Origin of the sequence: Marinibaculum pumilum, from assembly GCF_042646425.1 — a bacterium.
Taxonomy (GTDB): Bacteria; Pseudomonadota; Alphaproteobacteria; order Ferrovibrionales; family Ferrovibrionaceae; genus Marinibaculum; species Marinibaculum pumilum.
The window spans coordinates 114,173-168,255 of the sequence record NZ_JBHRTR010000031.1; the positions used below are offsets into that span (position 1 = coordinate 114,173).

The 54,083-nt window shown below is 64.3% G+C and carries 55 protein-coding genes and 1 tRNA gene (2 of these 56 running past the window's edge); 26 read left to right on the forward strand and 30 right to left on the reverse strand.

The window, feature by feature from the left end; translation table 11 throughout:
• The 5 genes from ACFOGJ_RS17985 to ACFOGJ_RS18005 form a co-directional block, all read left to right on the forward strand.
• On the forward strand, positions 1–1,225 hold the 3' portion of the coding sequence (locus ACFOGJ_RS17985; RefSeq protein ID WP_379903066.1) for a hypothetical protein. 362 nt of this gene lie to the left of the window's left edge; only the last 1,225 of its 1,587 coding nucleotides appear in the window; the start codon falls outside the window, past its left edge; it ends in the stop codon at positions 1,223–1,225.
• A gap of 52 nt (positions 1,226–1,277) precedes the next feature.
• A complete protein-coding gene (locus tag ACFOGJ_RS17990) occupies positions 1,278–1,976 on the forward strand; it encodes a glutathione binding-like protein (protein WP_379903068.1) in 699 nt (232 codons plus the stop codon).
• Complete coding sequence (locus tag ACFOGJ_RS17995) at positions 1,973–2,491, forward strand: YbaK/EbsC family protein (RefSeq protein ID WP_379903070.1); 519 nt, start codon at positions 1,973–1,975, stop codon at positions 2,489–2,491. The genes ACFOGJ_RS17990 and ACFOGJ_RS17995 overlap by 4 nt, the downstream gene beginning before the upstream one ends.
• 11 nt (positions 2,492–2,502) lie before the next feature.
• Positions 2,503–3,864 carry an amidase family protein gene (locus ACFOGJ_RS18000; RefSeq protein WP_379903072.1) on the forward strand — a complete coding sequence of 454 codons (1,362 nt, stop codon included), beginning with the start codon at positions 2,503–2,505 and terminating at the stop codon, positions 3,862–3,864.
• Positions 3,865–3,950: 86 nt separating this feature from the next.
• Positions 3,951–4,041 (forward strand) — tRNA-Ser (locus ACFOGJ_RS18005).
• On the opposite strand, the gene ACFOGJ_RS18010 is transcribed toward ACFOGJ_RS18005, so the two are convergent.
• The 7 genes from ACFOGJ_RS18010 to ACFOGJ_RS18040 form a co-directional block, all read right to left on the reverse strand.
• Positions 4,001–5,563, reverse strand: coding sequence for a recombinase family protein (locus ACFOGJ_RS18010; protein WP_379903074.1), 1,563 nt, complete (start codon positions 5,561–5,563; stop codon positions 4,001–4,003). The two genes, ACFOGJ_RS18005 and ACFOGJ_RS18010, sit on opposite strands and share 41 nt — an antisense overlap.
• The gene (locus tag ACFOGJ_RS18015) at positions 5,560–5,934 is read right to left on the reverse strand and encodes a hypothetical protein (protein WP_379903076.1); all 375 of its coding nucleotides are present in this window, start codon (positions 5,932–5,934) and stop codon (positions 5,560–5,562) included. Before ACFOGJ_RS18015 ends, ACFOGJ_RS18010 begins: the two co-directional genes overlap by 4 nt.
• A 125-nt stretch (positions 5,935–6,059) precedes the next feature.
• Positions 6,060–6,593, reverse strand: a complete 534-nt coding sequence (locus ACFOGJ_RS18020) for a hypothetical protein (RefSeq protein ID WP_379903078.1) — start codon at positions 6,591–6,593, stop codon at positions 6,060–6,062.
• A gap of 31 nt (positions 6,594–6,624) precedes the next feature.
• Entirely contained in the window at positions 6,625–7,020 is a 396-nt protein-coding gene (locus tag ACFOGJ_RS18025) for a hypothetical protein (RefSeq protein WP_379903080.1), read from the reverse strand.
• 29 nt (positions 7,021–7,049) lie between these two features.
• The gene (locus ACFOGJ_RS18030) at positions 7,050–8,654 is read right to left on the reverse strand and encodes a type IV secretory system conjugative DNA transfer family protein (RefSeq protein WP_379903082.1); all 1,605 of its coding nucleotides are present in this window, start codon (positions 8,652–8,654) and stop codon (positions 7,050–7,052) included.
• Between the two features lie 6 nt (positions 8,655–8,660).
• The gene (locus ACFOGJ_RS18035) at positions 8,661–8,978 is read right to left on the reverse strand and encodes a hypothetical protein (protein ID WP_379903084.1); all 318 of its coding nucleotides are present in this window, start codon (positions 8,976–8,978) and stop codon (positions 8,661–8,663) included.
• The gene (locus ACFOGJ_RS18040; protein ID WP_379903086.1) at positions 8,978–9,544 is read right to left on the reverse strand and encodes a hypothetical protein; all 567 of its coding nucleotides are present in this window, start codon (positions 9,542–9,544) and stop codon (positions 8,978–8,980) included. The genes ACFOGJ_RS18035 and ACFOGJ_RS18040 overlap by 1 nt, the downstream gene beginning before the upstream one ends.
• A gap of 247 nt (positions 9,545–9,791) precedes the next feature.
• Here ACFOGJ_RS18040 and ACFOGJ_RS18045 point away from each other — a divergent pair, with 247 nt between their 5' ends.
• Positions 9,792–10,448, forward strand: a complete 657-nt coding sequence (locus ACFOGJ_RS18045; RefSeq protein ID WP_379903088.1) for a hypothetical protein — start codon at positions 9,792–9,794, stop codon at positions 10,446–10,448.
• 24 nt (positions 10,449–10,472) lie between these two features.
• Here ACFOGJ_RS18045 and ACFOGJ_RS18050 read toward each other — a convergent pair whose 3' ends face one another.
• Positions 10,473–11,489 (reverse strand): hypothetical protein, encoded by a 1,017-nt coding sequence (locus ACFOGJ_RS18050; RefSeq protein WP_379903089.1) that lies wholly within the window; start codon positions 11,487–11,489, stop codon positions 10,473–10,475.
• Positions 11,490–11,925: 436 nt separating this feature from the next.
• Between ACFOGJ_RS18050 and ACFOGJ_RS18055 the strand changes: the two genes are divergently transcribed.
• From ACFOGJ_RS18055 to ACFOGJ_RS18070, 4 genes are all read left to right on the forward strand, one after another.
• Positions 11,926–13,155 (forward strand): hypothetical protein, encoded by a 1,230-nt coding sequence (locus tag ACFOGJ_RS18055; protein WP_379903091.1) that lies wholly within the window; start codon positions 11,926–11,928, stop codon positions 13,153–13,155.
• A gap of 847 nt (positions 13,156–14,002) precedes the next feature.
• Positions 14,003–14,650 carry a recombinase family protein gene (locus tag ACFOGJ_RS18060; RefSeq protein WP_379903093.1) on the forward strand — a complete coding sequence of 216 codons (648 nt, stop codon included), beginning with the start codon at positions 14,003–14,005 and terminating at the stop codon, positions 14,648–14,650.
• Between the two features lie 15 nt (positions 14,651–14,665).
• Positions 14,666–14,851 (forward strand): hypothetical protein, encoded by a 186-nt coding sequence (locus ACFOGJ_RS18065; protein ID WP_379903095.1) that lies wholly within the window; start codon positions 14,666–14,668, stop codon positions 14,849–14,851.
• A 78-nt stretch (positions 14,852–14,929) separates the two neighbouring features.
• Positions 14,930–15,502 (forward strand): hypothetical protein, encoded by a 573-nt coding sequence (locus ACFOGJ_RS18070; protein ID WP_379903097.1) that lies wholly within the window; start codon positions 14,930–14,932, stop codon positions 15,500–15,502.
• Positions 15,503–15,803: 301 nt separating this feature from the next.
• Here the strand turns inward: ACFOGJ_RS18070 and ACFOGJ_RS18075 are convergent, their stop codons facing one another.
• From ACFOGJ_RS18075 to ACFOGJ_RS18090, 4 genes are read right to left on the reverse strand one after another with little or no spacing between them, the layout of a single operon-like run.
• The gene (locus ACFOGJ_RS18075) at positions 15,804–16,097 is read right to left on the reverse strand and encodes a hypothetical protein (protein WP_379903099.1); all 294 of its coding nucleotides are present in this window, start codon (positions 16,095–16,097) and stop codon (positions 15,804–15,806) included.
• Between the two features lie 43 nt (positions 16,098–16,140).
• Positions 16,141–16,674, reverse strand: a complete 534-nt coding sequence (locus ACFOGJ_RS18080; RefSeq protein ID WP_379903101.1) for a toll/interleukin-1 receptor domain-containing protein — start codon at positions 16,672–16,674, stop codon at positions 16,141–16,143.
• Between the two features lie 6 nt (positions 16,675–16,680).
• Positions 16,681–17,241, reverse strand: coding sequence for a TIR domain-containing protein (locus tag ACFOGJ_RS18085; RefSeq protein WP_379903103.1), 561 nt, complete (start codon positions 17,239–17,241; stop codon positions 16,681–16,683).
• Complete coding sequence (locus ACFOGJ_RS18090; protein WP_379903105.1) at positions 17,238–17,696, reverse strand: hypothetical protein; 459 nt, start codon at positions 17,694–17,696, stop codon at positions 17,238–17,240. Before ACFOGJ_RS18090 ends, ACFOGJ_RS18085 begins: the two co-directional genes overlap by 4 nt.
• 316 nt (positions 17,697–18,012) lie before the next feature.
• Here ACFOGJ_RS18090 and ACFOGJ_RS18095 point away from each other — a divergent pair, with 316 nt between their 5' ends.
• From ACFOGJ_RS18095 to qatD, 4 genes are all read left to right on the forward strand, one after another.
• Entirely contained in the window at positions 18,013–19,875 is a 1,863-nt protein-coding gene (locus tag ACFOGJ_RS18095; protein ID WP_379903107.1) for a KAP family P-loop NTPase fold protein, read from the forward strand.
• A gap of 253 nt (positions 19,876–20,128) precedes the next feature.
• Positions 20,129–20,725 carry a Qat anti-phage system associated protein QatB gene (gene qatB, locus ACFOGJ_RS18100; RefSeq protein ID WP_379903109.1) on the forward strand — a complete coding sequence of 199 codons (597 nt, stop codon included), beginning with the start codon at positions 20,129–20,131 and terminating at the stop codon, positions 20,723–20,725.
• Between the two features lie 5 nt (positions 20,726–20,730).
• Complete coding sequence (gene qatC, locus ACFOGJ_RS18105) at positions 20,731–22,008, forward strand: Qat anti-phage system QueC-like protein QatC (protein ID WP_379903111.1); 1,278 nt, start codon at positions 20,731–20,733, stop codon at positions 22,006–22,008.
• A complete protein-coding gene (qatD, locus tag ACFOGJ_RS18110; RefSeq protein WP_379903113.1) occupies positions 22,005–22,754 on the forward strand; it encodes a Qat anti-phage system TatD family nuclease QatD in 750 nt (249 codons plus the stop codon). Before qatC ends, qatD begins: the two co-directional genes overlap by 4 nt.
• 39 nt (positions 22,755–22,793) lie before the next feature.
• Here qatD and ACFOGJ_RS18115 read toward each other — a convergent pair whose 3' ends face one another.
• The 3 genes from ACFOGJ_RS18115 to ACFOGJ_RS18125 form a co-directional block, all read right to left on the reverse strand.
• Positions 22,794–22,982, reverse strand: coding sequence for a hypothetical protein (locus ACFOGJ_RS18115; RefSeq protein ID WP_379903115.1), 189 nt, complete (start codon positions 22,980–22,982; stop codon positions 22,794–22,796).
• 20 nt (positions 22,983–23,002) lie between these two features.
• Complete coding sequence (locus ACFOGJ_RS18120) at positions 23,003–25,096, reverse strand: hypothetical protein (protein WP_379903117.1); 2,094 nt, start codon at positions 25,094–25,096, stop codon at positions 23,003–23,005.
• 119 nt (positions 25,097–25,215) lie between these two features.
• Positions 25,216–25,587 (reverse strand): hypothetical protein, encoded by a 372-nt coding sequence (locus tag ACFOGJ_RS18125; protein ID WP_379903119.1) that lies wholly within the window; start codon positions 25,585–25,587, stop codon positions 25,216–25,218.
• A 424-nt stretch (positions 25,588–26,011) separates the two neighbouring features.
• Here ACFOGJ_RS18125 and ACFOGJ_RS18130 point away from each other — a divergent pair, with 424 nt between their 5' ends.
• The gene (locus ACFOGJ_RS18130; protein WP_379903121.1) at positions 26,012–26,518 is read left to right on the forward strand and encodes an antirestriction protein ArdA; all 507 of its coding nucleotides are present in this window, start codon (positions 26,012–26,014) and stop codon (positions 26,516–26,518) included.
• A gap of 3 nt (positions 26,519–26,521) precedes the next feature.
• On the opposite strand, the gene ACFOGJ_RS18135 is transcribed toward ACFOGJ_RS18130, so the two are convergent.
• Positions 26,522–27,847, reverse strand: a complete 1,326-nt coding sequence (locus tag ACFOGJ_RS18135) for a relaxase/mobilization nuclease domain-containing protein (protein ID WP_379903123.1) — start codon at positions 27,845–27,847, stop codon at positions 26,522–26,524.
• A complete protein-coding gene (locus tag ACFOGJ_RS18140) occupies positions 27,848–28,222 on the reverse strand; it encodes a hypothetical protein (protein WP_379903125.1) in 375 nt (124 codons plus the stop codon).
• A 725-nt stretch (positions 28,223–28,947) separates the two neighbouring features.
• On the opposite strand from ACFOGJ_RS18140, the gene ACFOGJ_RS18145 reads away from it, so the two are divergent.
• Positions 28,948–31,224 carry a putative bifunctional diguanylate cyclase/phosphodiesterase gene (locus ACFOGJ_RS18145; protein ID WP_379903127.1) on the forward strand — a complete coding sequence of 759 codons (2,277 nt, stop codon included), beginning with the start codon at positions 28,948–28,950 and terminating at the stop codon, positions 31,222–31,224.
• A 226-nt stretch (positions 31,225–31,450) separates the two neighbouring features.
• Here the strand turns inward: ACFOGJ_RS18145 and ACFOGJ_RS18150 are convergent, their stop codons facing one another.
• Both ACFOGJ_RS18150 and ACFOGJ_RS18155 read right to left on the reverse strand, forming a co-directional pair.
• Positions 31,451–33,118, reverse strand: a complete 1,668-nt coding sequence (locus tag ACFOGJ_RS18150; protein ID WP_379903129.1) for an MltF family protein — start codon at positions 33,116–33,118, stop codon at positions 31,451–31,453.
• Between the two features lie 154 nt (positions 33,119–33,272).
• The gene (locus tag ACFOGJ_RS18155; protein ID WP_379903131.1) at positions 33,273–33,854 is read right to left on the reverse strand and encodes a LemA family protein; all 582 of its coding nucleotides are present in this window, start codon (positions 33,852–33,854) and stop codon (positions 33,273–33,275) included.
• A 114-nt stretch (positions 33,855–33,968) separates the two neighbouring features.
• Between ACFOGJ_RS18155 and ACFOGJ_RS18160 the strand changes: the two genes are divergently transcribed.
• Positions 33,969–35,009: a DUF3137 domain-containing protein gene (locus tag ACFOGJ_RS18160; protein WP_379903133.1), complete on the forward strand. Its 1,041-nt coding sequence runs from the start codon at positions 33,969–33,971 to the stop codon at positions 35,007–35,009.
• Positions 35,010–35,037: 28 nt separating this feature from the next.
• Here ACFOGJ_RS18160 and ACFOGJ_RS18165 read toward each other — a convergent pair whose 3' ends face one another.
• From ACFOGJ_RS18165 to ACFOGJ_RS18205, 9 genes are all read right to left on the reverse strand, one after another.
• Positions 35,038–36,330, reverse strand: coding sequence for a TRAP transporter large permease (locus ACFOGJ_RS18165; RefSeq protein WP_379903135.1), 1,293 nt, complete (start codon positions 36,328–36,330; stop codon positions 35,038–35,040).
• Positions 36,327–36,779 carry a TRAP transporter small permease gene (locus ACFOGJ_RS18170; RefSeq protein WP_379903137.1) on the reverse strand — a complete coding sequence of 151 codons (453 nt, stop codon included), beginning with the start codon at positions 36,777–36,779 and terminating at the stop codon, positions 36,327–36,329. The genes ACFOGJ_RS18165 and ACFOGJ_RS18170 overlap by 4 nt, the downstream gene beginning before the upstream one ends.
• A gap of 80 nt (positions 36,780–36,859) precedes the next feature.
• Positions 36,860–37,936 carry a TRAP transporter substrate-binding protein gene (locus ACFOGJ_RS18175; protein WP_379903139.1) on the reverse strand — a complete coding sequence of 359 codons (1,077 nt, stop codon included), beginning with the start codon at positions 37,934–37,936 and terminating at the stop codon, positions 36,860–36,862.
• A gap of 172 nt (positions 37,937–38,108) precedes the next feature.
• A complete protein-coding gene (locus tag ACFOGJ_RS18180) occupies positions 38,109–39,083 on the reverse strand; it encodes an IclR family transcriptional regulator (protein WP_379903141.1) in 975 nt (324 codons plus the stop codon).
• 83 nt (positions 39,084–39,166) lie between these two features.
• The gene (locus tag ACFOGJ_RS18185) at positions 39,167–40,156 is read right to left on the reverse strand and encodes an amidohydrolase family protein (protein WP_379903143.1); all 990 of its coding nucleotides are present in this window, start codon (positions 40,154–40,156) and stop codon (positions 39,167–39,169) included.
• A 3-nt stretch (positions 40,157–40,159) separates the two neighbouring features.
• Positions 40,160–40,549, reverse strand: a complete 390-nt coding sequence (locus tag ACFOGJ_RS18190; RefSeq protein ID WP_379903145.1) for a RidA family protein — start codon at positions 40,547–40,549, stop codon at positions 40,160–40,162.
• Between the two features lie 66 nt (positions 40,550–40,615).
• On the reverse strand, positions 40,616–41,299 hold the full coding sequence (locus tag ACFOGJ_RS18195; protein ID WP_379903147.1) for an RraA family protein: 684 nt from the start codon (positions 41,297–41,299) through the stop codon (positions 40,616–40,618).
• On the reverse strand, positions 41,296–41,961 hold the full coding sequence (locus ACFOGJ_RS18200; RefSeq protein ID WP_379903149.1) for an RraA family protein: 666 nt from the start codon (positions 41,959–41,961) through the stop codon (positions 41,296–41,298). The genes ACFOGJ_RS18195 and ACFOGJ_RS18200 overlap by 4 nt, the downstream gene beginning before the upstream one ends.
• Before the next feature lie 87 nt (positions 41,962–42,048).
• Complete coding sequence (locus tag ACFOGJ_RS18205; RefSeq protein WP_379903151.1) at positions 42,049–43,059, reverse strand: DODA-type extradiol aromatic ring-opening family dioxygenase; 1,011 nt, start codon at positions 43,057–43,059, stop codon at positions 42,049–42,051.
• Between the two features lie 256 nt (positions 43,060–43,315).
• Between ACFOGJ_RS18205 and ACFOGJ_RS18210 the strand changes: the two genes are divergently transcribed.
• From ACFOGJ_RS18210 to ACFOGJ_RS18245, 8 genes are all read left to right on the forward strand, one after another.
• On the forward strand, positions 43,316–44,605 hold the full coding sequence (locus ACFOGJ_RS18210) for a Rieske 2Fe-2S domain-containing protein (protein WP_379903153.1): 1,290 nt from the start codon (positions 43,316–43,318) through the stop codon (positions 44,603–44,605).
• A gap of 174 nt (positions 44,606–44,779) precedes the next feature.
• Positions 44,780–46,078 (forward strand): Rieske 2Fe-2S domain-containing protein, encoded by a 1,299-nt coding sequence (locus ACFOGJ_RS18215; protein ID WP_379903155.1) that lies wholly within the window; start codon positions 44,780–44,782, stop codon positions 46,076–46,078.
• A gap of 22 nt (positions 46,079–46,100) precedes the next feature.
• Positions 46,101–47,420 (forward strand): aromatic ring-hydroxylating oxygenase subunit alpha, encoded by a 1,320-nt coding sequence (locus tag ACFOGJ_RS18220; protein WP_379903156.1) that lies wholly within the window; start codon positions 46,101–46,103, stop codon positions 47,418–47,420.
• 132 nt (positions 47,421–47,552) lie between these two features.
• Positions 47,553–48,458: a phytanoyl-CoA dioxygenase family protein gene (locus ACFOGJ_RS18225; RefSeq protein WP_379903158.1), complete on the forward strand. Its 906-nt coding sequence runs from the start codon at positions 47,553–47,555 to the stop codon at positions 48,456–48,458.
• Positions 48,459–48,596: 138 nt separating this feature from the next.
• Positions 48,597–49,946, forward strand: a complete 1,350-nt coding sequence (locus ACFOGJ_RS18230; RefSeq protein ID WP_379903160.1) for an aromatic ring-hydroxylating oxygenase subunit alpha — start codon at positions 48,597–48,599, stop codon at positions 49,944–49,946.
• An 11-nt stretch (positions 49,947–49,957) separates the two neighbouring features.
• Complete coding sequence (locus ACFOGJ_RS18235) at positions 49,958–50,485, forward strand: aromatic-ring-hydroxylating dioxygenase subunit beta (RefSeq protein WP_379903162.1); 528 nt, start codon at positions 49,958–49,960, stop codon at positions 50,483–50,485.
• Positions 50,486–50,501: 16 nt separating this feature from the next.
• Positions 50,502–51,260: a FadR/GntR family transcriptional regulator gene (locus ACFOGJ_RS18240; RefSeq protein WP_379903164.1), complete on the forward strand. Its 759-nt coding sequence runs from the start codon at positions 50,502–50,504 to the stop codon at positions 51,258–51,260.
• Positions 51,257–51,676, forward strand: coding sequence for a carboxymuconolactone decarboxylase family protein (locus ACFOGJ_RS18245; protein ID WP_379903166.1), 420 nt, complete (start codon positions 51,257–51,259; stop codon positions 51,674–51,676). The genes ACFOGJ_RS18240 and ACFOGJ_RS18245 overlap by 4 nt, the downstream gene beginning before the upstream one ends.
• A 471-nt stretch (positions 51,677–52,147) precedes the next feature.
• On the opposite strand, the gene ACFOGJ_RS18250 is transcribed toward ACFOGJ_RS18245, so the two are convergent.
• Complete coding sequence (locus ACFOGJ_RS18250; protein WP_379903168.1) at positions 52,148–52,627, reverse strand: VOC family protein; 480 nt, start codon at positions 52,625–52,627, stop codon at positions 52,148–52,150.
• 14 nt (positions 52,628–52,641) lie between these two features.
• The gene (locus ACFOGJ_RS18255; protein ID WP_379903170.1) at positions 52,642–53,367 is read right to left on the reverse strand and encodes a DUF1428 domain-containing protein; all 726 of its coding nucleotides are present in this window, start codon (positions 53,365–53,367) and stop codon (positions 52,642–52,644) included.
• Between the two features lie 97 nt (positions 53,368–53,464).
• Between ACFOGJ_RS18255 and ACFOGJ_RS18260 the strand changes: the two genes are divergently transcribed.
• Positions 53,465–54,083 carry the 5' portion of a winged helix-turn-helix transcriptional regulator gene (locus ACFOGJ_RS18260; RefSeq protein ID WP_379903172.1) on the forward strand. Its footprint extends 38 nt past the window's final position, so 619 of the gene's 657 nt are visible here — the first part of the coding sequence; its start codon is at positions 53,465–53,467; its stop codon lies off the right edge, out of view.

Consider the following 54,083-nt stretch of genomic DNA (forward strand, 5'->3'; position numbering starts at 1 on the left):
GCGGTCGCTTGCGCCGGAGGATTTGCGCGCATGGTCGATGGCGCATGTCGCGGCGGATTTCCGCGGCGCGCCGGCCGAGCATCGGACGCTGAAGGCGCTTCCGGACAGCCTGCGGCAGCCGCGTCACCGGAAGCCGCGATCGGGACCGGCGCCACGAAGGATCGCGCTCGTTATCAGCGATCTCGGTTCTTTCAGCCGGATGTTCCAACCCTTCGTCAGGCTGCGCCAACTGGGTTTCGACCTGAGTTGGATTCACCTCGTCGAACAGGACGGCGGCGGGGAAGGCAACCTGCCCGAAGGCGAAGCGCTGTCTGTTCCGGGCCGCGACGCGCAGGCCCAGGTCGCAGCGATCGAGGCCTCGGATCCGGACGTGGTCATCGATCTGGCGAGCCACTCGCAGCCCGATGTCCTGGCCGCCTATTGCCAATGCGATTCTCCCCTTCTGCTTGGCTGGGCCGGCAATGCCGTCACATCGGGCACCGGCTTTTTCGACGGCTGGCTGACCGATGCCAGCCTCTGCCCGCCCGGCGCGGAGCGGCACTATGCCGAGCCGGTCATCAGGCTGCCGGTGACGAGCGTGACGGTTGAGCCGATCGGGGAGTATCCGCAGGCGGGCGTGCTGCCGTTGGACCGCAATGGCCATGTGACGTTCGGGTCCTTCCACAGGATCTGCAAGATCTCGACCGAGGCGCTCGACCTGTGGGCGGAACTCCTGCGGGCACAGGCAGATGCGCGCCTCCTGATGAAGGCGCCCTTCCTGGACGACATGGCGGCGGCGTCCCGCATCAGGGACGCCTTCAAGGAGCGCGGCATCCCCTCCTGGCGCATCGACCTGCGCGGCGGGTCCGATCAGGATGCCCACCGGGCGGCCATGCAGGCGGTGGACGTCGCGCTCGGCGGTTTCCCGGAACAGGGTCTGGTGACGGATTTCGAATGTTTCATGCTCGGCGTCCCGACGGTCTCCCTCCGCGTCGACGATCGACCATGCGCCTGCCTTTCCGACCTGCTGTCCCGGGCGGCTGGCGCTCCCTTCCTGGTGACCCGGCGGCCGCGGGACTATCTGGAACGCGCCTTGGGCCTGGCCGGCGATGCGGGCTATCTTCGTCAGGCCCGCCAGTGCTATCGCGAGAACATCCTGAGTTCCGGGATCACCGACCATACGGCGACCGCAAGCGCCATGGGCGAAGCGATCCGGCAGCTCTGGTCAGGTGCTGCGGGTGGGTAGGAGGACGCATTGCCAAGCATTGGCGACCAATGAAACCGCGGGAAATGCCATCATGATCGACCTGTATTACTGGCCCACGCCGAACGGCCACAAGATCACCCTCTGGCTGGAGGAGACCGGCACGCCCTATACCCTGCACGGCGTGAATATCGGCAAGGGCGAGCAGTTCGAGCCGGACTTCCTGAGGATCGCGCCGAACAACCGGATGCCGGCGATCGTCGACCATGAACCGGCCGATGGCGGCGAGGCCATCTCCGTGTTCGAGAGCGGCGCGATCCTGCTCTACCTGGCGGAGAAGACCGGGCAGTTCATCCCGAAGGACCTGCGCGGCCGCACGCAATGCCTGGAATGGCTGTTCTGGCAGATGGGCGGGCTGGGGCCGATGGCCGGCCAGAACCACCATTTCCACGTCTACGCGCCGGAGCAGATCCCGTACGCGAAGGACCGCTACCGCAACGAGACGGCGCGGCTCTACGCGGTGCTGAACAGGCAGCTGGCGGGGCGCGACTTCATCTGCGGCGCGTATTCGATCGCGGACATGGCCAGCTATCCCTGGATCGTGCCGCATGAGCGGCAGGGCCAGAACCTGGACGACTTCCCGAACCTGAAGGCCTGGTTCCAGCGGATCTGGGACCGGCCGGCCACCTATCGTGCCTATCAGCGGGCGAAGGCGTTCCAGACCAGTACCCAGCCGGACGAGGCGGCGCGGAAGATCCTGTTCGGCCAGAACGCAGGCACGGTGAAGGCATGAGCGGGGTGGACGGTGGTGCGCTGCTGGCCCGGCCCGCGGTGCAGCGGGTTGCCGCCTCGCTGAAGGCGGGCGGCGCGGCGGCGGAGATCCGGGCGCTGGCGGAAACGGCGCGCACGGCGCAGGACGCAGCAAATGCGCTGGGCTGCCCGGTCGGTGCGATCGTGAAGTCCCTCGTCTTCGCCGTCGAGGGGCGGCCCGTCATGGCCCTGGTGGCAGGCGACCGGCAATGCGACACCAAGGCGCTGGGCGGGGTGCTGCAATCGCGCTTCGACCTGTCGGGAAAGGTCGGCCGCGCCGATGCCGACCTGGTGCGGGCGGCGACAGGCTTCACCATCGGCGGGGTGGCGCCGGTGGCCCATGCCGAGGCAATGCCGATCGTGCTGGATGCCAGCCTGCGCCGCTTCGACACGATCTGGGCGGCGGCCGGGCATCCGCACTGCGTCTTCTCCTCCAACGTCGACGAACTGCTGCGCCTGTCGGGCGCGGCAGAGAGCGACACGATCGGCCGGGCCTGAGGGCGTCGTCCATGCTGCCGTGGCGGCTCGACGGCGGCAGCGACCCGGTCGCGACCATGCGGGCTGCGCTGGCAGCGACGGCGGGGCGCGAGGATGTCGTCCGCGCCCTCGCCAGCCGGCCCGGCGAAGCCGACCTGCTGCGTGCGGCGGAGGCGTCGGCCGCGCGGCGGGCGGCGGGGCAGGCGCTGTCGCCGCTGGACGGCATGCCGGTCGGCATCAAGGACATCATGGAGACTGCGGACCTGCCGACGCAGATGGGCTGCGCCATCCATGCCGGCTTCCAGGCCGGCCGCGACGCTGCCGCGGCAGCGGCGCTGCGACGGGCCGGCGCGATCGTGGCGGGCAAGGCCGCCACCACCGCCTATGCCATCGGCCCCGGCGGGCCGACGACCAACCCGCACGACCCGGCGCGCAGCCCGGGCGGCTCCTCCAGCGGCTCCGCCGCCGGGGTGGCGGCCGGCTTCTTCAGCGCGGCGCTGGGCACCCAGACCATGGGATCGGTGATCCGGCCGGCATCCTATTGCGGTACCTTCGGCTACAAGCCGGGCCATGGCCTGCTGTCGATGCAGGGCGTGCATCCGCTCAGCCCGACCCTGGACCATATGGGCGTGCTGGCCGCCGACCTGCCCCTGTGCTGGGCGGTGGCGAAGCTGCTGGCCGATGGCTGCGCGACGCCGGGCATCGGTGATCCCGGCGACCACGGCCTGCCGGGGGCGGCGGCAAAGCCATCGGCGGCACGTCATCCGGCGCGGCTGCTTTTCCTGCGGACGGCCGGCTGGGACGAGCCGGCGATGCAGGACGCGCCGCAGGCGGCCTTCGCCGGCCTGCTGCAGGACCTCGGTGCGGCCGGGGTCGAGATCGTCGACCCGCAGGCGGCCGGCGGCGATGCCGCGGCATTCGAGGCGGCGCTGGTGGCGGAAGCCCCGGGCGCCATGGATATCCTGACCTGGGAGATGCAATGGCCGCTGGCCGAATATGCGCGGCAGCATGGTGCGCAACTGCCGGCGCGCATCCACGACCTGCTGCGGCGGGGGGCGGCGCTGGATGCCCGGACCTATGGCGACCGGCTGGCGGCACGGGCGGCGATGCAGGGGCGCTTCCACGACCTGCTGGCGGCGCTCGGGACCGATGCGGTGATCATGCCGTCCGCCTCCGGTCCGGCGCCGCGGGGGCTGGCGGATACCGGCAGCCGCACCTGCCAGATGTACTGGTCCTGGCTGGGTGTTCCGGCCCTGAGCCTGCCGCTGCTGCAGGTCGGCGGCATGCCCTTCGGGGTGCAGCTGGTGGGGGCGGCAGGCAGCGATTCGGCGCTGTTCGGAACCGCGGCGGCGCTGCTGGGTCTGCATCGCGCGGGGCCGCAAGGCACGCGTTGACGACGGCAGGCTCTGCACCTATGTTCCGGACCGGTCGCTGCGCCGCGGCGCCTGCCGGGCGGGGTATGCCCCTGCATCGGCCTCGCGGACGGGTGGGTGAGTGGCTTAAACCAGTGGTTTGCTAAACCGCCGTACCTCAAAAGGGTACCGAGGGTTCGAATCCCTCCCCGTCCGCCATTTCTGCGCTTTGCCCCTGAAAACATCCTAATGCCTTGAAAACTATAGAGGTTTTAGGGGTTCGAAACCCCTCATTCCGGCAGTAGACCAGGGGCTCATCGAAGGTCAGTTTCAGGGCTGTCCGGCGCACCGCAAGAGTGCCATTTTCCCATATATTACAAGGGCTTGAGAGGAATTTCAGGGTAAGTTCGAATACCTCGTCGAAGCTCCTGCGCGGCTGGCTTCCCTTCTCCAGCTTTTCGGCCAGGACCAGACGCTCGCGCTCCAGCTCGCCGATGCGCTGCTCATAGCGAGCAATCAGGGTCTGATTGGTGGCCTGCATTATACGGTCCAGCACGGACGAAATCTGCTTCTCGATCTCGGCTGAGCGGCGGCGGACCGTTTCCCGGAGCGCCCGCGCCCGTTCAGCCTGCTGGTCCCAGGCCTGCCGGAACATCGCCAGTGCCAGTTCAGACATGGTCGGGGCAGGCTGTACCTCAGCCAGGAGCGTCGCAAAGTCTCCCTCGATTGCATCCCTTCGGATGGACTTGCGCGCGTTCTCGCACTCCCTGTTGTAGCAGGCGTAGTACGGGTGCTTGGCCCCGGTCTTGCTCTTTGACCAACAGGCGCTCAGCGGCTTTCCGCAGGTGCAGAGCACGAATCCCCGCAAGGGGAAATCCTCGTTGATATCCGTGCGCGCGGGGACCCTGGCGCGGCCCGCTATGCGGTCCTGGATGCGCTGATAGGTCTCCAGGGAGATCAGCGCTTCGTGCTTCGCCTGGCGCAGGCTGACACCCCATTCAGGGCGTTCCAGGTAACCGGCATACAGAAGCTGAGTGAGGATGCGATTGGCGAGTTCGTTGGTGACCGTGCCGTAGCGGGTTTTCGGGAAGTCGGGAAAGCTTTCGAAGAACCGCTTCACTTCCGCCTGGGTCTGGAAGCGGCCCGAGGCGAACCCCTCCAGGCCCTCCTGTATGATCGGGGAAAATCTGCCATCGGGGACCATCACATTCCCCTGCCCCGGTCTCTTCTCGAAGCGGTACCCAAACGGCGCGATGAACGGCCAGTAACCGCTGAGGAGCCGGGCGCGCATCCGGTTGGCCGTCTGCTCGGCGTTCTTCTGACGCTGATGCTGCGAGACGGAAGCCAGGAGGTTTTCGACGAGAATGGAGTCGGAATCCTCTCCGAACTCGATGGAAGGGCTTTCCAGGCGGCCCCCTGCCTCGATGATCGCAGAGCGGAGATCGAGGTGCGCTTTGATGTCCCGGGCCAGGCGGCTGATATCATCGATCAGGACGACCGTTCCGCCGTGGCGTTTGCGCTTGCGAAGGAAAGCCAGCATAGCCTGCATCCCTGGGCGATCCAGAATTCCGCCCGAGACGCCTTCATCGCGAAAAACCTGCTCGACGCTGTATTTCTTGATGCGCGCAAACTCTTCACAGCGCGTTTGCTGAGAGGCGATTCCATGCCCTTTGGTAACTTGGGCGACGCTGGAGACGCGGCAATATATGACCGCGGTAGTGTTTTCATTGTCATTGCTCATTCGAAATTCCTTTCTTCTGCAGTAGAATCAATTCCACCCGCGGCTTTCTTGAATATTTTACTGGTGAATTGATCCCTGTATTTTAAACTATCAGGGGCAGACTCTGGCTGGTTTCTGCGCTTTTCAGGAAGTTTTCCACAGGCATCCTGCGCCTGCTGCACCGGATGCACTTCGAAGCCCAGCGCCACGAAATCGACGATGATGCTCCAGAGCGCCTGCAGGAACTCCTGCTTCTGCTCCTTGCTGAGATCGGAATCTTCGAGGTAGTGGGCATACAGGTCGTAATCGACCGTGAGGATCGGAGCCGTTGTCACACGAAGGCGCAGGCCTGCGTCGGTGGTATCGTTGTCTTCAGTGTTAGCCCTGGTCATGGCCTGCTCCTTTTTCAGTTGTTTTGCTCACTGTTCCGTACAATTCAGCCTTTCTTGTCAGTACAAAAGAAGAACATTTATAGGTATTCTCCCTCGTAGCGCAAGAAGTATTTAAGATTTATTTCCTATCTGTCTCGCTCCTGCTTCGGCTCCTGTTCCGCCTGACTGCCGCGCTCACGCTTGAAGGCGGCGCGGCGGGCCTCCTCGTCGGTATCGGCGTTCCGCTCCTGGAAATCGTCCCGGCGCAGCGCATTCGTGCGTGTGTAGGCTTCGCGGGCCAGCTCCGAGATCTTCAGCAGGTCGGAACCGACGAAGTTGTTGGCGTCCCGCAGCTGGCCCTCCTGGTCACGCCAGGTGCGGGAGAAGGTGGTGGCGTAGAACGCGCCGCTTTCGGCCTCGTTGCGCCAGATGCTGGCCTTGAGGTTGCCGTCCCGCAGGGTGTCCACAGGCCGGTTCGGTTCGGCCTCCGGTTCCGGCTGCGCCTGCTGATGTTCCGGTTCCGGAGCCCGCGTCTCCTGGGACTGGTGGTTCTGGCCCTGGTCCTGGGCTGGACGCACCGGCTCCGCCGCAGGAGCCGGTTCCGGTGCAGGTTGCGGCGCGGGAGCAGGCTCCGGGACTGCCGGGGCCTGCTGTTGGGGGTTTGGGTTCTGCTGATCCATGTCCGTCTCTCCTGGCTGGGTGGAGGCCTGCCTATTCGCGGGCCTCACGGTTGAAGGTCTCGCTGCGGGACTGGCTCTGCGCGAGGCTCTCATCGGCCTGGCTGCGCATCTCCATGAAGGCCGCGCGCCGGGCTTCGCGGTCCGCCTCCCCGGCAGCCCGGCATTCCGCGTCCCACAGGGCGTTGAAGGCCATGCGGTCGCTGGCATGGGCGAGAGCCGGGTCCGGGCGCAGCTCAGGCTCTGGCCGCTCGCGTTGGACCATGAAGGCATCGCGCCTCTCGGCGCGCTCTGAGGGCTCTCCACAGCCCGCCGCGGTGAATTCCGGCGCAGGGCCGGGCCTGGTATCGAAGCCGCCTCCAGTGCCCGGCAGATCGGCGCTGTGGTGGTGCGCGAAGGAGCCGTAGCTGCCCTGGTTCTCGGCGCTCATCGATTGCTCTCCTCCTGTAGCGGGCTGCGTCAGCCGATCCGGGACCAGGTGCCGCCAACGTATTGCGGGTAGTGGGCAAAGCGGCGCGGCACCGGCTCCACGATCACGCGCCGCCAGGCATAACCGCCCCGCGTCCTGACCCGGACCTTGTCCGCAGGTGGATGGAAGGGCGACGGGTGGTAGCGACCGGCCATGAACGGCTGATCGAAGTACGCCCTGCGCTCCGCGTAGAGCGGGTGCTCCAGGCCGTCGGCGAAGATGATTTGGCGGTCCCCCGGCATTCCGAGGAGTTCATCGGGGTTGCGCAGCGCCCGGTGTGTGAGCACCGGCAGTGAGGCCATCCGCGCGTGATGGGCAACTTCCTGGGCGATCCGGAACGGATTGCCGCCGCCGAACAGCCGCCGCGCCGCCCGTTGCTGCGCGTAGCGGGCTTCCGCCCGGCGGTGCGCATCGACATAGCCGAGGGTTTCCGAGCCGAGCATCTTGGAGAGCGTCGAAGCCGTCTCCAGGTCTCGCACCCCGAAATAGCTCTGAAGCCCGGCGGAGGACGACACGATGGTTTTCGCGTCGGGGCCCAGGGCCTTCATCTGGTCGGCGCTCTGGAACACGGCCCAGGGTCGGATGCCGATGCCCGCCCCGTAGGTGAACAGCTTCACCGCCAGCGGGAACGCGCCGAGCTGGGCGCATTCATCGAGGATCCAGGTTTGTTGCGGGGCGGCGGGCGCACGGGACTTGTAGATCATCCCGGCGACGAAGATTGCCTTGATCACCGGCGCCCATGCGTCGATGAACTCCGCGGGCGGCATCAGGTAGATCTGCCAGGCACGATCGCTCTCGCAGAGCTGGCTGAGCGAGAAGTCGAAGGGTGGCGAGACGGAAGCCATGAGGGAGGGATCGGAGAGGCAGGCGAACGCCTTGGTGAGCTCGCCCAGGATGCCGCGAAAGCCGCCACTGGAATCCTTGCGGGCCGCGGCGATTTCCTCCTCGACCCTGCGGGCCAGCGGAAAGCCGGACTCCGCCATCTCGAAAGCAAAATCCAGCCACTCGTTCCCGCCCGCGACCAGCAGGTTGATCACGCGATACAGCTCGGGGAAGGTCAGGACGCTCTTGAGGCGCACCAGGGCCAGGACGATCCCCTCCAGGAACTCCCTGGCCCGGCCTTCGAAGTACAGGCTCTGCGGGCTTCCGGATGCCGGGATCATGTTCTCGGCGAAGACCTTCACGTCCGAGACCAGAGTCGGGCTGTCGATGCGGATGTAATCGAGCGGGTTGATCCGGTTGCCCCGGATACCGTGCAGGGGGATGGGGGACCAGTAGCCGCAGAACTTGCGGTCCGAGGTCTGGTTGAGACTGATCGCCGCCAGCTCGCCCTTCATGTCCAGAATCAGCATGGAATGAAGGCAGGTCCCGGGGCAGACGTTGTAGGCGAGGATGTCGCGCAGCTTGCCCGACCTGGCCCCGGCGATGAGGAGCAGCCCGCCCATGTCCGAGTACCAGAGCGGGCGCGGACCGAGGAAGCCCACCAGCAGCGAACCCCGCTGCTGGCGGAACATGCCTGCGCGAGCGGCCTCCTCCGGCCCGGCGAAACGCGCCGAGCCGAAGGGCCGGTCCTCATTGGAGATGGAGCCGGACATGAGGCCTCAGACCCCCGCCGCGAACCCGGCGAACCGCACCGTCGTGAACCCGATCAGCGCGGCAATCGCATACCAGAGCGCGATTCGGGAGACGGTGTAGATGATCACGCCGCTGAGCGCGAAGCTGGCGTAGTACATCAGGTCGGCGAGCGTCTTGGAGCCGTAGGCCTCATAGATCAGCTTGGCGATGATCGGTCCGACGAAGTCGAACAGGAACGGCGTCCCTAAGATCGCCGATAGGCTCGCGAGGCTGATCGCCAGCAGGTCCTTGCCGGGCGGGCCGTCGGCCTCGCGGTCACGGTCGTCGTTGAATGGCATCGTCATCACGCACCTCCAGAGTTGCCGTGGTAGGAAATCAGGGGCGAGCCGGACCTGTGGGCGGCTTCAATCGCCGCTTTCAGAAGCTCTTTTCTTTGTTCGGCAGTGAGATCGGCGATGGCCTGGATCGCCTTGAGGCTCTGGGCGTGGCGCGTGGTGCGCTCCGCCAGGTGCCGCTCGCCGAGCCGCCGAAGCGTGAAGAGCCCGAAACCGACCACCAGGCCGATAACCGCGGCGATGCCGCCGATCTGTGCGGCAAGCGTCAGGTTCGCATTCAGCTTGCGTCTGGTTTCTGCGGCGAGCAGGTCCTTCTGCCGCTGGGTATCGGCAGCGAGGCCGTTCTTCTGCCTCTGGGTTTCTGCGGCCAGGTTGTTCCTTAGCCGCTCCGTCTCGGCGGCCAGCTCTTGATGGCGGAACGCCTTCTGGAGCTCGTTCTGAGCCTCCAGGGCCGTCATCCGCTCCTCATGCTCGCGGACCTCGCGGCGCTCCTGCTCCGAACAGCCTGTCGCAAGCAACAGTCCCAGCAACATCCCCAGCAATGTCGCCAGGAATCTCAGGGTTCGTTTGGTCATGACATCCTCCTTTGCGCCTGACCGGGGCGATCTCGCCGGAAGGGATTCCCGGCCAAATCGCCTGTGCGTTTGTGCAAAGGAGGTTTTGAAAAGGAGGAGGCTTTAAGGAATGACCCGGTGGTCAACGGCTGGCAATGGCCCTGCAGCCTGGTCTAATCAGGTTTGGAAGCAGGTTCCCCGCGCCCCTTCGCCAAGCTTTTGAAAGCCAAGGGTTTTCAGATCGGAGCGATTGCAGGAAAGGACGGTCATGGCGAAGCGCTACGAGCAGCGCAATACCTTTCGCAGGCACGCCAAGCTGAGCGAGGAGGAGACAATTCGCCTGATCTATTGCTTTGCCGCGGGGATCAGCGTGGCCGCCGCTGCGTCCTCGTCCGGGCATTCTGCCAAGACCGTCCGCGGCTACTACATCAGCCTGCGCAGCCTTCTGGTGCTCCCTGCCTTCAACCGCTGGCACGGCCTGAAAAGCACTCTGGTGAAGGTGGTGGACCCGCAAACCGAGGCCATCATGAAGGCCAGTTTCCTCGACGTGCTGGCCGACTGCTATTTCAACCGAGCTTGCTACCGGAACTACACGCTGGGCAATCGCAAGACGCGGCTGTGCCGCTCCTGTCCAATGCCTGCGCGCTTCAAGACGCGCGCGAGCGCCGACGATGCGGTCGCAATGATCGACGAGGTACACGCGCTCTATCGGCGATTAGGGATCTACGGGGAGAAGCAAGCCGATGCATTGGCATTGTTCCGCGAGCGGTTGATCCACACCTCGACCGTGGCGGCGGTGCGGGCTGCTTCCAGGTCGCTGCCGAACGGCCTGCCGGACCCCTCCGATAATGGCGAGCATTCCATAGGGACGCTGATCGACAGACTTCTCACTGCCGTGCTGGATAGCGAGGATCGCGGCGAATAAGTTGAGTTTCTGTCGCTCTTGTGGCTATTCGCCGGAAGACTCCCACCGGCCGAGTACGAACTCGATATGCCCGTAAGGGGCGGATTTGATTCTGCCCTCGATCCAGCCGGTGATGTGGTCCGGCTCCAGGTCGTCGGGCGCATCGGGATCGTCCAGCAGGTCGGCGACCGTGATGCCGCTCCTGGCATGGGCGTCGGTCAGCTTCGCCCAGATCTCATCGGTGATCGGCGAGAGCGCTTTGGCGGCCAGGTCCTGCCATCGCGCCAGCACCCATTCATAGTGCTGGGACCTGGCAATCTTGGTCGGACCGAAGAACCAGGAGTCGATCAGCCTGCCGTTCAGACCGCGCGGGACATCATCGGCCCCAGCCAGCAGCATCCGGACGCTTACACCGCTGCGGTCCTGCGCTTGGTGGAGCGCACCGAGCGCATCATCATCGAGGAGCACCCAGCCGCGCCTGCCGGTTTCCGCAATTCTCGGCTTTGGCGCAGGCGGTGTTTGCAGGAACGCCAGGATGAAATCGAGATGCTCCTTCTGGATCTCCTCAAGCGTTCCGGCGAACAGCTTCCAGATCGATTTGTCGGATAGCCCTTCGGGACGCCCCGGGGCTTTGATGAGCGCGGCCTTTGCCCCGCGGCCCCGGCGCTTGGCCGCCTGGCCGACCTCCTCCTGGAGCGCAGCATTAACGGGCACATACTCAGGAGCGCTCTCGGCGGCTTCCTGCCAGCGGGTCAGGACGTATTCCAGGTGGTCTCTGCGCACGGCAGGGCGCGGCCCCTTGAGCCACAATCTTATGGTTCCCAGCGTCAGACCATCCGGCGCGTGGTGCCTGGCACCGCGCAGAATGACCGACGGCCCGACCCGGCTGCGTTCCCGCAGATCCTTGATCTGTGCGATATGCGCTTCGGTCAGGGGAACGTAAGTGCCGCGCGGCAGCGACTTCCATGCCTTCAGAACGTAGGCGACATGGTCCCGGCGGCCCCGCTTGGCGAGACCGCATATCCAGTTGGCGATTGTCCACGGCTTCAGCCCGTCGGGCACGTCAGATCGGCCCGCAAGAAGCTTAGCCGCGCCTACGCCAGTTTCCTCCCTTAGGGAGCGAAAAACCTCTGGGTCAATATCAACATAGTCAGGTCCTGTACCAATCGCCATTCTAGAAATATATCATATCTGGTAATTAAAAGTCCGCTTTCACACGGAATATTTATTGATTTTCGGAAAGTGACGAATACGTCACTTATCGCAACTAATCTAATCGGCCAGCATTTTCCTAAAGAAAATATCATATTGCATTTTATCTAAAGTTAAACAGATATTTAGAGCCTGCGCGTATGATATGTAAAGAATGAAGAAAAGTACGATTTAATAATATGTTAAACATTATTACGTAAAATATACTTCAAGAATAAATGAAGCGGCGAAAAGACCGCACAGGGATTTACATGGGAGGCTCCACGCAGGGGCGTTAATTGGGGTTATGATTAAGCCAACGACAGATTTCAGGGCAGTAGCCGCGGCCGCGCTCACGGAAAGCGCGCCCGAACCGATCCGCAGCGGGTTTGATCCGCTGGCGAACGATCAGGACATCGCTCCTGGGGGATTGAGCGCGGGCGAAACCGCCGAGTTCGAGCAGCAGCGCCGCAACCAACACAGCCAGATCCATTACACCAAGGAAAACGACATCCTCCTCGCCGAGCAGGGCGAGATGATCGCGGGCCGCATCCTCTCAGGCAGCGCCACAGCGCGTCTCCAGGACCAGGCCGCCCAGCAGGAAGAGAAGGCCAAGAGAGCGCACCAGAACTACATGGACATCCTCATGGCCGATATCGCCAGGTTGAACCGGGAGATCGCCTCTCTGGAAGAGCGGATCGCAGAGTTCGAGGACAGCGTGCTGACGCCCGAGGAGAGAGCCGAGATCGACGCCCTGCCGGAGGACGAGCAGTTTGATGCCACGGACAGAATACTGCGCGAAAAGGTGGCCAACGGGACGCTGAGCCAATCCGGGTACGACTACTGGAGATCGATGGAGACTGAACTGGCGGGCAAAAAGGACGAATTGGAGCAAAAAAATGAACAGATGGCGAGTGCCGACCGTGCTCAGTATGAGAAACTTCAAGGTCTGAAGGAGCAGCTGGGTACAAAAATTGCCGATTTAGAACGTGCACAGAGAGAATCGGTAATGTCCCATTCCGAAATCACAGCAGAACATGAAGGCACACTGGAGGGCGCAGAAGCTGCCGCAAGCGTCGAAATGACAGAGCGTGAGCTTATAGATTTTGAATTAAAGCAATATGAGGGTACTGATTTCTACAACCAGAAAGCCGACGAACTTATAAAAAATGCTGACCCTCATACGCTTGATGAAATAATTCGGGAAAGCACAGATCCCGAGTTAGTAACGAGAATCAAGCTATCCTCTCTCAAATCCGATCTTAAAGATTTGAAGGAAGGTTTCGGAAATGATCCCGACTATGCACAGTATGTCGAAATGGCGATCAATGAGGCTTCAGACGAGGTAAAGCACGCACTTGCCAGCGAAGAAGATCTCAGCCCGGAGGTTACGGCGGCGCTGTATCCGCCGTTCTCTGATGAATTGGACCGGGCTGACGGCGCCCAGCAGGAGGCACAACAACGGACAGCCGCCCTGAACAATGACGCGAAACCACCAGCCCCGACATTCCCGGGCATGGAACCACCGACGGTTTGAGTGCAGTTTTAAGCTGGGCCACGGCAACGAGACAGAGCTGACGCGGCTGCGCTCCCTATCTCGTCTGCTTTGAACCGGAAAGGATCGTCTCCTGGGGTGTCCACCGTCAGCCGTAGCGGAAAGCCTTTTTCCGTCGTCACAATAGCCTTGCAACGGCCCTTACTTTCTTTCTCCACAAACCGGGCAACGCGGTCGGCTGAAACCGGATTAAAGCCAGGCCCAATCCGAAGAAACACGTCTCTACTTTGCGGCCCAGCCTGAAGACTCGCAGCCTGCGGCCTCGCGGTGTCGTTGGCGGCCATTTGCTGATCCTGGGCGGAAGCGGTGTCGGGCGCAAAAGCGGCCCCGGCCAGCATTCCGGCCCCTGCTACGGCGCTGACTGCGCCTTTAAAGTAATCTCTCATTGTCATGCAGAACCTCCTTCTGCTAATTATATTGCGTAATTCTTAACATGACTCTGTTTTAATTGCAAACTTTTAAGTCAATACACTGTCTTTGCATATCTTTCATTCCATTTCGTCATGCTTTCGTGTGCAGTTTCATTTCGCGAGGCTCAGGGCTTGGCACACGTCGCCCGTGCCGCCGCGCCTGTCCCGCGGGGGTGATTCTGCATCGAATATCCTGCGGATAACCGCGCTCTTTCCTCGATTGCCGCTTGCCGTTTCCTGAAATTCGGCGCGATCATAAAGGATCGATTCTGAACAGATTGATTTTTACAGTGCGAATGAATGATCTTGATTTGAGAATGCGTGGATGCCCGGGGCACAATACGCGCCAGCCCCACGGACGGGACGGTTCCGGTTGCCGGTACGGAAACGATCGTTTCTGTCCGGTACGGGAGGCGGCTATGAGCCCGCAGAAGGAAGGCCCGGAGAACAGCCTTGAGAACGAAGGCGGGCGGCGCATCGGTTATGCCCGCGTGTCCACCGCGGATCAGAACACCAGGCTTCAGCACGACGCGCTGGAGCGCGCCGGGTGCGTCCGGCTGTTCACCGATGGGGACCGCTCAGGGGCGGAGCGCAACCGCCCCGCACTGGCCCGGGCGCTGCGCCAGGTCCGGCCTGGCGATACGCTGGTGGTCTGGAAGCTCGACCGGCTGGCCCGCTCGCTCCAGGACCTTCTGGATATCACCGACGCGCTGAAGCGCCGGGGTGTGGCGTTCGAGAGCCTCACAGAGAAGATCGACACCGGCTCCGCCTATGGCGAGTTCGTCTTCCACATCATCGCCGCCGTCGCCCATATGGAGCGCCGCCTGATCGCCGAGCGCACCCGCGCCGGGCTTGCCGCCGCCAAGAGGCGCGGCATCCGCCTGGGTCGCCGTCCGAAGCTGGATGAGCGCGCCGTGCGCCGCGCCTACCGCCAGGTGCGGACCGGGCGGGCCGGGATCGGGGATATCGCCGCCCGTCATGAGGTGGCGCGGATCACCGTCACCCGCGCCTTTGCGCGCTACGGGCTGGAGAACGGGGACACCACAGGAGGAATGCCATCGAACTGAGAAGAAGGAGGAGACATGGATGAGGAAACAGACACACCACAGGCCGCCACGCTGAGCATCGCGCAGGCCGAGAAGCTGATCGAGGATCTCTGGGCGCTTCAGGACCGGGTGCGCGACGTGCGGACCGAGCTTCAGTCCATCTGGGACGGCCTGGAAGCGGTCGAGTTCCAGATCGCCGACACCGTGCCGGATGACGATTGAGGATCAGTCGGCGGACGCAGTGCGAGGAGACCGGACAGTGCTAAGGTTCGGAGATCGGCGTGATTCGGGAGATCGTGTATGTGGCTGATCGGGGAGCGCGCCTTTGCGAGCAAGCACGGCCCATCTCTGGACGAGCACCTGCAGCGTTGGATCGCCACGCTGGAGCTGCGTATGAGCCGCATGAACGCAATGGATCTGGATGGCATCTCCGATCGCGCTGCGGCGGAAGATCTTGTCCAGCGCCACGCAATACAGCCTCTTGAGGTGGATATTGGAGCGGCCCGCGACGGCTGTATCCCTGTCAGGGTCAGTGCGCACAATCGTTTCGACTACGACATGGAGCCGGGCGATCCGCCGGTTCCGGGCTTCCGTGTCACCCGCGCATTCTCCTTCAAAGGCGATCCGGCGCTTTGGGAGATGAAGCCGGCGCTGATCGTTACCCATCTGGTACGCGGGACGGTCAAGGGCCGAAACTTCATCGTCGGGGCGGACGTGCCGGAAGAGGTCGTTGACGAGGCTCACGCCCATATCCGGCGTTGCACCGACGACCTGCCGGACTGCCTGGTGCGGCAGGCCGATCAGATACGCAGCTGCCGGGATGAAGCGGTGGAACGGCTGACCGGGCTAATCGCCCGACATCGAGCCGGATGACGATTGAGCTTTGGCTCTGGACCGCCGGTGAACCGGATAGGAGCGTCTTGGTAGGTGGATTGCCTGGTCAGAGCTGAGGGGGCGGAAGGGGGATTGGCGTTTTACGCAAGATGTGCGCGGTACTACCGCGCCGCTTGCTCGGCCCGCTAGCGCGGGCCTCGGCAAGGGGGCCCGCTGCGCGCCCCCGTTGCATCCCCCCGGCCTGGTGGCGTACGGCGACGCCAGCGAAACGTTCCGGCGTTTCATCCCGGCAAACGGTCCGCACCGTTTGACCGCGCTGTGCTCCAAAGACCGGTTAGCGTCAGAGGGCCGGGAAATCCTCATATCCGGCATACATGACATAGCCCACATAGTTCGCGTAGGAGAGGCCTTCCATGCGTCGCCCGGAGGGGAAAAACCCGGAGCGGCGCAAGCAGTGCTTCGAACGATTTCTGATAAGACGGTTATCGTTCTTCAACTCGCCGAGATAACGACCATCCGGGCCATAAACTTCGTCTCCCTTGAAGCGCCCCACATGGCGGCCGTCTTGCGTCCAAAGATTGTCCCCGTCCCGGTAACCGAAGCTTCGCCCACTCCATGTCCACAACCGTTCCATGTCACTCTCCATCTCAGGGTGGCTCACGACGCTGACCGAAAGTCTACCGCCTTTCGACCCGACGCTGATCCAAGAGCGCCAGCGGTGTGCCCTTATTTGAAGCTGGTCCGAAAACTGCCAATTCTCCGCTGTCAATGAAATCAATGTCATTGTAGATCTGCAAATACTCATTTCCGTAGTGATTGCCGCCATCGTCCCTTGTCGTGATGATGAAAATCGTACTATGCGGCTTTACACCATCTGCGTATCCAATTTCCCAAGGGCACCAGCGGGAGGATGTTGAATTTGGTGTAGCTAAAAACAAGAAATACCGATCTTCCCTAATTTTTTCCTGGATGCGACGCGCTGTTTCCAAATTTGGCGATTGCGGCATGGTAGTATCCAACCAATCTACATACACATCCCAGCCGGCATCTCGAAGCAAAGTCACAACACCTCTAACAAGAACTTCATCGTTGTGACTATGACAGAGGAATACAGTATTTATTCCCTGTGCTCGTGCTTCCCGGAGTGTTGCCACCACTTGCGGAGTGGGGCGCCGAGCGGCGTTGCGCAATGCGCTCAGCGCAATAGCCATGTCGCGCTACCGTCCTGCTGCCTGCGCTGCGGCCTCAATCCAACGGCCAATGTTCTGGTAGCCATTGTCTCGTACCCAATCATAGGTGGCATAGAGATGGCTGAAGGGAACCTGCCTACCTGCCCTGTTGATGCTCCACATGTCGAGCGGGTTCCGGCCCGCATAGTCCGGCCCGTTGTGCGGATCCTTGACGTTATGAATGTCGATCGCCAGCAGACCTTTCTTTAGCTCGTAGCTGCGCTTGATTTCGTGGAGTACCCATTCACGCGTGTAGGTCTGAGCGCCAAACAACACCACCGTCACCGATGTTCCGGAAAGCTGCTGCTCAATCCAGTGTTCAATACCTCCGGCTCGGCGTTTCGCCTCCTCGAACTCTGCCTTGTCGTAGAAGGGCTGCGCATCGCCGTCTGGACGTAGAACCCAGGAGTTGCGGACTTGGACAACCCTTCGAACATCCCGTTCGTAGTGAAAGCTGAAGAAAACCTTACGAACTTTCGGCTTCTGCAAGCGCGAGGACAAACTCGTTGGTATTTGAGGCGGTCCTTTTGGGGGGATAAACAAGCTCATCCGAGAAACCTCCACGTCAGCAACAAAAAGACAATGAGCGCGCCATGGTAGAGCCCCGTCGACCAGCTAATGAAGCTTCCGACATAGCCTCGCTTTGAGCGGATATCTGCCGTCGGCGTGATCGATAGTGAGGGTCTTTGTTCAGGCGGCTCTGACGCAGCCCGCTCATACACGTCCCTGAACCAACGTTCCTGTTGCACGTAGCGCGCGTCGATGGCCCAGAAGATCGCCACCAGGATGATCGCCAACAGGGGAAGGTCGGCGATATGGTGGCTACAGGGAACGCCCGGGGCCGCACCCCTCGCGGCAATGGCCGCGGCGGCTCCGACAACGATAATTGCAACGCGCTTCACTGAAGCCGAGGTCGAGGCCATACGCGACACGACGTCCTGCACAAGGCTGAGATATTTCAGCCTGTGCTCGGTAAAGTCCGGCGCCGTCGGTGCATCGTTCATACTCTGCTTACCTTGTTGCCAGTCCTGCCGAGGCTTGGGCTGTGACCCAAGGTCTCGCGCATCCTCCGACCATCTCACGTGAGCAGGTTTAATCCGGCAGGTAACAAGTCTGTGGATATCCACATATTGTGGATTGCACACTGATAGATCGCATTTATGGTATATTGAATCGAACAAACAGGGAAGAGCCGCGCATGCCGCCGATAACGAGACGCGCCACTTGCATACATTGGTACTTCTGCGTGTCCTGCAAAGACAGAGTGTCGGCATGTAGACGCGCTCGGCCGCCCTTTACGGACATTGAGGCTGAATAGGCATGTGGCCCGACAACGAGACAGAACGCGACTTTCTGAATTTCTCCGGCGTAGCCGACACGGTCGCTGAGATCATCGTGCGGGCACAGGGCCGCCCGATCTCGATCGGCGTCTCAGGAGCCTGGGGTGTTGGCAAGTCTTCGATGATCAAGCTGATTCGAAGCTCGCTGGAGAACCACACGGACGCCCGCAGCGGCAACATCATCTTTGTCGAGTTCAACGCCTGGCTCTACCAGGGCTACGATGACGCAAGGGCGGCACTGCTGGAGGTGATTGCCACCAAACTCAAAGAGGAAGCCGAGCGCAGGAAGACCGCACTGGACAAGGCTGGCGATCTCCTGAAGCGCGTGAACTGGCTCCGCGCTGCCAAGCTGACCGCCGGCTCGGGTCTGGCACTGGCTTTGGGCTTGCCACCGGTCGGGTTGTTTGCCGATGCGCTCCAGCTGGGCGGCAAACTGGCTGGCGGAGACGCAGACCAGGGAACAATCGCGGAGACGGAACGCGTAGCGGGCCAGGTGGCAGAGGAAGCCAGCGGCCTCCTGAAGCCACGGCCTGCTTCGTCTCCTCCCAGAGAAATCGATGCGATCCGCAAGTGCTTCGTCGAGACCCTCAACGAACTCGGCGTGAAGCTGGTGGTGCTGATCGACGATCTCGATCGTTGCCTGCCGCCCACGACCATCTCCACCCTGGAGGCAATCCGGCTTTTTCTGTTCCTTGAGAACACGGCGTTCGTCATCGCCGCCGACGATACGATGATCAAGCACGCCGTCAGCCGGCACTTTGAAGGCCTCAACGATCAGGCGCTCGTCACCAACTACTTCGACAAGCTGATCCAGGTGCCGATCAGGGTTCCGCCTCTCGGGACGCAGGAAGTCCGCGCCTACATGCTGCTGCTGTTTGTCGACAACAGCACTCTTCCTCCTGCCGAGAAGGAGGCCATCCGCGCCAAGGTGTGTGAGCAGCTCGCAAGGACTTGGCGGGGAGAGCGGGTGGATCGGGCCTTCATGAAAACCACCCATAATGCGCTGCCCGTAGAGCTCCTCAGTCAGTTCGATACCGCAGAACGATTAGCACCGCTGATGACGACGGCATCTTCCATCGGCGGCAATCCCCGCCTGATCAAGCGGTTCCTCAACGCCCTTTCGATCCGCATGGCAATTTCCAGAGCCCACAGTGTGGGCGTTGACGAGGCAGTGCTTGCAAAAATGCTGCTGTTCGAGCGGTGCGGATCGCCGGCCGCGTATGAAGCGCTGACCAAAGCCGTCAACAACAATGATCAAGGCAAACCGGCCTTTCTTGCCCCCTGGGAGGAGGCAGCGATCGCCGGGCGGAGCTTTGAACTGGAAGAGCCTTGGGAGGATCCCTTCATTCGGGAGTGGCTGACTGTGCCGCCCCGGCTTGCGGAGATAGACCTGCGTGGGGTGCTCTATGTCAGCCGCGAACACGCTCCAGTGATCACGCCGGAGGACAGACTTTCCTCGGATGCCGCAGAAGTTCTCACCGCGATCCTGGAGCATCCGGACATGGCCGCTCAAATGCGGGATCAGTTGGCACGTCTGCCTCGGACCGAAACCACGATTATCATGGACCGCGTCCTGGAGCGGGCCCGTCAGGTCCAAGAATGGGGTACCCCCCCGATACTAAATGCGGCTTTGGCAGTGGCGGCGGCCGACCCAGCCCTGGGGCCGAGGATTGGCGCATTTCTTCGCGAGCGACCTCCCGCGCAGATCACCCCCGGCATTATCCCACGGATTGGCGACCAGCCCTGGGCCGCCGGACTCCTGGAAGCTTGGAGCAAGTCTGATGTGAAGCCGCCGGTCAAGAACGCTATCAAACGGGAGGGCAAGAAACATGGGAACGTCTAAGTCCAGTACCGGGCCGGGTCCCGGTGTTCCAATGGTTCCCCCCTGGGTGCCTGCTCCTGTACCGCCGCCGGCAGGAGACGGTGGGGACGGTGGACCGGATGACGGGCAGGCCCCGGACGACGGCCAGGCTCCACCTGCGCCTCAACCGCAGACCCCTCCACCCTCAGCGCCTATTCCACTTTCGCCGCCGGGACGGTTCAGAGGGGCACGCACCTGTCTTGGGCAATTTGCCCAGACAGGCAATCAGGATCAAATGAGGCGCGGCCTCGGTCACTACGTGCGCAGCGGCTACGGAGGTTCACGCGCCACGGTGCAACGGATGGGCGGTGTTTCACGCACCGCCGGCAACCTCTATGGCGTGCTTTCTTCCATCGCTGCAGGTGAGACCACCGGCACCGGCAGCCCTCTTGATCCGGCGCTTCTGGGGAGCCAGTCCGCCGACCAGGTAATGGATGCTCTCGTTGAGGCAGTTCGGCCGACGGATGGAACCCTTGATGGCGAAACCGGGCGGGGAGCTGTCCGCGAAGCGCTTTCCGATGTGCTCGAACGCTTTCCTGACGCCGACCTTGTAAGCCTGTCCGAGGAGCAGCGTCTCTTTGCGATCGAGCGCTACCTGGCACTGGACGTATTCAAACGCTTCAACCTTGATCTCGGAAAAACAATCCAGGCCAAAGCCGCCAGTCCCACCACCGGGTTGGCCAGACTGAAAGAAGTCAGAGAATACATCCGCGAGGAGGTTTCTGCGGCATTCCGAGCAGCCCGTGCGACGGGGCAGCGTCTCGGAGCAAGAGCCATATCGGTGCTGGCGCGAGACGCATTGCAGGCTGCGTTCGAGGTGTTCGAGGGGTAGGCGACATGAAGATGATTTGCGCTCCCGAGGATCAGTTCAGCGCCCCCCTCAACGCAGGGGATCTAGCTGTTCATCTCTATGGGCCGGTCCTGGGTGCCGGGGAGGTTTCCATCGGGGCAACGGCCCGTCACGTCATTCAGCGGCGCAAGTGGAAGCCCGCGGCTCATGCCTGGGACTTCCTGTCGATCGCGCTTTCGATTATTGCCGCTGATACCGCTGTGCGGCGTGATCTGAGTCCGGACGGCTGGACCCGGCAGATCGAGCTGGAAATTGCCGTCGGTGATCCGGATTTCTGGAACAGCCAGCGCGAGCTTCTCGCCCGACAGCTTCAGTTCCTGACGACGGACATCTGGACCCTGACATTCCGGGGTGGGGGCATCCTGCCTGTACCGCCCAAGAAGCCGAATTATCTTGATCAGGATTGCGCGGTCCTGCTCTCCGGCGGGTTGGATAGCCTGATCGGTACGCTCGATCTGTGCGCGGAGGGAAAGAAGCCGTTCGCAGTGAGCCAGGTTTCGACGGGCGACAAGCAAACGCAGAAGTATTTTGCCTCCCAGATCGGGGGCGGGCTGGGCCGTCTGCAGCTCAATCACAACGTGAAATGGTCCAGCGAGAACGAACGCTCTCAACGCGCTCGCTCGATCATCTTCTTTGCCTATGGCGTTCTCGCGGCCACGGCCATGCTGCGGTATCACGCCGGTAAGGATGTGACGCTCTATGTTTGTGAGAACGGTTTCATCTCGATCAATCCGCCCCTGACCGGATCAAGGCTCGGCAGCCTCAGTACCCGGACCACCCACCCCTACTATCTCACTTTGCTCCAGGAGCTGTTCGACAATGCGGGACTGCGGGTGAAGCTCGAAAACCCCTGCCAGTTTCTCACCAAGGGCGAGATGATACAGCAATGCGCTGATCAGCCCTTCCTCACCCGGCACGCACACACCAGCACGAGCTGCGGACGATATGCACGGAACGGTTTCATGCACTGCGGCCGGTGCCTGCCCTGTCTCATCAGACGGGCGGCATTTCATGCTGCCGGCATGACCGATAACACCAGGTACAAGTATCGAGACCTCTCCCGTGACGACTCCGACCATGCCAGGTACGACGACGTGCGGGCGGCGGCAATGGGTGTTGCAGCCCTCAAAGCAGAAGGCCTGAACCGTTGGGCCGGTCCTGCCCTCAGCGCAACGCTGTTAGGTGATCCGGCGCCCTATCAGGGTGTTGTGCAGCGGGGTATGGACGAACTGGGCGCTTTCCTGTCCGCGTCGGGGGTGACGTGATCGATTTCCATTGCCATCTCGATCTGTACCCCGATCCCTGGAAGGTAGCCCGGCAATGTGCCGAACGCGGCGTTTACGTCCTGTCGGTGACCACAACGCCTAGCGCCTGGAATGGCACTTCGGCGCTTGCCGAGGGCCGAATACGCACTGCCCTTGGCCTGCATCCCCAACTGGCCCACGAACGCCGCGCGGAACTTCCGCTGTTCGATGAATTACTGCCCCAGGCCCGCTACGTTGGAGAGATCGGTCTGGATGGCGCACCCGAGTTTCGCGCTCACTGGCAGGAGCAGCTCGCAGTCTTTAAGCACATCCTGGGGTCCTGCACGCGGGCCGGCGGACGGATCATGTCCTTACACAGCCGCAGGGCCAGCAAAGCTGTCCTGGATGGACTTGAATCTCATCCGGGCGCCGGCACGCCCATTCTTCACTGGTTCTCGGGCAGCTTCCGTGATCTCGAAAGGGCCGTAGCACTGCGCTGCTGGTTCAGCGTCGGCCCTGCAATGCTGCGTGGGGAGCGCGGGCGGGAGCTGTGCAAACGAATGCCCCGTGACAGGGTTCTCACAGAAACTGATGGGCCCTTTGCGCAGATCAAAGGGCAGCCGCTCCTACCGTGGGAAGCCCAAACCGCAGAGGATGCGCTTGCCGATTTGTGGAGCATCAAGCCAAAAGAAGCTCAGACACTTATCCACAAAAATCTTCAGCGTCTTACGAGGGAGAAAAATGCTGGCCTGATCTCCGCGCCGTGAAGAGCCCTATGCAGTTCTGGTGGGCTGAGAGACAAATTGTCACCACGTGGTAGGCATACCTCTTGATACATGTTCTCTGATTGAGGCGTCTTCAAATTCTTTCTGATCGGCTATTTCTAGAATAGGATCACGTGGAAATTCAGGAAGTACTGATGGCCGCGCGTCCTTAGTATCCGTTGGTTCAAATTCTTTATTGCATTTTGTAGTAGATAAACGTTTCGTGGCCATGACATCTTCTCCTTGTTCGTCTATTGGACTCGTGAAAGCGTGGCTGAGCGCATCTCTAGAAGATATTTTCGTCTTGCAGAGGGCATATTTGATCCCTCTATCACATCTTCGTTGACATGCTTTACCATCTTCTTAACTCGCTCGTTTAGGACATGGTTCGGCTTCAGCAATTCAACCCCAAGCTCCTGGTCTGCGCAGGCAATGCATGAGAAAGCCAGCTCGGCCGCTCGCAGACTATCATCGCCCTTGTAACCCATACGAAGATCGCCTCGGCGATCATTCTCATCCTGAGCAGCTTCGAAGGCCTCAAGTGCAAGTTTGGTTGTATCAGCTAGCTTTCGAATGAGTTCGGTCCGCAAGTTGGGCATACGCTGAAGCCCTTCCGTTCGCCCGATAGGGGTTTTGGAAGTGGATTCCTCGGTTTTTACTTCAAATTCCCTGATAGTATTTCTCACACTTCTATAATACTGGCTCGCCAAATAATGTGGAACGATCGATCTGTATATGGACCACCTCGGCACAGTGCCATCATATTTCAAATATTCGTACGATTTCAATATATTTTTTTCACTTAAAGATTTATCGAATTTTAAAGAAACAATGTGCTTCCAAAAGAAAATCATAGCAAGGGGTCGTATCTTCAAATCTCCATCGTCAATAATGCTGCAGAGCTCCGTGTATATTTCTCTACAAAGAACCTCTCTCTTGCGCTCATATTCCTCCACGCCGCCCGGAGAAAGTACAGAGTTTTCAAGATTATTTCGGAAAGTCACTACGGAGCTTTCGTCTATATAAATATCTTCGACGATGGCGCTCGCTTTCAGGCGTACAATTTCAATATCACAAATCTTGATCCTTTGTTGAAATAACATAGGTTCGGCAATGTCTTCCTCATTTAAGTCTTCTTTATTAGCATTTTCCAGATCCAACTTTATTTTACTAAACGACTTTTCCAACGCATTCCTGATGTCTACCAATTTCTGACGGCATTCTCTGTAAACTTGAACTGCGGCGTCGCTACCGGGCGGGGTCTGGGTTAGATTACCAAGCGATCGCTGATACTCGGTTAGCTTCATAATAATTTGCGGGTCAATTTTGTTATCTCCCGCCCGATAGAAGAGCGATATCCCAAAAGATCCATTCATCAACAATGGGTCGTCAGCATCAGCCTCATCCGAATCAATAAATTTCTTAATGTGTTGCTTTGCACTCTCAGAGATGCTAGACATTCTTCTCATCATGCCTGCTAGTCTATGAATGTCGCCGCGTAACATCGAGGAGCGACCCTCAGCTCTATTGAAGTATCTCTCAAATTCAAAGCACCAAGTAAATTCGTCACGTAGCTTGTAAAGCTGCTTGTGATCTATTTCAGCCCAAATATCTTCTATAGCGGTCCTTATCTGAAATTCGACCGGAATAATTATACTGTACCCGTTCTCATGCCCAACTGCATCGAATATCAAATGAGCTGAAGAATAGGTATTTAAATCAGACTCCTCGAATCTTAGTAGTTCTTTGATATCTGATATACTTTTTTTGATTAATTTTGTGGAGTCCGATTTTTTGATTTGCTTTTCGAGATATTTTCTTCTGTAATAACTCTCTATATCTTTATCGATTATAGATTCAAGTTCCTTTATGCATTTTTCGTATGCGCTAACGTTGCCTTTCGCGCTATCTGACGAATGGTCAATACTTGTTGGTGATGGGGCGGGTGAGTTGAAAAACAGGGCTTCTCTGAAGCTAAGAAATAAACTATCGCCATTGAAAAGTTGTTCTGGAAGTTTTTGACCTGCTCTCACTAAAGAAATGACAAAATTCATTGCTTCAAGAAGTTGGGCTTCATAAAGCGTAACTGCGCGAAAACCAACCAGATCAGTCATGTCGTGGTATGAGTAATAAGGACTTCTTTTTGGATCTTTTTGCTTTCGACTTGTTTTTTCCCTAATGCTTTCTTTTGTCTTTGTTCTTATTCTGGAATAAAATAGGACTGCCTCGTATGAAGGCCCTATTGTATTGGATAGCGTGCGCAACCTCTGAGCCACTTGCTCCGCGGCGCTAAGCGCCAATTCCAGCGAGACCTCTGGGTTTCCGAGCGTAGTCGCGTTCGTCATCTATTTGCTTCGATTTGCCTGAAAGTGAAAATTAGCAAGCGATCCAGCGCCGTGTGCCGGAAATGTCGCGATCGCGATGGTCAACTTAGTCCCCTAATTTGTAACCCTAGGTGGAAATTTTATGGGCTGTCAAGAATGCCTGGAAGGGTTCGCCAGCCGGCGGCGACAGCCACTATTGTTGTGGAGTTGCCGTCAAGGACAAGGTAGCGTCCGTCATTTCTGCGGGAAACGGAGATTGGGTTCCGACGGGGGCGTAGGCCGCGTGCCGCCTCATCCATCTTGATCAGCGCATTCTCTATTCCGATACCGCGAGCTCTTGATAGAATTAATAAATGAGTCGGTATAAATATAGTATTAGGTTTCTCTTTGAAATAATATTGAATAGGTAGTTTTAGAATTATAGAATTGTCTACGACAAATTGCGGTATTTTATATATTGTAGTATTGGAATCATCTTCTATTATTGGAATTTCATTTTTTTGATATTGCATGTTTTGTTCCTTCTTTTCGACTGTCGGACGCGCTCTCGCATAGTTCTCCTCATACCTGCCTTCCGTATGCCGGCAGCTCGATCCACTTTAATAGGAAAACTGTTCTAGGCGCGCCCCTTCGAGGCCGGGCTCTCGTGAACCGAACCCCGCCTGCGGCGTGTTTCGGCCCTTTCGGGCTTCGATCCCTCGCGCACATGGCAGGCAGCCTACGGCTGACATTCAACTCGCAGGAGGGGCCTGCGGCCCCATCGCCGTCAAGGCCAAGCCCTTCGGGCGCAAATCGGGGGACCGTGGCTCGCTCCGCTGCCGCTCCCCTGCGCCCGCACCATCCCCCGATTTACGGCCTTGACCGCATCCCCCCGCTCATTGGCGCGGGCCTAGTCCGGTTGCATGCGCAACCGGCAATCCAAAAGGAGACAGGCCCATGACAACCCTTTTCGCACAACCCTACGACATCTCAGCAACAGGCTTCTATTTCGAGAGCGCCGCGCAGTATGAGGAGCGCGCCGCCGGCGCCGTGAACCACTACGGCCAGCCGGTGGAGGAATACGAAATCCAGTTCATCGACGGCGAGGAGATCGATTGCGCCCTGGCCGAGGCCTGGGAGCTCAACCAGTGCAACTTTGCGGCCTGGCTGGATGCGGTGGAGGAGTGGGAGGAGGACCGCAAGGTCCGCTACATCATCGCCCGGCGCGAGTGCGGCTATGGGCACGGAGAGCTTGAGGGCGAGGATCCGGACGACCTGGTGGAGATCCATTTCACCGAGAGCCTGCGCGAGCTGGCGGAGGAGTTCGTGGACGAAGGCCTGTTCGGGGAAATCCCCGCGTCGCTTCGCAACTACATCGACTACGAAGCGATCGCCCGGGACCTGAGCATGGAATACACCAAGACCTGCATCGCCGGACATCGGCTGGTGTATGTGTGCCGGTAGCATCTACCGATCCAGCGACGGGCCGTCGCGCTGTAGGGCGCGGCGCGCCTGATCGTCGTTGCGGCGTTGCTCCATAAACTCCTCGCGCCGCTGTTCGCGGCGCTCGGCTTCCATATCGCGGTAGCGCTGCGCGTCGGCCTCCAGCTCCCGGCGCAGATCCTCGGCCCGCTGCTTCTCAAGTTCGCGCTCGCGGGCGGCTTCCGCCTCCTTCTCGCGTTGCAGGGCGGCCAGGCGCTCGCGCTCATCCTCATCCCGCCTGCGCGCCAGATCCGCCTCCAGGTCGTTCTGCTCCTCGGTGCGCTTGTACGCCCCGCGCAGGCGGTCCCATAGCCCCAGGAGGCCCTTGCGGAACCGGCCCTGCCGTTCCTGCTCCTCATCCTCTGTGCGCAGGCGCTGCGCCTCTGTAAGGGCCGTCTCCTGACCCTGGTGCCGGGCTTCCAGGATGTCCTGCCTGTGCTGCGCTTCCTGCTCCTGGTTCTCCTCCCGCGCACCGGCCTCGGCCTGAAATTCCTCCATCTTGCGCTGCATGTCCCGGGCGATCGCCAGTCTGATCTCCTCCAGGGCCGGAAGCGCGGATTCCTCGCCGAGGCGCTCGCGCACGTCCCTCGTCTTCACCCCGGCCCATTTGGGGACGGCATAGATCTCTCCCTCATGGTCCATCGCCACGAAACCGCGCCGGTCGCCCCGCGCCAGGCGGTAGCCGCGCTCCTCCAGGGCATGGATGAAGGCCGCCTTGGAATCCGAGATCGCCCAGGCATCCTGAAACGCGGCCTTGATCTCCCGCGGATCGTTGCCTGCGCGCCTGGCCTGTTGCCATTCATCCAGGGTAAAGTTGCGCGGATCGCGCGCGCCGGTGACGGCCAGGCCCTGCGGCATCTTCCAGCCATGCTCCAGATAGAGCTCCCGCGATACATCCTGGAGTTTTCTGTGCGAATGGGAGAGCTGGACGGCCTTCATCTCCTCCGCATCGATGCGGCTCCAGACCGCGTGCGCGTGGCGGCGGAGATTGCCGTCATCGCCGTATTTTTCATGAAAGACCACGGCGCGGGGCTGGCCGGAGAGCCCGAGGCGTTCTTCCGCCAGGTTGATCGCCCGCTCGAACGCCGCGTCGGAGACATCCGCCTCCGGCGGCGGGTTGAGGCTGAGAGAGAACAGGAACTGCTTGCACCGGGTCCCCCGGCTGGTGGCATAGGCCTCACCCAGAGCGCCATCCAGGTCGTCCGCCACGAAGCCGCGCAGCTCGTGCAGCTGCACCCGCTCGTTTTCCTCCTTGAGCAGGTGCTGCGCCAGGTTGCGCGCGCCGCCGCGCTGGTTGCCGACCAGGATCATTCACCGGCCCCCGGGTTTAAGCCCCAGCGCCCGGATCAGGATCAGCCGCATGTCCTTCACATCGGCGCAGGCGGTGCGCAGGTCGTGCTGTGTCTCCTCATCGATCGGCAGCTCCCCGGCCTCCGCCAGGGCCGCCAGCAGGCAGAGGTTCGCGGAGATCTCCGACTTGCCCAGCCGGGCCAGGATCTGGCCCAGGAGCGCATAATCGACCGGCGGGGCACGGCGGGCCTTCTTTCTGGGCGCTTCGCCCTCATCCAGCAGTTTGGAGCGGATATAGGAGCCGAGAGGCTCGCTTCCCGCCTCTCGCTCCAGGCGGGCCCGCTCCTCCTCGCTCAGGCGCAGCGAGAACGGGGCGGGGCGTTTCGCAGGCTTCACGGACTGCCCGGCAGCCCGGGCAAACGCCTTCCGGCTTGTACGATTGTAGGAAAGGCTCATGGCTGCGGCCCTTCCAGGTGTGGATTGGCCTCCAGCTCGGCCCGCAGCGGCTTGAGTTGCTCCTCCCAATCGGCCAGAGTTTCAAAAACGGAGTTCGAAATTTCTCCCGGATGCTCCGCCAATTTTCGCCCCCAAGAGATGCCTTAGCGGGCTTCGGGTGGCATGCCAGCCCGAACCGGAGCTTGGGCGAATCAGGGCTGCCGGCTCTGGCTCGAACTTTTTCCGTCTATCTGGGCCAATTTCCTTTTTCGCAAGCTGGACGATTGGCCGCCTTTCCCGTTCCCGGGAACGATGTGGCGGCGCGTCTCACGGCAGAACGAGCGCCTTGGCCCGTCACGCCGGTGCCGGGTTCTCCGCAGGCACGGCCTGTGGATCGGGTTGGCTCATGACCTGTTCTGCCTGTTCCAGGGCCTACAGCAGTAGGCTAGCGATGGCCGGTGCCGGTGGGCAAGACAGATGCCGGGGATGCGCGGGCCGGCCGGAGCATGAAGGCGCAATAGTCGGCGAAGCTACTATTTCGTAATTACAATAATAGGTCCTGCCGTCAGTGGCCGGGTGCTGTGCCGGGACTGACAGCCAGCGGGTTCGCCTTGATTTTCCCTGCTTCAGCATCGCTAATCTCGTGGCGGCCTGATCCCGGCCGATCCGATCGCCGGTGCACCAGCATGGAGTCCCGCAGCGTCGTGTCAGGCCATGACGAGCTTCCCCCGTCGTACACCGGCGCCGGTGCGCATGCGCTGGTCCTGACGATCGCGCAGGCCGCCGCCGCCCTCGGTGCCGCGGAGGACTGGCAGGCTGCCTTGCCGGCCCTCCTGGCAACCGCCGCGACGGATATCGGCGTGCACCGGATGCTGCTGTACCGGGTCGAGGAAGGGGAGGGGGCCCGGCCCCGCCAGACCTGCATCGCCGACTGGTCGGCGGCCGGCCTGACGGCGCTTGCGGGGGATCGCCGCTATGTGGCGGAGGCCCTGCCGGCGCAGGGCGGGCCGCTCGCGGCATGGATCGGCCGGCACCGGCGCGGCGGCCCGGTGGAGGCCCGGACGGCGGACTTCGAGGGCGACCTGCGGACCGCCCTGGAGCGACTGGAGATCCGCGCCTTCCTGAGCGTGCCGGTGATGGTGGATGACGCCTGGTGGGGGCATCTCGCCTGCTGCGACTGCGGGTCGGACAGGGAATGGACAGAGCTGGAGCGGTCGGTCCTGAGCGCGGTGGCTGCGCTGGTCGCCGGCGCGGTCGGGCGCGAAGCGACCAGCCGGCGGCTGGCGGCGCAGGAGGCGGCGGGCCGCGCCATCGTGGACCATGCGCTCGATGCCATCGTCACCGCCGACCGCCATGGCCGGGTGGAGGAGTTCAACCCGGCGGCGAGCCGCATCTTCGGCCTTCCGCGGCAGGCCGTGATCGGCCGGCCGTTCGCCGAAGCCCTGATCCCCGCGCATCTGAGATCGGCGCACAGCGAAGGTTTCGAGCGGCTGCTGGCCGGCGGGCCGCACCGCATCCTGGGGGAGCGCGTGGAGACCGAGGCCCAGCATGCGGACGGGCGGATCTTTCCGGTGGAACTGACCGTGGTCGAGGTGCATGGCGGACCGGAGCGGCGTTTCGCCGCTCACATCCGCGACATCTCGGAGCGCCGCCGGGCAGAGGCGTCCCTGGAATCTCTGGCCTTCGGTGATCCGGTGACCGGGCGGCTGAACAGGGCCGGCCTGTTGCGGGCACTCGGTGCGCGCGACGATACCTTCATGCTGGCCGCGGTGACCCTGGTCGGGCTGTCCGATACGAAGGCCACCTTCGGCGCCGCCTATGCGGACCGCGTCCTGCGGCGGGTCTCGGACCGGCTGGCCGAACTGGCGGGCGCGGACCATCTGCTCGCCCGCACCGGAGATTTCGGCCTGACATTGGCAGTACCGGCAGGCCTAGGCGGAGGGGCGCGGGTAGAGGCGCAGGTCCCCGAAGGCCTGCTGCGAGCCCTGCAGCATGCGCTGGAGCGGCCGGTCACTGCCAAGCAGCGCATCCTGCACCTCGACGGCCGCTGCGGCGTGGCGGTGGGTGCCGCGGCCGTTGCAGAGGAGGCGCTGCGCAATGCGGAACTGGCCGCCACCCGCGCCACACCGCTGTCAGGCCCGGTCGTCTATACGCCGGAACTGCGGGCGGAGCGCCTCAAGCAGCTCGAGCTGGAAGCGGCCTTGCGGGCCGGCCTCGCCGACGACAGCCAGTTCGTCGTCCACTACCAGCCGATCGTCGCCCTGGACCGGCACCACATCGTCGGCTTCGAATGCCTGCTGCGCTGGCGGCATCCGCAACTGGGCATGATCCCGCCGCTGGACTTCATCCCGCTTGCCGAAGCGACCGGTCTGATCGTGCCGCTGGGCCGCCTGGTACTGGAGAAGGCCTGCCGCACGGCCGCGTCCTGGTCCCTGCCGCCGGCGTCGCGGGCCAATGTCGCCGTGAACATCTCGCCGGTGCAGCTGAGCGACCCCGGCCTGGTCGACGCGGTGGCCGCGACATTGGACGCATCCGGCCTGCCGCCGGGCCGCCTGAAGCTGGAGATCACGGAATCCGGGGTCATCGAGGCCAGCGGCTCCGCCGTCGCCACCCTGCACCGGCTGCGGGAGATGGGCATCGTGCTGGCGCTGGACGATTTCGGCACCGGCTATTCCAGTCTTGCGATGCTGCGCGACCTGCCGGTATCGATCCTCAAGATCGATCGCTCCTTCGTCGTCGGCATGGAGCGTGGCGGGGCCGGCGATGCGGTCCTGGCCAGCATCGTCGCACTGGCGGACAGCCTCCGCCTCGATACGGTGGCGGAAGGGATCGAGAGCCCCGACGAAGCGGACCGGCTGCGCGCCCTGGGCTGCAGCCATGGCCAGGGATGGTTCTTCGGCCGGCCGCTGCCGGCCGAGGAGGTCATGCGGGTGCTGTCCGCTGCCGGGGGCTCCGGCACCTGAACCAATCCGCCGCCGGGACCGGTTGTTGCTGCAGGGGGAGGCGGTCTTGCGCCCGCTGCGCTAGAGGGTTCCCGGAATAGATAGAAGCGGCGCCACATAGCTAATCGTCATCCCCGACTTGATCGGGGATCCATTCCGCAATCTTCCCGGCTGCTGATCGGTTTGCGGAATGGGATCTCGGGTCAAGACCGAGAACGACAAGGTTTCCACCAAAGATGGGAACGCTCTAGTCGGCGTCCGCCGCCCCGTCGGCCGCGGCGCTGCCGGTGCCGTCGTCGTCGGGGCCCGCCGGACCTCGGGCTTCGGCATCCGCCGGATCCTGGCCATCGCCGTCCGCCTGCGCGGCCGCGCGGGCGGCCTTTTCCGCCTCCGCCAGCTTGTAGGCGGTGTAGTACTTCAGGATGTTGCGGACATAAACCACAGGTTCGCGGCTGACGGCCTGGCCCATCGCGATCTCCACATTGTCGAACCAGCGGTTCGGGTCGAGCTTCAGCCGTGCGGCCCGCTTGCGCGCCTTTGAGAGATTGCCGGGCCCGGCATTGTAGGCGGCGAAGCCGAAATAGGTCTTCTCCGCCTCCTCCAGCGCGGGATCGTCCAGGTGCTGGCCGCGCAGCCAGGCCATGTACTTCACGCCAGCATGGATGTTGTTCTCCAGGATATGGATGTCGGGTATGCCGACCGCCGGGTCGCGGGCGGTCGCCGGCATCACCTGCATGACGCCGACCGCGCCCACCGGGCTGCGCAGCTTCTGGTTCAGCCGCGATTCCTGATAGCCCTGGGCGGTCATCATCAGCCAGTCGAAGGCGTACCGGTCGGCATATTGTTGGAACAGGCCGGCCATTTCCGTGAATTTCTTCTTTTCGTCCGGGGCCAGGGCGTTCTCCACCCACTTCGTCCCGTTGAAATACTTGCCGAGGACGATATTGCCGAGCTTCGTGCCCTTGTGGGCGATCTTCACGAAGGCGTTCACCGCCGCCGCCAGCTTCGGGTCGTCCTTGCGGAAGGCCCAGGCATAGGCCTGTCCCTCCGCCAGTGGCGCTTCCCGGTGGACGGTGGCTTCGGGGAAGAAGTGGGCGAACAGGTCCGCCACCGTGCTGTCGACCACCGTCGCCCTGATCACGCCGGTGCCGACCAGTTCCATCAGGTCCTCGGTGCGCAGACGCTCATCCGCCTCGACGACGGTCAGCGGCTCCTTGTCCGCCGCGCTGCGTGCCTCGTTGATGTGGGACAGGGTGTCCCAGAAGCTGCTGGAGCGGCGGACATGCAGCGGCAGGCCGACCAGATCGTCCAGGCTCTTCGCCGCCGCGGTACCGGCGGCGGAAATCACCAGCTCGTCGACATCGTCCCTGAACGGGTCGCTGAAGGCGACCTGCGCGGCACGTTCCGGGGTGATGGTCAGGCGGCCGCCGACAATGTCGGCGCGGCCCTGCTCCAGCATCTCCAGCAGCTGGTCCAGGCGTGCCGGCAGCACGACGACGGTCAGGTCGCGGCCTTTCTTGCCGAGGCTCTTCCGCAGCTGCTTCTCGAAATACGGAACCAGGTCGTAGGTGGCCCCGGCCTGGTCGGCGCCGTCCATGTAGTAGGTCGACAGGCCGACCGGGATCGCAACCCGGATCAGGCCGCGATCCACCATGCCGTCGAAGTCGCCGGTCCATTCCTGCAGGGCCAGGTGGAGGGATGCGGGCATCGTATCGTCGTCAGCCGCTGGCGCCGCGGCGGTCCGGTCCGCGGCTTCGGCAGCGCCGTCCCTCGCCCCCTCTGCCGCCCCGGCAGGCAAGGGCGCTGCCAGCACCAGGGCGGCGCCGAACAGGGCGGAGATGAAGGGGACCGTCAGGGCGCAAACCCGGTGGGACAAGATCGTGCAGGGCGACAGGGTCGCGGGGTCTCTGGCCATGGCCGTCCCTCCCTGGGGCCGGTGCCCGCGAGCGGCACCGGTCTGGGTGACAGGGCCGCACGCTGCCAGTGTCGGCTCACCGCCGGCGCCTGCCTGCCAGTTGTCTAGCATGAACTTTCTGACGGAAGTAACAGGCGAACCGGACATGGCGGGCTCAGCGCAGATAGTTGTCGGCGTTCACTGTCTCCTGCGCCGTATCGGTCGCCTGGAACCAGGGCAGCGGCCGCGCCCCGGCGATACGGGAGAACAGGCTCATCGGGAAGGTCTGCGCCCAGTTGTTCAGGTCGGTGACATTGGCGTTGTAGTAGCGCCGGGCGGCAGCAATATGGCCCTCGACCTCGCGGTAGGTGTCCTGGGCGTTCACCACCGTTTCTTGGCTGCGCAGGTCCGGATAGTTCTCAGCCACCGCGAAAAAGCTGCCGAAGGCCCGCGTCAGGCGGTCGTCGATGCGCAGGCGTTCGCTGGCATCGTCAGGGTCGCTCGGCGCGCGTTCCGGCAGTCGCTGGACGCGGGCCCGCAGCGCCGTGAGCTCTTCCAGCAGGTCGCGCTCATGCTCCATGAAGCGCTGCGCAAGCCGCAGGACGTTCGGCAGAAGGTCGCGACGCTTCTGCAACTGCACGTCGACGGCGGACAGCCCTTCCTGCGCCCGATTCCGCAGTGCCACGGCCTTGGCATACATCCAGTAGCACAGGCCCAGCAGGACGACCGCGGCCGCCGCGATAAGTATTGTCGTCATTCGTCCTTCCCGGTTCCGCTCTCTCTCGCCCGCCGCGACATCCGGGAGTCGCGTTGAGCGCGGACCCGCCGCCGTGTCAGTCTCGGAGCGAACGGGCAGCAATGATGGAACCCTATGTTATCAGCCGTACACATCAAGGAGGATCGTCCCTGGTTAGAAGGCGCCAATGCTTTCGTGGCGGAGCGCCTCCAACCCCTGATCGAACGCGAGCAGGCGGACTATCCGGGTCGGATCATCGTCGATCACCGGGCCGAGTATTGGAAGGTGTTCGCAGCGTTCATCGGCGGAATCGCCCTGTTCTTCCTGCTCGCCTCGGGCGGCGGAAAGGCGCTGCTGCTGGCGTTCATCCTGCTGCCGCTGATGATCATCGCCCTGATCGTCGTCGGGCGGTGGGTCTGGGCGCGGCGCCGGAAGAGGGAAAAAGTGGAGAACAGGGCCCGCGCGCGGGAGAAGCGCATCCTGGCGTGTATCGCCGATTTCCTGGGCTTCGACTTCGAGGCGGCGCCGGCACCGGAGAGCTATGCCGCACTCGAATTCGACATGAAGATGCTGAAGCTGTTCCAGGACAAAGGAAGCGGCTACCGGCGGTTCTGGACCGACCGGCTGGTGCTGCGGGCAGGCCCGGCCCGGCTTGAGATCTTCGACATGATCTACGGTCCGCTGCCGATGCGGACCCCGGTCACACCGTTCCAGGGGCTGGCGATATCCATGCCGCTGCAGTCCAGGCATGTGGACTGCGACCTGGTCGGCATCGGCAGGGCCGAACTGCCGGGCGGTCTGCGCCTGCAGGTCCACGACGAGTATCTGGGCGACCTGTCGCCGGCTTTCCAGCCTGTACGACTGGAATCCAACGCCTTCCTGTCGCGCTACGACATCTTTGCCACCGACCAGGTCATGGCGCGCTACCTGCTGACCCCGTCCCTCATGGAGGCGCTGGACCACGCTGCGCACCTGTTCGATGCGCCGGTGGCCCATCTTCTGTTCCGCGGGGATCGTCTGCTCCTGCTGTTGCAGACCCGCAGCGATCCATTGGAATTCGGCGACGGCACCAGGCTGGATTCAGGCATCGCCGTGCAGGCGGCGTTCCGCGAACTCTCGGCGATCCTCGACCTCTCTGTGATCTTCGCGCGGGAGACGGCGGCGCCGATGCGATAGACGGGGCGGTCCGCCGGCTCTGCGCGGTTCAGCCCATCATCGACGGCAGGAGCAGGGCGATCACTGGGAACGCGGTCAGGATCGCCAGCCGCACCACGTCGGCGGCCACAAACGGCAGCACGCCGGTATAGATGGTGCCCAGCGGCAGGTCCCGGTTCATCGAGCGCATGATGAAGATGTTCATGCCGATCGGCGGGGTGATCAGGCTGATTTCGGTCACCGTGACCACGATGATGCCGAACCAGATCAGGTCGAAGCCCAGGAAGGAGATCACCGGGTAGAACACCGGCACCGTCAGCAGGATCATGCCCAGGCTGTCCAGGAACATGCCCATCACGAAATAGATCACCAGCATCAGCAGGATGACGGTGTAGGGCGCCAGGCCTGCCGCCTGGATGCCGTCGATCAGCATGTTGGGCAGGCCGCTCATCGAGATCAGGTTGGAGAACAGCTCCGCGCCGACGATGATGATGAACAGCATCGCGCTGGTCACAACGGTATCGGTGGCAATCCGCGCCAGGCCGCGCAGGTCGAAGCCGCTGCGGCGCAGGAAGAAGTACATCGCGCCGCAGGCGCCGATGCCGGCGGCCTCCGTCGGGGTGAAGACGCCGCCATAGATTCCGCCGATGACGATGGCGAACAGCACCGCGACGGCCCAGACCTGACCCAGTGCCCGCAGCCGGTCGCGCCAGGCGTGGCGCGGGCCGGCGGGGCCCAGCTCCGGGCGCGCGGCGGTCACCGCGAAGACGGCGACCAGATAGAGCGACAGCGCCAGCAGCCCGGGCAGGATGCCGGCGATGAACAGGCGGCCGATCTCGGTCTCGGTCATGATGCCGTAGATCACCAGGATGATGCTGGGCGGGATCATGATGCCGAGGGTGCCGCCGGCGGCGACCGAGCCGGCAGCGAGGCGGCGGGAATAATTGTAGGCGCGCATCTCCGGCAGGGCGATCTGCGACATCGTCGCCGTCGTCGCGACCGAGGAGCCGCTGATCGCGCTGAAGCCGCCGCAGGCGAGGATGGTGGCGCCTGCCAGGCCGCCGCGGAAATGACCGATGAAGGCATTGGCGGCGCGGAACAGTTCCCGCGACAGGCCGGAGGCGGAGACCAGGTTGCCCATCAGGATGAACAGCGGAATCACCGACAGCGGATAGTTGTTGAAGCTGTCGTAGATCGTCGGGCCGATCATGTAGAGCGCCGGCTCCACGCCGGTATAGGTCATGAAGCCGACCACGCCGACGATGCCCAGGGCGAAGGCGATGGGCAGGCCCAGAAAGGCCAGGGCCAGCATCACCGCGAAAGCGATCAGTGCCGTGGTCACAGGCCCGGGCCCTCGTCCGCGATCCGATCGGCCTCAGTGTCGCGCGGCGGCCGCAGGCTGGTGGCCAGGGCCACCGCGGCACCGATGGCCAGGCTGGCCGCGATCGCGAAGGCGATCGGCGCGGCCGGGATCTCGAAATACATCGTATGTTCGTTGCCCAGCGCATAATCCTCCGCCTGCACGAACATCTGCCGCGCCGCCACACCGAGGGCGCCGGCCATCACCAGGCCGAGCACGATCCGCCGCACCCGCTGGAAGCGCGGCGCGCGGATCCCGTCCACGAAGTCGACGGTGATATGCGCCTGGCGCCGCTCCACCAGCGGCAAAGCGAGGCCGATCATCAGCGCCAGCACGATCTCGGTGATCTCCAGCGCGCCGGGGACCGGTGCGCTGAGAAGATAGCGGCCCAGCACGTCGACCAGGGTCAGCAGCGCCAGGAAAACGATCATGCAGGCAAGAAGGCCCCGCCACAGCGCGGCGAGGCCTTCCCAGGATCGATGACGGAACATGGAGGAGGGAGCGGTGCGGGTCAGCCGCCGGCCTTGGCGCGTTCCTTCGCCACCTTGTCGGCCTCCTGGCGCAGGTAGTCCAGGATCTCCGCGCCGTTGTCCATGCCGCGCTCCGCCTTCAGGTCGGCGATCCATTCCTGCTCGATACCGCCGAGCCGGTCCTGCATCGCCTTCACGGTGGCGGGATCCGCCTGGATCACGTCCACCCCGGCTTCCTTCAGCACGCCGACCGCCTTCTGGTTGCCCAGGTCATAGGTGTTGTGGGCGTAGTGCCAGCTCAGGTTCTCGCCGGCCAGCTTGTCGATCGCGGCCTGGTCCTTGGCGCAGATCTCGTTCCACTTGCGCTCCGACATGATGATCGCGCTGGTCAGGCGGTAGAAGCCGCCGGGCACCCGCACCGCATTGTCCAGCTGGCCTTCCAGCTTGAACGACATCACGCCTTCCGGGATCGTGAAGATGCCGTCGACGATGCCGGCGGAGAGCATCTCGTAGACCTCGGTGATCGGCTTCAGCACGCCGACCATGCCCAGCGCGTCGGCGACCTTCGGGGTGACGGTGCCGGCCACCCGGACCTTCAGTCCCTGCAGGTCCTCCAGCGAGGTGAAATCCTTGCCCTTCAGCCAGAGGTCGCCGCCGGTCTGGGTGGCCAGAGCCAGAAGCTTCACGCCGTCGAAATCGCCGGCACCCGTCAGGTACTTCTGGTAGGTGCGCCAGAAGGCGATCGAGGTCGGCCCGGCCTCGCCGCCGATGAACGGCAGCTCGGCGCCCGCCTCGGCCACGAAGCGGCCCGGCGTGTAGCTGTTGTTGATCACCGTGAAGTCGACGGTGCCGGCCTTCACCAGGTCGAAATGCGCCTGCGGCTTGCCCAGCGGCTTGGGCAGGGTGTTGATCTTCACCCGGCCCTCGGTCGCTTCCTCGACCTGTTTGAACCAGTCCTCCATGTGCGGGACCGACTGGTGGGTCGGCGGCACCCAGCGGGAATACATCAGCCGCACATCCTCGCAGTCCTGCGCGGCGGCCGGCGCGGCCAGGGCGATCGTGCCGGCAATGACGGCCGAGAGGGCGGCTGCGGGCATGGCTAGGGACAGTCGCGACATCTTTGTTTCCTCCCGATCATCTGTTCTCACACCGGCCGGCTTCGTGCCGAACGATGCCTCTGTCGGGCGGGAGTTTCCCAATGGCAAACCGAATTCGTCAAGAGCAAATCGGCGCAAACGCCCCCGCGCCGGCGCACCGACGGCGCCGCAGGAACGGGTGCTGCGGGAAAACTCAGCCGGCGGAGCGGCGCTTGCGACCGGGGCGCAGGGTGCCGGCCCGGGCCGGCTGCTCCGTCACTTCCTTGCGGGACCGCCGTGCGGGCTTCGCCGGCGGACTCTTCTCCGCCGGCGGGGCGTCGGGGACGGGGCCGGAGAACCCCATCCTGGCGGAGACCCGGCCGGCGGCGCCGGTGACCAGGCCGGCGAAATGGTCGCGACGCTCGCCGATCAGGCGTTGCGGCCCAAGCAGGGTCAGGCTCGCGGCCAGCGCGCCGCTATAGTCGAAGATCGGCGCGGAAAGGGCGGCGAAGCCGGCATTGATCGGGTAGCGCACGCCCAGATTCTCCTCCTGGACCGTGTCCCAGTCGGTGAAGGCATAGCCACGGCTGCGCACGGTATCGACGATCATCGACATGCGCTGCCGCAGGGTGCCGGCATCCGGCGGATCGTCGTCGGGGTCGCTGGTCATCTGGTCGACCGCCATCACCATGTCGGCCTCCGCGCCCGCCCGCCAGGCCAGGAAGACCCGGCCGGTGGAGGACCGCAGCAGTGGCAGGACATAGCCGATCCGCACCACCATCGAACCCTGGTATTCGCCGTCGACCTTCAGCACGATGGTCGGCCCGCGGCTGCCCCAGACGCAGACATAGGCGGCGCAGGCGGTGGCCTGCCGCAGCGGCGCCAGTTCCTCCCGCGCCAGGCCGACGACATCGAGCTGGCGGATCGCCGACAGGCCGATCTGGGTTGCGAACGGGCCCAGCCCGTAATGCCCGGTCTCCGGGTTCTGGTGGACCAGCCCCTCGTCGGCGAAGCTGGCCAGGTAGAGATAGGCCTTGCTGGCGCTCATGCCGGCGGCGGCGGCGATCTCCTTCAGCGGGCGATAGCCGTCGAGCGCCTCCAGGGCGCGGATCAGCCGGAACCCGACCTCGATCGACTTGACCCGCCGGGCGGCCGGACGGGCAGGGGCGGGCGGACTGGATTGCGGCAAAGCTGGCGACTCCCGTGGCGTGCCGCCCCGCGGGCCGCCGGCCGCGCACCCGGCGGGAGCGGGCGGCCGGCGCCATGGGCGGCCTACTTGAACGCCCGAGTGTATACCTTCCGGCAGTTGTCCTCGAAAATCTTCTTCCGGTCGGCCTCGGACAGCCAGCCGATACCCTCGATCACCGGCTTCAGGTTGTCGAAGTCGTGCCCCCAGTCCGGGTTGTGCACGGAGCCGGTGCCCGGGCGCTCGGTGCCGAACATGCAATTGTCGGTGCCGACGACCCGGAACAGGAGGTCCAGCGCCTCTTCGGAATAGTTGCAGGTGTCGAAGTAGAGCTTGCGCATCAGGTCGTCGAAGGTGGCGTCCTTCTTGCGGCGCAGATGCCAGGCGCGGAAGCGGCCCATCTGGTAGGGGATCGCGCCGCCGCCATGGGAGACGACGATCTTCAGGTTGGGGAAATCCTCGAACACCTTCGATTCCAGCAGCGAGATGATCGCGATGCTTTCCTCGTTGATGAACTTCAGGGTGTAGGATTCGCGGGCATGGCAGCAGCTGGCCGAATGCACCAGGGCCGGCACGTCCAGCTCGACCAGCTTCTCGTACAGCGGGTACCAGAACTCGTCGCCCATGCCGGGCGGCGGGGCGCCGTCGCCCTCCACCGGGTCCGGGTTGATCAGGCAGCCGACGAAGCCCAGCTCCTTCACGCAGCGCTCCAGCTCCTCCAGGCAGTTCTCCGGCGAGGTGTCGCGGAACTGCGGCAGGCCGGCCACACCGCGGAAACGGTCGGGGAACTGCCGGCACTGCCAGGCGATGATGTCGTTGACATAGCGGGTCCAGAGTTCCGTCACCGTGCCCGGTCGCACCGAATGCATCTGCGCGAAGGGGCGGGGGGAGAGGAACTGGATGTCGGTGCCGACATCGTCCATCTGCTTCAGCAGCTTCTCGGTCGGCGGCAGCAGGATCTCGTCGTCGGGGATCTTGCGGCCGGCGCGCGGATTGCCGCGGCTGGAGACCAGGTCCGCCATGTAGCGATAGGCGGTCTCCGGCATCACCACATGGGCATGGGAATCGATGATCATGGCTCAGGCCTCCGTCGCGTAGGCGGTCACTTCAAGCTGGATGCGGGCGCCGCCGCGCAGCGGCATCACCAGGGCATGCCGGGCCGGGCGGTGCGCCGGGTCCGGGTAATATTCCGTCCAGGGGCCGTTCACAGCGCTCCGGTCGCCCTCGTCGGCCAGGAAGACGGTGACCTTCACCACGTCCGCCAGCGACATGTCCGCCGCCTCCAGGACCAGCTTCATGTTGGCGAAGGCGTTGCGGACCTGGGTCTCCATGTCCTCGGGCAGCCTGCCGGTGCCGACCTCCTTGCCGTTGATGCCGCCGCTGATCAGCAGCGGCCCGACGCGGCAGGCCATCGGGATCGGGACACTGCCATGGCCGAGCCCCTCCACCTCTATGCTTCTCTGGGTCATCTTCCTTCCCTTCGTTCCCCCCGCCGCCGGCGCGCCTGGCGCCGGGCGGGCCTTTCGATGCGACGCTCAGTTTTTCGTGCGGCTCTGGAGCGCGTGATAGCCCTGCGCGGCGCGGGCCTCGCGCAGGCTGGAGCCTTCGGCGATCGCGGCACGGATCCGTTCCTCAGCCGCCTCGATCGCCGCGGCCGTCTCCGTGACCTCGGCAAGGCGCGCCGCCGGCACGGCGACGACGCCGTTGTCGTCGCCCAGCAGGATGTCGCCGGCGGCGACCAGCACGCCGCCGATATCGACCGGCTCATTGGTGGCGACCAGATGCACCCGGTCCTTGCCGGTGCGCATCCAGTGGCCGGTGGCGAACAGCGGGTAGCCCATCTCGCGGCTGCGATCGACGTCGCGGCAGATGCCGTGGATCACCGTGCCGGCGATACCCCGGCGGGCGGCGGTGTCGGTCAGGATGTCGCCCCAGACGGTGCAGTCGGTGCGGCCGGCATTGTCGATCGCGACGACCGCCCCGGGCGGCACGTCGTCGATGAAGTCGCCCACCGTACCGCCCTCGATGCCGATCGGCTGGTAGCGCAGGGTGAAGGCCGGGCCGCAGAGCCGGACGCCGGGAAAGATCGGCATCACCCGGAAGCACTGCCCGGCGATCCCCAGCCGGTCGAGCGCGTCGGAGACGCCCGAGGTCGACAGGCCGGCCAGGATCTTGAGGGTCGCGGCGGCGTCCGCGCCGCCCTTCTTTGCTGCGCTCATCCGCTCGCCTTCGTCTTCAGCAGGGTTTCGTAGTTCTGGTTCATCACCTCGCCGATGGAGCGGCCGGCGAACAGCGCGTCGCGGACGCCTTCCTCGAAGGCATGCAGTTCGCGCGCGACGGCCAGCAGTTCGTCGAAGCGGTCGGCGGGGATGAAGGCGATGCCGCTGCCATCGGCCAGGACATAGTCGCCGGGCCGGACCGTCGCGTGGCCGACCTCGATCGGCTCGTTGGTCGCCGTCTCCATCACCCGGGATCGTGCCGTCACCGGTGTCGCGCCGCGGGCGAAGACGGGCAGGGCCAGGTCCTCGCTCTCGTCGATGTCGCGCACCCGTCCGTCCACGATCACGCCGCCGACCCGCGCCAGGCTGGCGGAGGTCGACAGCAGCCCGCCCCAGCAGGCGCAGTCGTCGCGGGAGCGGTGCGACATCACGATGATGTCGCCGGGGGCGGCGGCCTCCACCGCGTTGGCGCCCAGATGGCGCTTCGGCACGTCGCCGCTGAAGCGGTCGATCTGCACCGTCACGCAGCGGCCGAAAATGCGGCGGCGGGTGGTCAGGCGCTGGATCTCCTGGATGCCGTGCGGCAGGCCCAGCTTCTCCAGCGCGTCGGAAACCAGGCAGGTGTCGTAGGCCAGCATCTCCCGGCGCAGGGTGTCATCCATGGCGTTGCTTCCTTCCTTCAGCCGGTCCTTTGGCAGCCGGTCTTTTGGCAGCCGGTCTTGCTGTTGCGCAGGCAGCCGGGTCGCGGCCTACATCCAGGCGGCGAAGCAGAGCCCGGTGCCGGTCTTCGCCGGCGTGCGGTAGCCGGGGACATAGTCCATCCAGCGCAGGCTGAGCGAGGTCCCGTCGAGGGCCCCGGCAACGGCGATCCAGTTGCGGATCTCCGAGGAGCCGTAGCGCAGCATGCGCGGGTCGAGGCCCGCAAGGTAGTCCAGGTCGCCGTTGCGCAACGCAGCCATCACGCCGGCGTCGAGATCGTCGTCGACATAGAAATGGCTGAGCCCGCCGGAGGCGAGCAGCCCGATGCGCAGATCCTCCGGGAAGCTCTCCGCCAGCGCCGCCAGCGCGCGGCCGATCTCCACGCAGCGCCGCGGGGTGGGCTGGTTCGGCGGGAAATAGGTGTTCAGGAAGACCGGCACGACGGGCAGGCCGCTGCCGGCGAGGTAGCGGCGGTGAATGAAGGCGAAGGCATGCCCCTCGCCCTGGTCCTCGCGCAGCCGGCCGATCGCGGAAACGTCGAAGCCGCGCTCGATCAGCCCCTCGATCAGGTGCAGTGCCAGGGCTGCGTGGCAGGGATAATCGGTGTCCGCATCCTCGAAATAGCGCCCGCGCAGGCGCTTCGCCCAGGCCTGCACGTCCCGCGCCGGATCGGCGCCCGGCGGCAATGCCTGGCGCGCCCGGTTGCGGATCGACGGGCCGTAGAAGATGCCGAAGGCCGGCATGTTGTCGGTCTGGAACATCTCCATCTGGTCGTCGCCGACGATCAGCAGGACGTCGAGCTTCGCATCCTCGATATGGCCCTGCAGGGTGGCCATTGCGGTGCGGCTCTGACGATGGCGCCGCGCCATCTCCGCCGGCGCGACATGGCGGCCGGAATCGCGGGGCACGGCCGCCAGGAGCTGGTCGTAGCTGCAGTCGCGGCCGTCATGGTCGGTAAAGGCGCGGCTGCGGTCCAGCTCGACGAAGCGCGACCATTCCTCCAGCTCGGCGTTCAGCATCGGGCTGTGGGAGGATCCGAAGGCAGCGGTGATGCGGGCCATGGGCTCGGCCTGGGCCTCCTGCGGCAGGGTGTCTTGAAGCGGTTTTGCCAATGACGAATCATGTTTGTCAAGAGCAAACCGAATTGCGGGAAGTCGCCTGCCGGCCGATGCGGTGCGTCACCTTTGCGGCTTGCACGTCCACGGGCATTCATAATAGACGAAAACAATTCGGCATGGGCGAAATCGCTGGCCATGCCGCCCCGGCGGGTCTTTGCCGGCGGATCTTTGCCGGCGGGCTTTAGGAGGAGGAAACGCCATGCTGAGCCAGGCCAAGAACGAGCTGCTGACCCGGATCGGGCGCGGCACCCCGATGGGGGAGCTGATGCGACGCTACTGGCAGCCGATCGCCGCGGTCGCGGAGCTGGACGACAATCCGGTGAAGCCGGTCCGCCTGATGGGCGAGGACCTGGTCCTGTACAAGGATCTGGGCGGCAATTACGGGCTGGTGCAGCGGCGCTGTCCGCACCGCAATGCGGACCTGTCCTACGGCTATGTCGAACAGTGCGGCCTGCGCTGCAACTATCACGGCTGGCTGTTCGACCATGACGGGGCCTGCCGGGAGCAGCCCTACGAGGAGATGGTCGATCCCGGCAGCCGCTTCAAAGAGAAGATCCGCATGACGGCCTATCCGGTGGAGGCGAAGGCGGGGATGCTGTGGGCCTATCTGGGACCGGAGCCGCGGCCCCTGGTGCCGAACTGGGAGCCCTTTACCTGGAAGAACGGCTTCGTGCAGGTGGTGTTCGCCGAGATCCCCTGCAACTGGTTCCAGTGCCAGGAGAATTCCATCGACCCGGTGCATTTCGAGTGGATGCATTCGAACTGGAGCCAGCGGCTGGCCGGCGATACCGGGCCCTATTCGCCGACCCATATCAAGATCGCCTTCGAGGAGATCGACTACGGCTTCGTCTACAAGCGGGTGCGCGCCGATACCGACGAGAGCCACCCGCTGTGGCAGACCGGCCGGGTCTGCCTCTGGCCGAACGCGCTGTTCACCGGCAACCATTTCGAATGGCGGGTGCCGATCGACGATACCCGCACCCTCAGCGTCACCTGGATGTTCTCCCGCGTGCCGAAGGAGCGCGAGCCCTACGTGCAGGAACGCATTCCCTACTGGACCGGGCCGATCGCGGATTCCGAGACGGGGCGCTGGATCACCAGCCACATCATGAACCAGGACTTCATCGCCTGGGTCGGGCAGGGGGAGATCACCGACCGCACCCACGAGCATCTGGGCCAGTCGGACCGCGGCGTCATCATGATGCGCAAGCGGTTCGAGGACGACATCAAGGCGATGGAGCGCGGCGAGGAGCCGAAGGCGGTGATCCGCGATCCGGCGCAGAACGAATGCCTGGAACTGCCGATCATCGACAAGGCGCATTTCGTGGCCGGCATGAGTGTGGCCGACCGCGAGGCGAAGCCGCTGCTGGCGCGCAACCTGATGCCGACCGACTACATCTACCAGGCCGGACAGCCCGACCATGTGCGCCGCGAATACGAGGAGGTGATGGGCTTCAAGACCTCGCCGCTGAAGCTCGTGCGGGTGTGAGGTTCGGCCACGCTTGAGCGAGGCGGCGCCATGGGCCACCGCGACGCCTGCGGTGGTGGCGCGGCTTTCATCCCGCCGGGGCTATTGGTCTGGCCAATCTCGGCATGCACCGCCGTCCCGTGCTAGGATCGCCGAAACAAAGGATCGCCCGAATAGGGACCGCAGGAGGAAATCATGCTCAAGGCAGAGGATAACGAGATCCTGACCCGCACCGACCCCGGCACGCCGATGGGCGACATGATGCGGCGGTTCTGGATTCCCTTCATGACCTCCAAGGAACTGCCGGAGGCCGACGGTGCGCCGCTGCGCGTCACCCTGCTGGGCGAGCAGCTGCTGGCCTTCCGCGACACCGACGGCCGGGTCGGCCTGATCGACGAGTTCTGCCCGCATCGCCGCGCCAGCCTGTTCTTCGGCCGCAACGAGGAATGCGGCATCCGCTGCGTCTATCACGGCTGGAAGTTCGACGTGGAGGGCAAGTGCCTGGAGGTGCCGTCGGAGCCGGCCGACAGCACCCTGGCCCGCAAGGTGCGGCTGACAGCCTATCCGGTGCGCGAGGCCGGCGGCGTCCTCTGGGCCTATATGGGGCCGAAGGGGGAGGAGGGCGCGCTGCCCAACATCGAGTGGCTCAGCCTGCCGCTGCCCCACGTCTACGTTTCCCGCTGGGAGCAGGAGAGCAACTATTTCCAGGCGCTGGAGGGGGAGATCGACTCATCCCATGTCAGCTTCCTGCACCGCCAGCTGGACGCCAAGGACGCGCCGAAGGGATCGCTGTCGGGCGCCTGGTTCACCGGCGATACGGCGCCGAAATGGACCATCGACCAGCACAGCCACGGCCTCACCCTGGCGGCGCGCCGCACGGTGGAGGACGGCGCCGGCTACTGGCGGATGAACCAGTTCATGCTGCCGTTCTACACCATGATCGCGCCGGAGCCCGGCGGCTATATCACCAACCGCATGTGGGTGCCGAAGGACGACACCCATTGCTGGGTGATCTGCGCCACCTACCGCCCCGACAAGCCGTTGACCGAAGACGACCTGGAGAAGTTCACCGCCGGCAAGTTCGCCCATCGCCGGGTGCTGCCCGGCACCACCATCCCGATGGAGCGGATGGAGAACGACTACGGCCTGGACCGCCGCCTGCAGAAGACCGTCAGCTATACCGGCATTCCCGGCGTGCGGGCGCAGGACGCCATGGTGACGGAGACGGCGGGGCCGATCGCGGACCGCACCAAGGAGCATCTGGGCACGTCGGACACCGCGATCATCGCCGCGCGCAAGCTGATGATCGACGCTGCCAAGCGGTTCCGCGACGGCACCGTGCCGGAGGCGGCAGCCGGCGGCGACATCTATGCCGTGCGGTCCTGGTCGTCGGTGCTGCCGGCGTCGGTGAAGAGCTATCGCGACGATCCGGACACCATGGCGGCGATGCGCACCGCCGGGCAGAAGCGGGACCGCCAGACGGTCGACGCCTGAACGGATGGGAGGAGGCCAGGCCATGGGGCACGACCTGCTGCACGGACTGATCGACGAGGACCGCGCGCGGAGCCGCTTCCGGGTGCATCGCCGGTCGCTGACCGACCCGGACATCCTGGCGTTGGAGCAGACGAGGATCTTCGACCGCTGCTGGCTCTATCTGGGACATGAGAGCGAGCTGGCGGAGCCCGGCAGCTTCGTGGCGCGCACCATCAACCACCGGCCGCTGATCTTCCTGCGCGACGCCGAGGGGCGGATCCGCGCCTTCTTCAACGTCTGTCCGCATCGCGGCGCCCTGGTCTGCCGGGAGCGGGCGGGAAAGTCGAAGAGCTTCCAGTGCGCCTATCACGGCTGGACCTTCTCCAATGCCGGCAAGCTGATCGGCCAGCCGGGGAAGGAGGCCTATCCGGAAGGCTTCAACGCCGACGGCGCCTACGACCTGCCGGAAGTGCCGCGGCTGGAAAGCTGCCACGGCTTCGTCTTCGTCTGCTTCGACCCGGCCGCCGAAAGCCTGGACGACTATCTGGGCGGGGCGAAGTTCTACCTGGAGCTGATCGCCCTGCAGGGCGCGCTGGGCATGGAGGTGGTCGGCGGCACGCAGGAATATTCGGCCCGGGCGAACTGGAAGCTGCTGCTGGAGAACAGCGCCGACGGCTATCACGCGGCGACCGCCCATGCCTCCTATTTCGACTATCTGAAGGAACGCGACGGCGGCCATCAGGCGGCGAAGGGCAATCCCTTCAACAAGTCCTTCGGCCAGGTGCTGCGGCTGGGCAACGGCCATACGGTCGCCGAAAGCCAGGGCGCGATCCCCTGGGGCCGGCCGGTGGCGCGCTGGGTGCCCGGCTGGGGCGAGGAGGCACAGGCGGAAATCGCCGCGATCCGGCGCGAGCTGGAGGAGCGGCTGGGTCCGGAGAAGGCGGAGATGGTCGCCGAGCGCGACTACAACATGCTGATCTTCCCCAACCTCGCCGTGCTGAACATCATGGCGGTGACGGTGCGCACCTTCTATCCGGTGACCCCGGACTATTTCGAGGTGCGCGCCTGGACCCTGGCGCCACGGGAGGAGGCGGAGGCCCTGAAGGACCGCCGCCTGCGCAACTTCCTGGAATTCCTCGGCCCCGGCGGCTTCGCCACCCCGGACGATGTGGAGATGCTGGAACTCTGCCAGCAGGGCTATCGCTGCCAGATCGGCGCGCCCTGGAACGACCTGTCGCGCGGCATGTCCCACGAGGACGAACATGCCGCCAAGCAGGACGAGCTGCAGATGCGCACCTTCTGGCGGCAATGGTACGACATGCTCGCCGCCGAGCGCCGGGTGTCGTTCAAGCTCGCCGGGTAGCCGGTCCGGCTTCCCCCCGCGACCGATCAGCCATTCCTGTCGAGGCGGTCGCCGCTCGGACCCGGCATTGCCGGCACCGCTGCCGGCACGGATACTGGTGCAAAAGCCGGCGGCAGGGAGGGAGCACTGGCCATGACCCCGGAGGAGATTCTATCCCAGCCGGCGCGCGTCCTGACACAGGCGCAGCGGGAGCAATATTTCGACCGCGGCTATGTCGGGGTCGAGGACCTGGTGCCGCAGGACATCCTGTCCGGGCTGATCGCCGTGACCGAACGGTTCGTCGAGGCGAGCCGCGGCGAGACGCGCTCCGGCAGGGTATTCGATATCGGGCCCGGCCATAGCGCCGCGCGACCGGTGCTGCGGCGGCTGAAGCGCCCGGACGAGCAGGATGAGGTCTACTGGCGTTTCGCTTGCGGCCTGATGGCGGACGTCGCCGCCGACCTGGTCGGTCCGAACGTCGTCTTCCATCATTCGAAACTCAACTTCAAATGGTTTGACGAGAGCGACAGGGTGCGGTGGCATCAGGACATCCAGTTCTTCCCGCACACCAACTACAACGTGCTGACGATCGGCTGCTATCTCGCCGATACCGACATGGAGAACGGCCCCCTGGCGGTCAAACCCGGGTCCCACGACCGGCCCCTGTTCGACCAGTACGACAGGGACGGCAACTGGACCGGCATGCTGAGCGACGAGGATGCGGCGTCCATCGACATGAGCGATGTGGCCTATCTGACCGGTCGGGCCGGGTCGATCACGATCCACAATGCCCGCACCCTGCACTATTCGCCGTCGAGCAGGTCGCATCTGCCGCGGCCACTGCTTCTGAACTGCTTCACCTCGGCCGACGCCAAGCCCTACACGCCGCACCCCGATCCATCCTCCCACGCCTATCGCCTTGTGCGTGGCGCGCCGGTGAAGTGGGCGGCTCATGATCCGCGGCCATGCCAGATCCCGCCGGACTGGTCCGGCGGCTATACCTCGATCTATGCCGCCCAGTCGGGCGAGGACGAACCGGTGCAAGCAGCGGAAACCTGATCCGGCCGCTGCGGATCGTGGGCGCATTCGAGAAGGGCAGCCCCGGCTTGACAGGGTTCCGGCAACCGCCGAATATTGGTCAGACCAATTTCCGGGCCGACCTGCGGCACCGGACCGAGCGAAGGACGAACCTTGGCCATGGAAACGCATCCTGGGGGCGCGCACCGGTTCAGCAGCGCCGACCTGCGCGGCCTTGTCGACGAGGACCACGCGCGCAACCGCTTCCGCGTCCATCGCAGCGCCCTGACCGACCCGGCGGTCCTGGAGATCGAGCGGCAGCGGATCTTCGACCGCTGCTGGCTCTATCTCGGCCATGAGAGCGAGCTGGCGGGGCCGGGCAGCTTCGTCGCGCGGACCATCAACCACCGGCCGCTGATCTTCGTGCGCGACGGCGAGGGGCGGATCCGCGCCTTCTTTAACGTCTGCCCGCATCGCGGCGCCCTGGTCTGCCGGGAGCGGGCGGGGAAGGCGAAGAGCTTCCAGTGCGCCTATCACGGCTGGACCTTCTCCAACGCGGGCCGGCTGATCGGCCAGCCGGGCAAGGAGGCCTACCCCGACGGCTTCAACGCCGACGGCGCCTACGACCTGCCGGAAGTGCCGCGGCTGGAGGTCTGCCACGGCTTCGTCTTCATCAACTACGATGCGGCGGCGGAGCCGCTGGACGTCTATCTGGGCGGGGCGAAGTTCTACCTGGAGCTGATCGCCCTGCAGGGCGCGGCCGGGATGGAGATCGTCGGCGGCACGCAGGAATATTCCGCGCGGGCGAACTGGAAGCTCTTGCTGGAGAACAGTGCCGACGGCTATCACGCGCCGACCGCCCATGCCTCCTATTTCGACTATCTGTCGGACCGCGACGGCGACGCCTACAAGAACCGGAAGTTCTCCTATAACAAGGCGTTCGGCCAGGTGCTGGACCTGGGCAACGGCCATGCGGTTTCGGAGAGCCAGGGCGCGATCCCCTGGGGCCGGCCGGTGGCGCGCTGGGTGCCCGGCTGGGGCGAAGAGGCGCAGGCCGATATCGATCGCATCCGCGTCGAGCTGGTCGAGCGGCTGGGGCCGGAAAAGGCGGAGATGGTCGCCGAGCGCGACTACAACCTGCTGATCTTCCCCAACCTCGCCGTGCTGAACATCATGGCGGTGACCGTGCGCACCTTCTATCCGGTGGCACCCGACTATTTCGAGGTGCGCGCCTGGGCGATGGCGCCGAAGGGCGAGCCGGAGGCGGTGAAGGACCGCCGCCTGCGCAACTTCCTCGAATTCCTGGGCCCCGGCGGCTTTGCCACGCCGGACGATGTGGAGATGCTGGAGCTCTGCCAGCAGGGCTACCAGGCCAGCATCGGTGCCCCTTGGAACGACCTGTCGAAGGGCATGTTCCGGGAGGCCGAATATGCCGCCAAGCAGGACGAGTTGCAGATGCGCACCTTCTGGCGGCAATGGCGCGACATGATGGCGGCGGAAGAGCGCATCGCCTTCCGGGAAGCGGGTTAGGGGAAGGTCCGATGGCAGAAGCCGTAGCAGTCAGCCGTGCGGCCGTCCGCGCGGAGGTGGAGGATTTCCTCTATCACGAGGCGCAGCTGCTGGATTCCTGGCAGCTGATGGAGTGGGCGGCGCTGTTCACCGAGGATGCCGAGTACGAGGTGCCCTCCACCGACCTGCCGGAGGATGCGGACCCGCGCACCAACCTGTTCCTGGTGCATGACGACCGCTTCCGGATCGAGCAGCGCGCGAAACGCCTGCTAAAGAAGACCGCGCATGCGGAATTCCCGCCCTCGCGCACCCGCCACCTGGTCAGCAATGTCCGGATCGAGGGCGACGACGGCCATGTCCTGAAGATCGCCTGCGCCTATGTCGTCTATCGCGCCAAGCGCGGCATCGTCGACGTCTATCCGGGCCACGCGGTCTACGAACTGGTGCGGCATGCGGGCGAGGGCGCGGCGCCGGGCGACACCTACCGCATCCGGCGCAAGCGCGCCGTCCTGGATATCGATGCCCTGCGTCCGCAGGGCAAGCTGTCGATCATCCTCTAGCCCGGAGCCGCTGGCCATGTCCCCGCGCGGCGAGTCCCGTGCCCATGACGTCATCGCCCGCATCTTCGGCCTGATCGAGCGGGAGAAGCTGCCGGCCGGCGCGCGCCTGCCGGCGGAGCGCAAGCTGGCGGAGCAGCTGGAGGTCAGCCGGCCCGCCCTGCGCGAGGCAATGGCGATCCTGGAGGCCCTGCGGATCGTCGAGTGCCGCTCCAATTCCGGCAACTATCTCCGCCACCGCGACCAGGATGCCAGCATTGAGGCGCTGTCCCTGCTGTCGGAACTCAGCCTGCCGCTCAGCGAGGCGGAGGTCGCCCAGTCGGTGGAGCTGCGCATGCTGCTGGAGCAGCAGGCGGTGGTGCTGGCCTGCCGCCGGCGGACGGAGGCCGACCTGGCCGTGCTGCGCGGCCTGGTGGGGGAGAGCGCGGCCCGGCTGGCCCGTGGCGAGACGATCCTCGACCAGGACCAGCGCTTCCACCTGGCGATCGCCGCGGCGACCGGCAACCGGGTGCTGCTGCGCCTGATGAACGGCTTCCTGCCGGCGCTGCACGGCCGCCGGGCGCTGTACTTCCGCGACCTTGAGCGCTGCCGCGCCAGCCATGCCATGCATGAGCGCCTGGTCGCGGCGATCGCCGCGCAGGACGATGCGGGGGCGGCCGCGCTGATGGCGCAGCATATGAACGCCGCAACCTTTTACTACCGCGAAGCCTATGCCCGCATCGGCCAGGGCGCGGACCAGGAACCCGAAGCCCAGAACGACCGGGAGGAGATCGCATGAGCGAGGACAATGCGGACCTGACGAAGAGCCGCCAGGGCCTCTACGCTCCGGTGCCGCCGGAGGAGACCGCCTTCCACCTGTGGAAGCAGTTCGACGGCGACCTGGCGCTGACCTTCTCGAAGTTCTTCGTCGGCGGGCTCTACCAGCGCGAGGTGCTGACCCAGCGCGAGCGCCAGCTCTGCACCGTCGCCGCGCTGACCGTGATGCGCGCCCGCGACGAGCTGCGGCTGCATGTCCACGGCGCCCGCAACCGCGGCGCATCCGTGCGCGAGATCGCCGAGGTGATGTTTCAGATGGTCACCTATGGCGGCGCGCCGTCCTGCGTACAGGCGTTGCAGGTGCTGCGCGAATGCCTGAAGGAGCGCGGCGAGTGGGACGAGGAGAGCGACCAGCCGAAGGACATGGAGGCGCGGTAGGTCCGCCGCAAGTCGAGTATTGCGTCCCCGGAATTCCCGGTCCTGACCTTTCGCCGTCGTCCTCGGGCCCAGAGTTCCGCGCCATTGGCCGAGGATCGTGGCAGGACGGCGAAGCTGCGCGGCGTCTCTGTTCCGTCGCGGCCCTCGGGTCGAGCCCTACGGCATTCACACATCTCGTCAGGGAGCCAAATCAGCCCTGCGGTCCTCCCTTTTTGCCGTCATCCTCGGCCCCCGAGCCGAGGATCGTGGCAAGGCGGCGAAGCTGCGCGGCCTCCCTGTCCCGTCAGGCCCCTCGGGTCAAGCCCGAGGGCGACGGCAGCAGGGAGGCGTGTCGAAGAGAAGAGATATGTGAATCCCGTAGGGTCGAGCCCGAGGGAGACGGTAACAGGGAGGGCGCGTCGAGAAGATGGGTGAATGACGTAGGGTCGGGCCCGGGAACGACGCATGCCCTCTCGGCCGGCAGGGAGCAGGCTATCCCCGTCGCGCGCGCTCGATGGCGGCGACGTCGATTTTTCCCATCTCCATCATCGCCGCGAACGCCCGGCTTGCCTCGCCGCCGCCGGCGGCGAGGGCTTCCATCAGCACCCGCGGGGTGATCTGCCAGGAGATCCCCCAGCGGTCCCGGCACCAGCCGCAGGCGCTTTCCTGGCCGCCATTGCCGACGATCGCGTTCCAGTAGCGGTCGGTCTCCGCCTGGTCCTCGGTCGATACCTGGAAGGAAAACGCCTCGCTGTGGGTGAAGGCCTTGCCGCCGTTCAGGCCGAGGCAGGGGATGCCCAGCACGGTGAACGCGACCGTCAATACGTCGCCGGCCTTCCCGGCGGGATAGTCGCCGGGCGCGAGGTGAACGCCCGTCACCGCGCTGTCGGGAAAGGTCGCGGCATAGAAGCGCGCCGCGGCCTCCGCCTCGCTGTCGTACCAGAGGCAGATCGTGTTCTTCGCAACGGCCATTGCACCTTCTTCCATCAGCCTGCGGTCGCGGAATCGAACAGCGGCTCGAAGCCCGCCCACATCATCCGCATCCCGTCGAAGGGCATTTCGGGCATCTCCATCCCGCCCATTTCCGCCTCCATCGCCTTGGCGGCGGCATCGCAGGTGGTCCGGTCGGGCCAGGCCACCCAGCTGAACATCGGCACCTCGCCCGCTTCCGCCTTGGTGGCGCGGTAGAAGTCCGTGACCTTGCCGCGGGGCACATCCTCGCCCCAGCCCTCGACCATGCCGATGGCGCCGTTCTTGTCGAAGATCTGCCAGGCCTCGGCGGCCATCCTGGCGTAGGACGCCCGGTTCGCCTCGGGCACGGCCAGCAGGAAGCCCTGGTAGTAGCCCGCCGGATCGCGTGTCCCGGCCTCGCAGACCGGGGCGAAGCCGCCGAAGATCATGCGGCTGCCGTCGAACGGCATCTCCGGCAGATCCTTCGCCGCGGGATCCTGCCGCATCTTCTGCCAGGCGGCATCCGCCGTGGCCCTGTCGGGCCATTCGATCCAGGAGAACGCGACCGTCTCGTCCGGCCCGGCATTCACCGCGCCATGGAAGTCGGTGACCTTGCCCCTGGGCAGATCCACCCCCCAGGTCTCGACCATGCGTACCGCGCCGTAGCCCCTGAACAGCCGCCAGGCCGCCGCGACATGGTCGGCATAGGCGTCTTTCCTCGCTGTCGGCACGGGCGCCACCGCACCTGAGAAATATGTCACGTCGCTGTTTCCCTGCTGGTTTGCCATGCGGCGACTTTCCGCTTTCGGAGGGAGGCTGTCAGAGTTAGTATAAAAAAACAACTGATAGAATGAAAATATGACTGAACAGGCGAAGGAACCGCGCATCCGCTACGATGAGGGCTGCCTGGCCGCCCATGCGCTGAACCTGGTCGGGGACCGCTGGGCGCTGCTCGTCGTGCGCGAACTGATGTTCGCGCCCAAGCGCTTCCAGATGATCCGGGCCGGCCTGCCGGGCATCACGGCGAGCGTGCTGACCGGTCGTCTGGCGCAGCTCGCGCAGGCAGGCGTGATCGCGCATGACGAACGGCTCGGCATCTACACGCTGACAGAGAGCGGGCGCGGCCTGCTTCCGGTGCTCGAGGCGCTCTGCCGCTGGGCGCTGACCGTGCCGGGTCATGATCCGCAACGTTTCATCAGCCCGTCCGCGCTGATGATCTCCATGGGTGTCTGCCTGGATCGCCGCCTGGCAGGACGGCGGCATGCACTGGCCGGCTTCGACTTCGGCGGCGAGGCATTCGAAATGCGCCTGGCGGGGGGGAAGTTGCGCACCCGTCCGGTCGACAGGCCCGACAGCCCTTTCATCGTTCGGGGTCGGGCGAATGCCGTCGCCGCGGCGGTCTATGGCGCTACGCCCCTGCCGGTGCTGGTCACCGCCGGAAAGGTCGATGCCGAAGGCGATATCCCTGCTGCCGAGG

What these genes read in the sequence shown, in the direction of transcription:
- ACFOGJ_RS17990 (WP_379903068.1), top strand. Translation starts at nt 1,278, where the DNA reads ATGATCGACCTGTATTACTGGCCCACGCCGAACGGCCACAAGATCACC.
- ACFOGJ_RS17995 (WP_379903070.1), top strand. Translation starts at nt 1,973, where the DNA reads ATGAGCGGGGTGGACGGTGGTGCGCTGCTGGCCCGGCCCGCGGTGCAG.
- ACFOGJ_RS18000 (WP_379903072.1), top strand. Translation starts at nt 2,503, where the DNA reads ATGCTGCCGTGGCGGCTCGACGGCGGCAGCGACCCGGTCGCGACCATG.
- ACFOGJ_RS18010 (WP_379903074.1), bottom strand. Translation starts at nt 5,563, where the DNA reads ATGAGCAATGACAATGAAAACACTACCGCGGTCATATATTGCCGCGTC.
- ACFOGJ_RS18015 (WP_379903076.1), bottom strand. Translation starts at nt 5,934, where the DNA reads ATGACCAGGGCTAACACTGAAGACAACGATACCACCGACGCAGGCCTG.
- ACFOGJ_RS18020 (WP_379903078.1), bottom strand. Translation starts at nt 6,593, where the DNA reads ATGGATCAGCAGAACCCAAACCCCCAACAGCAGGCCCCGGCAGTCCCG.
- ACFOGJ_RS18025 (WP_379903080.1), bottom strand. Translation starts at nt 7,020, where the DNA reads ATGAGCGCCGAGAACCAGGGCAGCTACGGCTCCTTCGCGCACCACCAC.
- ACFOGJ_RS18030 (WP_379903082.1), bottom strand. Translation starts at nt 8,654, where the DNA reads ATGTCCGGCTCCATCTCCAATGAGGACCGGCCCTTCGGCTCGGCGCGT.
- ACFOGJ_RS18035 (WP_379903084.1), bottom strand. Translation starts at nt 8,978, where the DNA reads ATGACGATGCCATTCAACGACGACCGTGACCGCGAGGCCGACGGCCCG.
- ACFOGJ_RS18040 (WP_379903086.1), bottom strand. Translation starts at nt 9,544, where the DNA reads ATGACCAAACGAACCCTGAGATTCCTGGCGACATTGCTGGGGATGTTG.
- ACFOGJ_RS18045 (WP_379903088.1), top strand. Translation starts at nt 9,792, where the DNA reads ATGGCGAAGCGCTACGAGCAGCGCAATACCTTTCGCAGGCACGCCAAG.
- ACFOGJ_RS18055 (WP_379903091.1), top strand. Translation starts at nt 11,926, where the DNA reads ATGATTAAGCCAACGACAGATTTCAGGGCAGTAGCCGCGGCCGCGCTC.
- ACFOGJ_RS18060 (WP_379903093.1), top strand. Translation starts at nt 14,003, where the DNA reads ATGAGCCCGCAGAAGGAAGGCCCGGAGAACAGCCTTGAGAACGAAGGC.
- ACFOGJ_RS18065 (WP_379903095.1), top strand. Translation starts at nt 14,666, where the DNA reads ATGGATGAGGAAACAGACACACCACAGGCCGCCACGCTGAGCATCGCG.
- ACFOGJ_RS18070 (WP_379903097.1), top strand. Translation starts at nt 14,930, where the DNA reads ATGTGGCTGATCGGGGAGCGCGCCTTTGCGAGCAAGCACGGCCCATCT.
- ACFOGJ_RS18075 (WP_379903099.1), bottom strand. Translation starts at nt 16,097, where the DNA reads ATGGAACGGTTGTGGACATGGAGTGGGCGAAGCTTCGGTTACCGGGAC.
- ACFOGJ_RS18080 (WP_379903101.1), bottom strand. Translation starts at nt 16,674, where the DNA reads ATGGCTATTGCGCTGAGCGCATTGCGCAACGCCGCTCGGCGCCCCACT.
- ACFOGJ_RS18085 (WP_379903103.1), bottom strand. Translation starts at nt 17,241, where the DNA reads ATGAGCTTGTTTATCCCCCCAAAAGGACCGCCTCAAATACCAACGAGT.
- ACFOGJ_RS18090 (WP_379903105.1), bottom strand. Translation starts at nt 17,696, where the DNA reads ATGAACGATGCACCGACGGCGCCGGACTTTACCGAGCACAGGCTGAAA.
- ACFOGJ_RS18095 (WP_379903107.1), top strand. Translation starts at nt 18,013, where the DNA reads ATGTGGCCCGACAACGAGACAGAACGCGACTTTCTGAATTTCTCCGGC.
- qatB (WP_379903109.1), top strand. Translation starts at nt 20,129, where the DNA reads ATGAGGCGCGGCCTCGGTCACTACGTGCGCAGCGGCTACGGAGGTTCA.
- qatC (WP_379903111.1), top strand. Translation starts at nt 20,731, where the DNA reads ATGAAGATGATTTGCGCTCCCGAGGATCAGTTCAGCGCCCCCCTCAAC.
- ACFOGJ_RS18115 (WP_379903115.1), bottom strand. Translation starts at nt 22,982, where the DNA reads ATGGCCACGAAACGTTTATCTACTACAAAATGCAATAAAGAATTTGAA.
- ACFOGJ_RS18120 (WP_379903117.1), bottom strand. Translation starts at nt 25,096, where the DNA reads ATGACGAACGCGACTACGCTCGGAAACCCAGAGGTCTCGCTGGAATTG.
- ACFOGJ_RS18125 (WP_379903119.1), bottom strand. Translation starts at nt 25,587, where the DNA reads ATGCAATATCAAAAAAATGAAATTCCAATAATAGAAGATGATTCCAAT.
- ACFOGJ_RS18130 (WP_379903121.1), top strand. Translation starts at nt 26,012, where the DNA reads ATGACAACCCTTTTCGCACAACCCTACGACATCTCAGCAACAGGCTTC.
- ACFOGJ_RS18135 (WP_379903123.1), bottom strand. Translation starts at nt 27,847, where the DNA reads ATGATCCTGGTCGGCAACCAGCGCGGCGGCGCGCGCAACCTGGCGCAG.
- ACFOGJ_RS18145 (WP_379903127.1), top strand. Translation starts at nt 28,948, where the DNA reads ATGGAGTCCCGCAGCGTCGTGTCAGGCCATGACGAGCTTCCCCCGTCG.
- ACFOGJ_RS18150 (WP_379903129.1), bottom strand. Translation starts at nt 33,118, where the DNA reads ATGGCCAGAGACCCCGCGACCCTGTCGCCCTGCACGATCTTGTCCCAC.
- ACFOGJ_RS18155 (WP_379903131.1), bottom strand. Translation starts at nt 33,854, where the DNA reads ATGACGACAATACTTATCGCGGCGGCCGCGGTCGTCCTGCTGGGCCTG.
- ACFOGJ_RS18160 (WP_379903133.1), top strand. Translation starts at nt 33,969, where the DNA reads ATGTTATCAGCCGTACACATCAAGGAGGATCGTCCCTGGTTAGAAGGC.
- ACFOGJ_RS18170 (WP_379903137.1), bottom strand. Translation starts at nt 36,779, where the DNA reads ATGATCGTTTTCCTGGCGCTGCTGACCCTGGTCGACGTGCTGGGCCGC.
- ACFOGJ_RS18175 (WP_379903139.1), bottom strand. Translation starts at nt 37,936, where the DNA reads ATGTCGCGACTGTCCCTAGCCATGCCCGCAGCCGCCCTCTCGGCCGTC.
- ACFOGJ_RS18185 (WP_379903143.1), bottom strand. Translation starts at nt 40,156, where the DNA reads ATGATCATCGATTCCCATGCCCATGTGGTGATGCCGGAGACCGCCTAT.
- ACFOGJ_RS18190 (WP_379903145.1), bottom strand. Translation starts at nt 40,549, where the DNA reads ATGACCCAGAGAAGCATAGAGGTGGAGGGGCTCGGCCATGGCAGTGTC.
- ACFOGJ_RS18195 (WP_379903147.1), bottom strand. Translation starts at nt 41,299, where the DNA reads ATGAGCGCAGCAAAGAAGGGCGGCGCGGACGCCGCCGCGACCCTCAAG.
- ACFOGJ_RS18200 (WP_379903149.1), bottom strand. Translation starts at nt 41,961, where the DNA reads ATGGATGACACCCTGCGCCGGGAGATGCTGGCCTACGACACCTGCCTG.
- ACFOGJ_RS18205 (WP_379903151.1), bottom strand. Translation starts at nt 43,059, where the DNA reads ATGGCCCGCATCACCGCTGCCTTCGGATCCTCCCACAGCCCGATGCTG.
- ACFOGJ_RS18210 (WP_379903153.1), top strand. Translation starts at nt 43,316, where the DNA reads ATGCTGAGCCAGGCCAAGAACGAGCTGCTGACCCGGATCGGGCGCGGC.
- ACFOGJ_RS18215 (WP_379903155.1), top strand. Translation starts at nt 44,780, where the DNA reads ATGCTCAAGGCAGAGGATAACGAGATCCTGACCCGCACCGACCCCGGC.
- ACFOGJ_RS18220 (WP_379903156.1), top strand. Translation starts at nt 46,101, where the DNA reads ATGGGGCACGACCTGCTGCACGGACTGATCGACGAGGACCGCGCGCGG.
- ACFOGJ_RS18225 (WP_379903158.1), top strand. Translation starts at nt 47,553, where the DNA reads ATGACCCCGGAGGAGATTCTATCCCAGCCGGCGCGCGTCCTGACACAG.
- ACFOGJ_RS18230 (WP_379903160.1), top strand. Translation starts at nt 48,597, where the DNA reads ATGGAAACGCATCCTGGGGGCGCGCACCGGTTCAGCAGCGCCGACCTG.
- ACFOGJ_RS18235 (WP_379903162.1), top strand. Translation starts at nt 49,958, where the DNA reads ATGGCAGAAGCCGTAGCAGTCAGCCGTGCGGCCGTCCGCGCGGAGGTG.
- ACFOGJ_RS18240 (WP_379903164.1), top strand. Translation starts at nt 50,502, where the DNA reads ATGTCCCCGCGCGGCGAGTCCCGTGCCCATGACGTCATCGCCCGCATC.
- ACFOGJ_RS18245 (WP_379903166.1), top strand. Translation starts at nt 51,257, where the DNA reads ATGAGCGAGGACAATGCGGACCTGACGAAGAGCCGCCAGGGCCTCTAC.
- ACFOGJ_RS18250 (WP_379903168.1), bottom strand. Translation starts at nt 52,627, where the DNA reads ATGGCCGTTGCGAAGAACACGATCTGCCTCTGGTACGACAGCGAGGCG.